Genomic DNA, 57,671 nt, shown 5'->3' on the forward strand with positions numbered 1-57,671 from the left:
GCTTGGCGACCATAGCGTTATGGACCCACCTGATCCCATGCCGAACTCAGTAGTGAAACGTAATAGCGCCGATGGTAGTGTGGGGTCTCCCCATGTGAGAGTAGGACATCGCCAGGCTTCAAATTTAAGATACTTGTTCTGAACGATAGGTATCGGATAAAACGAAAGTTTTATCTCCGTGTGGAGCGGTAGTTCAGTTGGTTAGAATACCGGCCTGTCACGCCGGGGGTCGCGGGTTCGAGTCCCGTCCGCTCCGCCACTTTATTAAAGAAACCTGAATCGAAAGATTCAGGTTTTTTTTTCGTCTGAAGATAAGTGCTATAAACATAGCTAAGAAATATATAGCGTTACTTAGAATTTTAATCTAAATAGAGTAATGAATTACTTGTTGTTCTTCTTCATTAGCATAAAGTGATGACTCGTTTAATTTAGATATAAAAAAACCGCCATGCAGGCGGTTTTTTATCGGTTATCTATTAACTTTTCATCATAAGCTGGTAGCCAACATAACAAGCAGCAATGCTGACAATAACGTTAAGTAAAATGTTTAAGCCTGCTTTGAAAAATTCACCTTGTTGCATCAAGACAACATTGTCCATTGAGAACGTGGAGAATGTTGTTAGTGCGCCTAGGAAGCCTAAACCGATAATAGGTCGCCATGGTGCAGCTTCAATCATTCCTTGATTAAGTGCTGACATCAATAGCCCCATGATCAAGGAGCCCAGCACGTTTACGGTTAAAGTACCGTATGGGAAGCCACGGCCAAATAGCATTACGCATAGCTCAGAAATGAGGTATCTTGAGCAGGCGCCGAATGCACCACCAAGCGCGATGAATCCTAGTAATAAATATTGGCTCATTGGGATCTCGTTTATATTTTTAGGTAATGATAGAAAGCGCTCATGATAATCGCTAGCGAGAAAAGTGAGAACTCTCCAAAAATGCAATCATTGATTTAAGTTAATATTAAATAGTCAGCGTAATACTTAGTTGTATAGCTATATTTATAGCATCATAATCATAAATAATGAATTTACTATGAGCCTTAGCTCAAGGAGGCTAGGTATGTCGCTTTACCAAACAGTGTTATTAGCGGTTAATCCTGAAGATAAAAATGCGCATAAATTGATGGTGAAAGCTGGCGTTATCGCTGAGCAAAATCACGCTGATTTACATGTTGCTTATGTTGAGCCAGGGATCGGAAACGTAAGTTTTATTGATGTGGAAGTTGAGCTACAAGAAGAGCATGATGCGATTGCAAAAAAACGCATGAAAGAGTTATCTGATTTAATTACAGCTTCTTCTCATAAAGTTAAAGCGATACATACTGCAGATGGCGATGTTTCAAAGCATATAGAGGCTTTAGCAAAAGAACTGAATGCTAGCCTAGTGATCACCGGTTACCATAAATCGACTTTTCACTTGTTTGGTGATTTAAGTGATTCTTTGGCTAATCACCTAGGTTGTGATGTATTAATTTCACAGTAACAACGAATAAAATATGCAATGTAATAATAAGCCGTGTTGATGCACGGCTTTTTGTTGTTTGTCACTTTTTATTATTTTTCTCAGTATAAAGGTTGTTGCACTATAACGGCTTCTTTATACTCATTGCTACTTGTCGGAGTGCCATATGGCTGAGACCGCATTGCGGGATCCGTTGAACCTGATCAGGCTAATACCTGCGAAGGGAACGAGAGAATGTCTTCTGCTACATATCTTAAGGGATCACTGTATGCATCTGCATAGCTGTACTTAGGTACACACCTCTTGTTTACGCCCATCCGCCAAGCATTTTCCCCTACATTGAAAAATCAAGGAAACTGCTATGTCGAATCGCAAGCAAGCGAGACTGGAAGCGAAACAATTTATTGAATCATTAACAGCACAACCATACCCGAACTCACAGAAAGTGTATGTTCAAGGTAGCCGTCCTGATGTGCTTGTTCCTATGCGTGAAATCACTTTAGCTGATAGCTTGGTTGGTGGCGGTAAAGATAATCCTATCTTTGAGCCTAACGAGCCTATTCGCGTTTACGACACTTCTGGTTTTTACACTGATCCTGAAAAAAACATCGATATCTATAATGGCTTGCCGTTAGTGCGTGAGCAATGGATCGCAGAGCGTGACGATACTGAATTACTAGAAGGGTTAAGCTCTGAGTATGCCAATGAACGTTTAGATGATAAGACGCTTGATGAGTTACGTTTTGCGGAACGTGCGCGTATTCGTTGTGCAAAAGCTGGGCGTTGTGTGACGCAATTACATTATGCGCGCCAAGGTATTATTACGCCTGAGATGGAATATATCGCGATCCGTGAAAATATGGGTCGTGCGAAATACCGTGATGAAGTATTAAACCAACAACATCCAGGTGTGAGCTTTGGTGCTAATTTACCAAAAGAAATTACGCCTGAGTTTGTGCGTAAAGAAGTGGCTGAAGGCCGAGCAATTATTCCTGCCAACATTAACCATCCTGAAACTGAGCCAATGATCATTGGCCGTAATTTCCTTGTTAAAGTGAATGCCAATATTGGTAACTCAGCGGTGAGTTCATCGATTGAAGAAGAAGTTGAAAAACTTGTCTGGTCGACCCGTTGGGGTGGCGATACGGTAATGGATTTATCAACTGGTCGAAATATTCACGAAACGCGTGAATGGATCATCCGTAATAGCCCTGTTCCGATTGGTACTGTACCTATGTACCAAGCACTTGAAAAAGTAAATGGTGTGGCTGAGAACCTTAACTGGGAAGTGTTCCGTGACACATTACTAGAGCAAGCTGAGCAAGGGGTGGATTACTTCACTATCCATGCTGGCGTACTGCTTCGTTATGTACCTATGACGGCGAAACGTGTAACCGGTATTGTATCGCGTGGCGGCTCTATCATGGCGAAGTGGTGTTTGGCACACCATAAAGAAAGCTTCCTCTATCAGCACTTCCGTGAGATTTGTGAGATCTGTGCGCAATACGATATTTCACTATCACTGGGCGATGGCTTGCGTCCAGGTTCTGTAGCCGATGCTAATGATGAAGCCCAGTTTAGTGAACTACGCACATTAGGTGAGTTAACTAAAATTGCATGGGAATACGATGTGCAGGTCATGATTGAAGGCCCCGGTCACGTACCCATGCACATGATTAAAGAAAACATGGAAGAGCAGCTAGAGCATTGTCATGAAGCGCCATTCTATACCTTAGGCCCACTGACGACAGACATCGCACCGGGTTATGATCATATTACATCGGGTATTGGTGCGGCGATGATTGGCTGGTATGGCTGTGCAATGCTTTGTTATGTGACACCCAAAGAACACTTAGGCTTGCCTAATAAAGACGATGTAAAAGTCGGTCTTATCACTTATAAACTCTGTGCCCATGCTGCTGATTTAGCAAAAGGCCACCCTGGTGCACAAGTGCGCGATAATGCCTTATCTAAAGCGCGTTTTGAATTCCGTTGGGAAGATCAATTTAATCTCGGTCTTGACCCTGAAACGGCGCGTGCCTATCACGATGAAACTCTCCCTCAAGAGTCAGGCAAAGTTGCCCATTTCTGTTCAATGTGTGGCCCTAAATTCTGTTCAATGAAGATATCTCAAGAAGTACGAGATTACGCTAAGGGGTTAGAAGACTCAGAAATCGCGATCAAGCTATTAGATGATCCACTTGAAGGCATGCAGCAAAAAGCACAAGAGTTTCGATCTAAAGGTAGTGAGTTATATCACTTAGCTAAAGAGGAAAGCTAATGAGCACCTTAAGCTTACCAAAGGTCTTATCGTCTCTGGTGATGCATATTGAGCCATTATTAGCCTCTGCTGCAGAGTATCAGTTAGGTGAGCAAGTCACGTTAATACCATCAAGCCAAGAGTGGATAGAGGTATCGACGCCCTCTTGCGTTAAACGAGTGGGCTTTGAACAAGCCTGCTCCACCCAGCTAATTGATTATGTATTTCAAGATCAATGGATGCCTTCAGAGGTAGATCTTTCGTTGATCAAAGCGCAAATACTGAAACGATCTAACGTTGTGGTATGTGGTTTACCAGTCAATGGTGGTTATCTTGATCTTTGGCATCATAATGGTGACGTTCGTGGTTGTTTCAGTGTTGAGCTTGGTAATGCGACTCAACAGAGAGCGATGTTATTGGTGGCACTCGCGCTTGATTACCCCTTAGAAGATGCTCTAGTTCTGGCAAGGGCGTATGCCCAGTCAATGCAGATGGGCATTTGGCCAACCGAGCGTGAGGCTTTCCCTGACATCGTTTGTGCTAATTTTTCAAAGCTGTTAGATATTGGTTGGCAAGATCAATGTCAGCCAGTTGAAGCTTTTGCAGCTGTTGATAGTGAAAAACTGAAGTTATATCCGGTGGTGGATTCCGTCCAATGGGTTAAGCAGTTACTTGAATTGGATGTGAAAACCACTCAGCTGCGGATCAAAGATCCGAATGCACAAGGTTTGAAGCAAGATGTTGCTCATGCTATTGCGTTAGGTCTGCAGGCAAATGCGCAGGTCTTTATTAATGACTATTGGCAACTGGCTATTGAGCATGGTGCTTTTGGGGTGCATTTGGGACAAGAAGATTTAGCGGTCGCTGATCTCAATGCCATTCAACAAGCGAATCTTCGCTTAGGGATCTCAACCCATGGGTATTACGAGATATTACGTGCGATGGCATTTAATCCCAGTTATATCGCCCTTGGTCATATTTACCCAACCACAACCAAGCAAATGCCGTCATTACCGCAAGGCGTTCACCGCTTAAAGCTGTATCAACAATTGATTGGCAATACGTTTCCAACAGTGGCAATTGGGGGGATTGATTTATCTCGTGTGCCCGTCGTTTGGAAAACAGGAGTAAGTAGTGTTGCGGTGGTACGCGCGATCACCCAGTCAAGTGAGCCTGCGATTGCCGTCGAACAACTCAATCAATGCTTATCTGAGCGGGAGGTGAAGGATGACAACTGACAGACTCTCTGATACTGCTTTTATTCGATATAACCGACAAATCATGCTGGAAGAGATGGGAGAGCAGGGGCAACTTGCACTTAACAATGCCAAGGTATTGATCGTCGGTGCGGGAGGTTTAGGCTCAGCTGCTGCAATGTATCTAGCGGCTGCGGGTGTTGGGTTACTGGTGATTGCTGATGATGATGAGGTTGAGAGTTCGAACTTGCAGCGTCAGGTGATTTATCGAGAAACCGATGTGTCACTCAATAAAGCGCAAGCAGCCTGTGATCAGCTTTTAGCATTGAACCCATTGGTACGAACGCGTGCAGTAAAAGCCAAGCTTGCAGGTTTTCAACTCGTAATGGAAGTACAACAGGCCGATATTGTACTTGATTGCAGTGACAACTGGGCTACCCGTTATGCGGTCAATCAAGCTTGTTATCAGCATCAAACACCACTGATTGCCGGTGCGTCGATAGGTTGGCAAGGACAGTTACTGGCGTTTGATTTCAGGCAGGCCTCACCGTGTTATCAATGTGTGTTTCCATTTAGTACTGAAGCGTCACCACAAGATAAAAATTGTCGTAGTAACGGCGTGATGGGGCCTGTTGTTGGCACTATTGGAACGTTACAAGCGCTTAATGCGATCAAAGCTATCGCAGGTGTTGGTGAAGTTGGGTTTGGTTTGCTACAGCAATTTAATGGCTTAACAGGAAAATGGCAGCAGGTATCAATCGATGCTGATTCTGGTTGCCCTGTGTGTGGTCAGCAAGATCAAAGAGAGGTTGTGTAAATGGCTACCATGATAAGTATCTGGTTGAACGATGAATCTATGTCTTGCGAGGCTGAGCAAACCGTTCATCAATTTGTTAAGCAGTTAGATTTACCCATACAAGGTACTGCGGTCGCGATAAATCAGCGCATTGTTGGAGCCAGTGAGTGGTCGACAACCGTCATTGCTGATGGCGATCAGATCGCGTTATTTCAAGCGATAGCTGGAGGTTAATATGTTGACTATTGCAGATAAAACATTCACATCGAGACTGTTTACCGGAACAGGTAAATACGCCAATCGTGATGTTATGGCAGAATCGATTTTAGCGACAGGCTCTGAGCTCGTGACTATGGCACTAAAGCGGGTCAATATCGCTGAGCGTGATGACGATATCTTAGCACCATTGATCCAAGCAGGAGTGAACTTACTGCCTAATACGTCAGGGGCGAAAAATGCCAAAGAAGCGATCTTTGCCGCGCAGTTAGCCCGAGAAGCATTGGGGACGAATTGGCTAAAATTAGAAATTCACCCTGATCCAAAATACCTGATGCCTGATCCGATTGAAACGCTAAAAGCGGCTGAGCAATTGGTAAAAGAAGGGTTTGTCGTACTGCCTTACTGTCATGCCGATCCTGTGCTTTGTAAGCGATTAGAAGATGTGGGTTGCGCTGCCGTGATGCCATTAGGTGCGCCGATTGGCTCGAATAAAGGGGTCGCTTCTCGCGATTTTCTTCGCATTATTATCGATCAGGCGCAAGTACCTGTGGTGGTGGATGCGGGCATTGGGGCACCTTCTCATGCCGCAGAAGCGATGGAAATGGGGGCTGATGCGGTATTGGTCAATACTGCCATCGCAGCGGCAAGTGATCCGATTGCAATGGGGCGTGCATTTAAATTGGCCGTGGAAAGTGGTCGTATGGCCTATGAAGCGGGTCTTGCAGGTAAGGTGAACCATGCAATTGCATCAAGTCCATTAACGGCATTTCTTAACGATTAAGGAGCCAACATGAGCTTTGTGGATGTTTGGCAACAAATGGATTGGGATGATATCCGTTTGTCGATTTATGCTAAAACGGCTACCGATGTTGAGCGTGCTTTAGGAAAATCAACGCTGGATCTAGAGGATTTCAAAGCCTTAATTTCCCCTGCGGCTGAACCTTACTTAGAGCAAATGGCACAACTCTCTGCGATGCTAACACGTCAGCGGTTTGGTCATACCATGAGTTTTTATGTGCCGTTATACCTTTCGAATCTGTGTGCCAATGCGTGTACCTATTGTGGTTTTTCGATGGAAAATCGCATTAAGCGCCGTACCTTGGGTGAACAAGAAATAGAGCGAGAGTGTGAGGCAATAAAAGCGCTAAATTTTGATAGTGTGTTACTGGTCACTGGCGAGCATCAAACTAAAGTTGGTATGAATTACTTTCGTGATGCGATCCCTCAAATCAAACAGCACTTCAGTTATTTGGCAATGGAAGTACAGCCACTAGAGCAAGATGAGTATCAAGAGCTGCGACAACTTGGTTTAGATGCGGTGATGGTGTATCAAGAAACTTATAATGCGCCAACCTATGCGAAGCATCATTTGCGAGGCAATAAAACCAATTTTGAATACCGCTTAGCGACACCAGATCGGTTAGCAAAAGCCGGAATAGACAAGATTGGGATCGGTGCTTTGATTGGTATGGAAGAATGGCGCACGGATTGTTTTTTTGTTGCCAGTCATTTGGCTTATCTTGAGCGGACGTATTGGCAAAGCCGCTATTCGATTTCATTCCCACGTTTAAGACCCTGTACTGGTGGATTAGAGCCTAAATCGGTGATGACGGATCGCCAACTGGTGCAATTGATTTGTGCTTATCGGTTGTTTAATCCTGAAGTTGAGCTGTCGTTATCGACTCGAGAATCACCGCATTTTCGCGATAACGTATTGCCTTTGGGGATCACTAGTATGTCGGCGGGCTCTAAAACCCAACCGGGCGGATACGCCGATGACTCGCCAGAGCTAGAACAGTTTGCGATCAGTGATGAACGCTCGGTCGCAGATGTCGCTACAGCGGTCAAGCAAAAGGGATTTGAAGTAGTGTGGAAAGATTGGCACCCCGCCTATTCCGGATAATAAAAAGCCAGTACGTGATGCGTACTGGCTTTTCTTTTTCTTATCTAAGAGTTAGCGGCTTAGCGGTGATGTCGCTTGCGTTAGCCACTCAAGATCACTACCTGCCAGCGATGGGCTGATCACGTTAAACACGGTTTGGTGATAGTTGTTAAGCCATGCAAGCTCTACGTCTGTTAGTAGTGCTGGCTCGATTAAACGCTTATCAATTGGCGCACGAGTTAATGACTCAAAGCCCATGACGTTCATGTCGCCTTGAGTTTCAACATCGACGACCAGTTCAAGGTTTTCGATACGAATACCAAATGCGTCTGCACGGTAATAACCCGGCTCGTTAGATAACACCATACCTGGCAGTAGTGCGGTTGAGTTAGCCACTTTAGAGATACGTTGTGGACCTTCATGAACACTTAAGAAGTGGCCCACTCCGTGACCTGTACCATGATCATAATCAAAGCCATGTGCCCATAGATGCTGACGCGCGAGTGCGTCAAGTTGTGAGCCTGTTGTACCTTTCGGGAAACGTGCCGAAGCCAATGAAATATGACCTTTTAGTACCAGTGTGAAGGCTTGTTTTACTTCATCACCTGGATTACCGATAGCGATAGTACGGGTGATATCGGTCGTACCGTCAGGGTATTGACCGCCTGAATCGACTAAGTAAACCGTATCCATTTGCAGCTTGCCTGGCTGTGGTTGATCAATGTGGTTATAGTGACACATTGCTGCATTACCCGCAGAGGCGGAAATCGTATCGAAGCTCACGTCACGACAGGTTGGATCTTGCTGACGGAATTGCCAAAGTTGATCGGAAAGCACTGCTTCATCTAATAGATTGCCACTTGCAACTTGATTATCTACCCACGCAAGAAATTTAGAAATCGCGACACCATCACGAATATGACACGCTTTCATGCCATTTATTTCAGTCGTATTTTTAGCGGCTTTTGGTAGCAGTGTTGGATTAGCTGCTTCAATAAGCAGTGCGCCAGCATCAGTCAGTTGCTGAGCTGCCCATGCATTACTGTTCGCTGAATCAAACTGTACACGTTTACTTGAAAGTGCGGCTAAACCCGCGGCGAGTTGCTCTGGCTCGCGGATATTGACGCCGTTACCTACGTGCGTTGCAAAACCTTCTGGTAGGCGGTGATGATCGATGTAGAAATCAACTGATGCATCGCTGTGGATCACAGCAGCTGACAGCAGAACGGGTAGGCAGTGAACGTCATCACCACGAACATTGAGTAGCCAAGCAATGCTATCAAGCTGACTTAAAAAGGCAGCATCAGCTTTTTGTTTTTTTAGTAGTGCGGCAATTTGTTCACGTTTTTCTTCACTTGATTGACCGACATACTCTAGACCCATTAACTCCGCATCCGACAGTTTTGGTGCTGGGCGATCAAGCCATAGTTCATCAATTGGGTTTTCGTTAACTGATACTAGCTCTAGTTCACCATCAAGGGTTGTCGTGGCATTTTTCAGCCATGCTGCACTGTGTAGGCGGTTATCAATAGCGACTTTGCTACCTGCTGCTAGATTTTCTAATACCCAGTGCACCGGTGGTTGCTCGATCAAATGACAATATTCAAACACATCACCCGGTACTTGCTTGCGCACTTGCACAACATAACGACCATCAACAAACATTGCAGCACGATCACGAGTGATCACGGCAGCACCTGCTGAGCCAGTAAATCCAGTTAGCCAATGAAGGCGCTCATTATGATCGGGAATGTACTCACCAAGATATTCATCTTCATGAGGGATCAGTAAGGCATCGAGCTGCTGTGTTTCAAGCCATTGACGGATTTGCTCAATACGTTGTGCGATAACTGTTTGCATGTCTGTTCCTTGTCAAGAAACCACCTTTAGAAGGCGGTTAGATCTAATTCACCCTGATCACTGTGGTATTAGCGATTTAGGTTTAATATTGTTACGTTAGCTTTTTTAGCGGCTCGCTTCAATTGTCTCTATGATAAATAACAGGGTATTCACCTTATGACTCTATTTATCTTAGTGATTAATACGTTGGCTGGTGGATTCCAATTTGGAAAAGCGGTATTGAAAATAAACCATTTTTATTCACTCTCATAACACCGTAGACTTGCGCGATCTTTTTCTAGGAACGCCACATGACAACCTCTACTTCTACCGATACTCGGCTTGTCGCCTTAATGGTGACCTTGGTGTTATTTAGCCCGTTGGCTATAGACATTTATCTTCCTGCATTGCCTGTTATGGCAAATGCTTTTCAAGTTGATCCTACCCGTGTTCAAGATACGGTGACATGGTTCATGTTTAGCCTTGGTCTCGGACAATTAATAGCTGGCCCATTAGCTGATCGTATTGGTCGTCGTCCGATTGCTCTTGGTGGTATTGTCATTTACGGCTTTAGTGCTGTGATGGCTTATGTTGCACATAGTTTAGATTTACTTTTGTTGGCACGCTTGCTACAAGGCTTTGGTGCTTGCGCAACCTCTGTTGCTGCTTTTGCTGCGGTTCGTGATAGTTTTGGCGCTGAAAAAAGCGGTCGTATGATCAGCTATTTAAATGGTGCGATTTGTTTTATTCCTGCGCTTGCTCCTCTTTTAGGCACTTGGCTTACTCATCATTTTGGCTGGCGTTCAAACTTTAGTTTCATGGCTGGATTTGCGTTAGTTGCAGGTCTTTTTGTGATGGTGTTATTTAAAGAAACACGCCCTGTCAGTACTAATGTGAAAGGCTCTACTATTAGTCTTAGTCGTTACTGGTCGGTATTACGCGAACCAACATTTTTATTTCACGCTACACTTTGCATGTTAGCGATGGCGGTGATTTTAGCCTATGTAACTTCAGCACCAGTGTGGTTGATGAACCACCTTGGTCAAGACATGAACCAGTTTACGATCTGGTTTGGTATTAATGCTGTGCTCAATATTACAGCCTGTATGGTTGCACCCAGGTTTATGGATCGCTTTGGTACTCGCCGAACGTTACGTACTGGTTTGATTATCTTAATGATGGCAGGTGCTCTGATGCTGCTATTAAGCCCATTACAGCAAGCATGGGCTTTTATGGTGCCAATCTTCATTTGTTCCTTTGGGTTTGCTTTTGTATTAGGCTCTGCAGCCGGAAAAGCATTAGCACCATTTGGCGATCGTGCAGGAACTGCAGCAGCATTATTGGGGCTATTCCAAATGAGTGGTGCTGGTGTCATGGTGAGCCTAACCCAACGATTAGATTTCTCATCTCCCGTGCTAATGACGTTACAAATGTGGTTACTGATCCCAGGATTATTGATTTTAGTGTCTAAAATCGGGCGTCGTTGGCACCCACAGTTAACGGTACAGAATTAATAAATATTATGAGTTTAAAGGTGAGGTGGTGACAGCCTTATCCGTACAGCCTGTCAAATCGACAGGCTTTTTTTTGGTTAAATTTAGCTATTCAACAATCGGGACTTTTTTATTTCGCCATTGTTGGATTACGAGTCCTGCAATAATTAATATTAAGCCGATCAATGTTGAGGGATGAATCGTTTCACCAATAATTGTGGCGAGCAATAATAAAGAGATAAAAGGTGAGATAAAAATCAGGTTACTGATCTTAGCGGTATTACGGGTTAACCGTAGCGCATTGAGCCATAAAACAAAGGTGATCCCCATTTCAAATAAACCAACATAAGTGACTGCTGCCCAGCCTTGCCAAGGTACACTTTGCCAACCGCCAAGATACAGACTCAAGCCGATAGAAAATGGCAGCGAGACTAAAAAGCCCAGTAATAAGCCGAGGATTGGATCGGCTTTATTTTTAGTATTTAAAATCCAATAGCCTGCCCATAACAGTGTCGAAAATAGCGCTAACGCAACGCCTAACGGACTGGTGAAATTCAAGGCTGAAATATTACCTTGAGTCGCAATTACCACCACACCGCCATATCCCAGCACGCAAGCTATCCAATCTTTACGCTGAATTTTTTGTCCTAAGAAAAGTGCAGCCATTAAAGTCAGAGTGATTGCCCAACTGTAGTTGATGGGTTGAGCCTGTGAAGCTGGTAATAATTCGTAGGCTTTAAATAACACTAAGTAATAAGCGAAAGGATTGATAAGTCCGAGTAATAAGTAGTAAAGCGGACGTTGAAGAAAAGTCGACTTAAGCTGGTGGAGTGTTTTTTTATAGCCAGCTATAACAATAAGGGCGAGAGCAGACACGCTACTAGCAATCACCATCATTTGAACGGGAGAAAAATAAGCTAAGGTAATTTTAAAAGCAGTGGCGACAGTAGACCAAAGTAACACAGCGGCAATGCCATACCCTAAAGCGAGGCGTTCGTTCATGACTATCCCTGTTAAAAAATGAAAAACGGTAACGCAGTGTAGGAGATGGTTATAAAGGTGAATAGCGAGTGATGATATAGCCTGTGATCGAGTGCAAACAAAAACGCTTATATCCATTATTTATTGTTTAAGTTGTTCTTCGTTAGCTGGACATTTATCCAGTATCCTCTTAGCCTTAAAAGCGAGAATAATTTGTCAGGAAGATAGAGAATTTACTATGGCAGAATGGTTAAGTGGTGGCGTTATTACCGCATTAGCAACATTGTTAGGTGCCACCGTTGCCAGTGTGATCACGGCATTCTGGTATAAAGGTCGATATGAACAAATGCTTCAGCTTGTCGAGCAACAAGCCGAGTCAGATGCGCGTTTAGCATTAAATCGTGAGCAGCAATTACAAAGCCAGCTAGCAGAAAGAAATCAAGAACTGGAAGAGTTAGATGATGATCGTGACAGATTAACCCATGAAATTCGTCAAATGCACGGTCGCTTAGCTGCGGCATTAGAAAAAATGCGTCACTTTGACGCGCTGCAAAATGAAAAGCAGTATTTATCTGAGCAGCTTGATAATTCTCGCTTAGCCAGCGCGGGGCTTGAAGCCGATCTGCGTGAGCAAGATGCCCGCCATTTTGAAGAACAAAAAGCGGCAGATGAAAAAATTAAGCTATTAGAAAATGCTGAAGAACGCTTGCGTATTCAATTTGAAAGTTTAGCTAATCGCTTATTTGAGCAGAAGACTCGAACGGTGGATGAACAGAATAAAATGAGTTTAGAAAACTTGTTGAGTCCACTCAAAGAGCAACTTGAAGGTTTCAAAAAGCAGGTTAATGACAATTTCACGCAAGAGTCTCGTGAGCGCCATACTTTAGTACATCAAATCAATAGCCTTAAACAGCTCAATGAGCAGATGGCGAAAGAGGCAATTAACTTAACCCAAGCCCTAAAAGGGGATAACAAAGCCCAAGGTAACTGGGGCGAAGTTGTGCTGGCGCGAGTATTGTCTGACTCAGGGTTGCGTGAAGGGCATGAATATCAAACTCAAGTCAGTTTAGAAAACGAAGACGGTAAGCGTTATCAGCCCGATGTTGTGGTGCATTTACCCCAACAAAAAGATGTGGTGGTGGATGCCAAGATGTCATTGGTGGCGTATGAGCGCTTCTTTAATGCAGACACTATCGCTGAGCGTGAACTCGCCATGAGTGAACATGTTGCCTCGATGCGCGCCCATATGCGTGGGTTAAGCCGTAAGGATTACCATCAGCTTCATGGCATCCAAAGTCTGGATTATGTCTTGATGTTTATTCCTGTTGAACCTGCGTTCCAAGCTGCGATTGAAGCCGATCCGGCATTAATCCGGGATGCGATGGATTTAAATATCATGCTGGTGAGTCCAACGACCTTGCTGGTGGCATTGCGTACTATTAATAACTTGTGGCGTAATGAGCGACAAAATCAAAATGCCAAAGAAATTGCTGATCGTGCAGGCAAGCTTTACGACAAATTACGCTTATTTGTTACGGATATGGAAGCGATGGGACAATCGTTAGAAAAAGCGAATCAAAGCTATCAAGGGGCGATGAATAAACTGGCAACAGGTCGTGGCAACGTGATCCGCCAAGCAGAAAGTTTCAAACAACTAGGGGTTGAAGTGAAACGTGATATTAGTGCTCCGCTGGTGGAAAAGTCACAATCTAACCTAACTGAATACCGAGGATTTTCTCATATTACCGTGCCATCTGAAGGGGATTTATCATAATGGTAGGTAAAGCGCTTTGAGCAAAGAGCAACCATCAAGTACACTAAGCCCAGTTGAATAAATGCATTTAATACTGATGACGCTGCGTAAGTAGATGCCAAGCGTCATCAGTATCTATAAACGGATTGAACATGACGGACACCACACAAGATACGACTCACTTTGGCTTCCGTACCGTCGCCAAAGAAGAGAAAGCAACCATGGTTGCTGAGGTTTTTCACTCGGTTGCAGCAAAGTACGACATCATGAACGATTTGATGTCGATGGGTATTCACCGCGTTTGGAAACGCTTCACGATTGACTGCAGTGGTGTACGCAAAGGTCAACGTGTACTGGATTTAGGCGGTGGTACCGGTGATTTAACGGCGAAATTTTCACGTATCGTGGGTGAAACAGGTCAGGTTATTTTGGCTGATATCAACAACTCGATGTTGAACGTTGGCCGCAGTAAACTGCGAGACAGTGGCATTGTCGGTAACGTGGGATATGTTCAAGCTAATGCTGAAGAGCTGCCGTTTCCTGACGATTACTTTGATTGCATCACCATCAGCTTTTGTTTACGTAACGTCACCGACAAAGACAAAGCGCTGCGTTCAATGTATCGCGTGTTAAAACCAGGCGGTCGTTTATTAGTATTAGAGTTCTCAAAGCCGTTACTAGAACCATTATCAAAAGTTTACGATGCGTACTCATTCCACCTATTACCAAAAATGGGTGAAATTATTGCCAATGATGCAGAAAGCTATCGTTACCTTGCTGAATCTATCCGCATGCATCCTGATCAAGAAACCTTGAAAGGGATGATGGATGAAGCTGGATTTGATCAAACCAGTTATTACAACTTAACGGGCGGTATTGTTGCCTTGCACCGTGGTTATAAGTTCTGAGGATGACTCTATGCCGTTAGATGCTTTTGTTACCGGTGCGGTTGAAACATCACTGAATCAATTACTCAAAGACGATGCTGATAGTCAGCGTCGTCTTACTCGTTTACGCGGTAAAGTCATTAGCGTTACGCTAAATGAATTTAACAAAACCTTGTACTTTGTTTTCAGTCATCAAATTGATGTGCTTGCTGGATTTGAAGGCGAGGTGGATTGCCAATTAGCTTTAAACCTTACGGTGTTACCCGAGTTACGACAACAAGCTAACTTAACGCAACTAATTAAAGCCGATAAGTTAGCACTCGATGGCGATCTACAATTGGCTCAGCATTTTTCCACTTTGCTAAGTGGTTTGAAGCCCGATGTCGAAGAAAAATTATCGCAATATACGGGTGATGTAGTTGCTCATACTTTAGTCAGTAGTGTAAAGTCGGGGAGTCGATTTATTCGCCAAGGGGTAAAGAATCGCCAACGCGATTTAGCGGAAGTGATCACTGAAGAATGGCAACTATTACCACAGCCTTTAGAAATGGTGCATTTTTACGATCAAGTGGATGACTTGAAATCGGATGTTGCGCGTTTTGAGGCCCGTTTGAACCAGTTACTTGAGCGATAAATTGGCAATGATGAGCTACTCAGAAATAAAACGGTTGTACCGTATTATTCAAGTACAACTGCGCTATGGATTGGATGACTTTATTCCGGTTGATCCACGTACCGAACTTCCTAAAAAATTACGTAAATCGCTATTTTGGATCAAAAATGAATACCCCGATGTGCCATTGGGTGAGCGTTTACGTTTAGCATTGCAAGAACTCGGTCCGGTATGGATCAAGTTTGGTCAAATGATGTCAACGCGTCGCGATCTTTTTCCGCCGCACATTGCAGATCAGCTGGCATTATTACAAGACCAAGTTGAACCTTTTGATGGCAAATTAGCTAAACGTACTATTGAGGAATCATTAGGCGGGCCGTTAGAGCAGTGGTTTGACGATTTTGATGAAGTTGCATTAGCGTCAGCATCGATTGCTCAAGTGCATACTGCAACCTTAAAAGAAAACGGCAAAGAGATTGTTTTTAAAGTTATTCGTCCTGATATTAAGCCGATTATTGAAGCTGACATTAAGCTGATGTACAGGATGGCCGAGATAGTTTCTCGTCTCCAGCCAGAAGCGCGCCGCTTACGTCCTGTTGAAGTGGTTCGCGAATACGAAAAAACCTTGCTTGATGAGCTCGATTTAATGCGCGAAGCGGCGAATAGTATTCAACTTCGTCGTAACTTTGATGGTGATGAAACCTTATATGTACCAGAAGTTTATACTGATTATAGCAGTATTAATCTTCTTGTAATGGAACGTATCTATGGTATTCAAGTTTCTAATATTGAAGGCTTGAAAGCCAATGGTACGAATTTAAAACTATTATCGGAAAATGCAGTTAATATCTTTTTTACTCAGGTATTTCGTGACAGCTTTTTCCATGCCGATATGCACCCAGGAAATATTTTTGTCTCCTATGAGCATCCGGAAAATCCGCAATGGATTGCGCTAGATTGCGGCATTGTAGGGACACTTAACCGAGAAGATAAACGATACTTAGCGGAAAACTTATTGGCTTTCTTTAATCGTGATTATCGTAAGGTTGCAGAATTACACGTTGATTCTGGCTGGGTTCCTCATGATACCAATGTGGATGAGTTTGAATTTGCTATTCGTACAGTGTGTGAACCTATTTTTGAAAAGCCACTGTGTGAAATATCATTCGGCCATGTGTTGTTAAATTTATTTAATACTGCTCGCCGTTTTAATATGGAAGTGCAACCGCAGCTGGTCTTGTTACAAAAGACCTTGTTGTATGTTGAAGGCTTAGGACGCCAGTTGTATCCACAACTTGATTTGTGGGCAACAGCCAAGCCGTTCTTGGAAAACTGGATGTCACATCAGGTAGGTCCGCAAGGCATTCTTGATGCAATAAAAAGTAAAGCACCTTTTTGGGCTGAAAAATTGCCTGAATTGCCTGAATTACTTTACGACAGTTTGCGCCAAGGCAAGGTAATGAATCAACGTATTGATAAACTCTATGATAACTTCATGGAAAATCGACGTACTCATAACCAGGCAAGGTTCTACTTTGGTATCGGTGCCACCTTTATGGTGTGTGCTGCAATACTTTTTGGTGATCAAGTAGCAACGTACCCTGCAGTTTCTGTTGGTGTAGGAACCCTATTTTGGTTGCTAGGATGGCGTACCTGCCGAAAATAATCGGTTGGGCTTTCGCCTATACTTATAGTTGCGTTAATAAACGCACTTTCGTTATTAACCACATAAAGCTGAGGTAAAACAAGCATGGGTGGTATCAGTATTTGGCAATTGTTAATCATTGCACTGATCATTGTTCTTTTGTTCGGAACAAAAAAACTTCGTACTCTAGGCGGCGACCTAGGTTCTGCAGTTAAAGGTTTCAAAAAAGCAATCAGCGATGATGAAGCAGCTGCAGCAGCACCTGCTGCGAAAAAAGAGTCAGACAACGATGCTGACTTTGAACAAAAGAAAATTGCTGACGAACAAAAGCCAGCGGATCAGACGACAACTAATCAAAAAGACAAAGAGCAGGTTTAAGACGTGTTTGATATCGGGTTCTGGGAGTTAGTACTGATCTCCGTGGTGGGATTAGTAGTACTGGGGCCAGAACGTCTACCCGTTGCGATTCGTACGGTATCGCAGTGGATAGGTGCTGCTCGTAATATGGCAAACTCGGTGAAAGATGAATTGTCTCAGGAACTGAAAATTCAGGAACTGCAAGCCAATTTAAAAAAAGCCGAACAAATGGGAATGAAGGACTTAGCGCCTGAATTGCAAGACTCTGTTGATGAGCTTAAAAAAGCGGCTTCAGATGTTCAGCGCCCCTATGCTGATAAAGACGAGCAAACCTCAGCAACGACTTCACAAAAGCAGGAATAAATTACATCACTATGTCAAAAGTCGAAGATACGCAGCCGCTATTTAGTCATTTACTTGAACTACGTACGCGACTTTTGCGTTCTATCATAAGTGTACTGGTGGTTTTTCTATGTTTAGTATGGTTTTCCAATGATATCTATGCCTTCTTAGCTGCACCATTAGTAGAGCGAATGCCTGCCGGTGCAACTATGATCGCTACAGACGTTGCTTCACCGTTCTTTACACCGATAAAACTGACCTTAGTAACCTCAGTGTTTATTGCTGTGCCAATGATTTTGTATCAAGTCTGGGGTTTTATTGCTCCAGGTTTATACAAACATGAACGCAAGCTAATTATGCCATTGTTGTTTTCCAGCTCATTGCTGTTTTACGCCGGTGTCGCATTTGCTTATTACGTTGTGTTTCCATTGGTCTTTAAGTTCTTCACCAGTGTCGCCCCTCAAGGGGTAGAGGTGGCAACAGATATTTCGAACTATCTCGATTTCGTCCTCGCGCTATTTATGGCGTTTGGCATCGCTTTTGAAATTCCTGTTGCTATTATTCTGTTGTGTTGGACTGGTGCGACTGATCCGGAATCTCTACGTAGTAAACGTCCTTATATTATCGTAGGTGCGTTTGTTGTTGGTATGCTGTTAACACCGCCTGATATTGTTTCTCAGACCTTGTTGGCTGTACCTATGTGTTTATTGTTTGAAGTTGGCTTATTCTTCTCACGTTTTTATGTGCGTGATAATGATGAGTTGGATGATAGCGAGCACGAAGAGCAGCAGTAAATAGTACTTTGTACTATGTGATGATGAAAAAAACCGACCTAATCGTCGGTTTTTTTATATCTTGAATATGGGTTTGGCACAGAATGGATCGGCTCGATATACTGAGTGACACATAGTGCTGTGTAGAGAATGGATAAACAGATGATAGATATTGGTGTTAACTTAACAAACAACCGTTTTGATAAAGATCGTGCGGACGTGATCACGCGTGCTCAAGAAGCGGGTGTGAAGCATTTAATAATTACGGGCACCAGTATTGAAGAGAGCATTGAAGCGCAACAAATGGCGCAGCAATGGCCGAACTACTGTTACTCAACCGCTGGCGTTCATCCGCATGATGCAAAATCTGTCTCCGATCTTTTGTTACCAGAAATTCGTTCACTAGCAGCAGAGCCTGAAGTAGTAGCAATTGGTGAATGTGGGCTTGACTTCAACCGCGACTTTTCTCCTCGTCCACAGCAAGAAGCAGTATTTGAAGCACAATTAGCCTTAGCGGCAGAGTTACAATTACCCGTTTTTATGCATTGCCGAGATGCGCATGAGCGTTTCATTGAAATCCTTATCCCTTGGCGAGAGAAATTACCGGCGGCAGTGCTGCATTGTTTTACTGGCTCTGAGCAAGAGCTAAAAGCATGCTTAGCGCTAGATTTACACATTGGTATTACGGGGTGGGTATGTGATGAGCGTCGTGGTCAAGAGCTACGTCAAGTCGTGCGTCATATTCCCGCCAACCGCTTAATGATTGAAACCGATTGCCCATATTTATTGCCTCGAGACTATCGTCCGAAGCCAAAATCGAGTCGCAATGAACCCAAGTTTTTGCCGCATATTGCCGCGGTGATAGCTGAGTGTCGTGGTGAAACACCTGAGCAAGTTATGATGCAGTCAGAGGCGAATAGTCTGGCTTTTTTTTCGATTTAAGCCACATTGGTCAGTCTGAGTGATATTATCTAATCCTATTTTTTAGCAAGGAGTTTGTCGTGTCAGTATCTATTCAAGGTGCGTTTCCTGGTCGTCGTATGCGTCGGATCCGTAAGCATGATTTTAGTCGTCGTCTAATGTCAGAAAATCAATTATCTGTGAATGATTTGATTTATCCGATGTTTGTTTTGATGGGTAAAAATCGTCGTGAAACGGTTGACTCAATGCCGGGTATTGAGCGCTTATCTATTGATTTGTTACTTGAAGAGGCGGCATATCTTGCGAAACTAGGTATTCCTGCGATTGCCTTATTCCCTGTTGTGTCTCAAGAGTTTAAATCAGAGTTAGCAGAAGAAGCTTATAATCCAGAAGGCTTAGTACAAACGGCGGTGCGTGCACTTAAATCGCATGTGCCTGAGCTTGGTGTTATTACCGATGTCGCATTAGATCCGTTCACCATTCATGGTCAAGACGGCATCATTGATGATGAAGGCTATGTTTTAAATGATATTACGACAGATATTTTAATCAAGCAGGCGCTATCTCATGCTGAAGCTGGTGCTGATATCGTTGCCCCGTCTGACATGATGGATGGTCGTATTGGTGTAATTCGTGAAGCATTAGAAAATGCAGGTTATATCAATACCCAAATCATGGCGTACTCTGCTAAATATGCATCGAATTACTATGGCCCATTCCGTGACGCTGTCGGTTCATCTGGCAACTTAAAAGGCGGCGATAAGAAAACTTACCAAATGGATCCTGCGAACAGTGATGAAGCTTTGCACGAAGTGGCAATGGACATCAATGAAGGCGCAGATATGGTAATGGTAAAACCGGGTATGCCATACCTTGATATAGTTCGTCGTGTGAAGAGTGAGTTGCAAGTACCAACGTATGCTTACCAAGTGTCTGGTGAGTATGCGATGCACATGGCTGCGATTCAAAATGGTTGGCTAAAAGAGCGTGAAACCATTATGGAATCACTATTGTGTTTTAAACGTGCAGGTGCTGATGGGGTATTAACTTACTTTGCGAAAACCGTCGCTGAATGGTTAGCTCAAGATGCTGCTGAGCGCGCTGAATGTTTACAGCAGAAGCCTGAGTAAACGTTATTCCTAATATAAAAAAGCGAGCATGGTGCTCGCTTTTTTAATATCAGTAAAACACCTATCAGGGTTTTACATTGCGGTTGATCGGATTTTGTAATGAGATAAGCGTTTCAGTGGATTGCACTTCATCAATGGCTTGGAGCTTATCAATCAGCACGTATTGCAGCTCTTCAATGGAATGGCACATCAATTTGACAAAAATGTTGTACGCCCCAGTGGTGTAATAAGCTTCAACCACTTCATCAAGCTCATTTAGTTTTGCTAATGCAGAATGATAATCACGGGCGGCATTCAAATTAATACCAATAAAACAGCAAACGTCATAGCCCAATAACTTAGGGTTAATGATCACTTCCGTCCCCGTTATAATTTCTGCAGCCCGCATTTTTTCTACTCGTACGTGCACGGTAGCAGGACTGACATTAAATCGCTTCGCCATTTCAGCGTAAGGAATACGAGCATCATTCATTAAGGCATTAAGGATATCGCGATCTAAGTCGTCGATACGAATGGATGGTGTCATAGGTGATCCTTTTACTATGCGAGGGATTTATTTTTATCGTTGTATCTTATACTTATCTGATGGTGTGATACCAGAGCAAAGGATGATTTGTAGTGCTATAATCCGCGCCCTATGATCGGATGTGAAATGTCACGCCCAGATGTTGTTTTTATATCGGAGATTGCTGTGCAGCTTGCCTTAGTTTGTGAAGTTCCTGAACGTCAGCCTGAATTAGATCAATTAGCCGCTCGTTGGGGCTTAAGCCATGATGAAAATAGCAGCTTTGCTTTAGTCCTTACCGCTGAGCAATTAGAGCTTCGTAAGCTTGATGAACCTAAGCTCGGTGCAGTTTCTGTCGATTTAGTTAGCGGTGCTGTCGCTCATCGCCGTAAATTTGGTGGTGGTCGAGGCCAAGCAATAGCAAAAGCAGTTGGACTCAAAGGCGGTATTAGCCCTACCGTGTTAGATGCGACAGCTGGTCTTGGTCGAGATGCTTTTGTCTTGGCAACACTCGGTTGTAAAGTTCAGTTGGTTGAGCGTCATCCTGTGGTAGCTGCATTATTAGATGATGGCTTAGCACGAGCAAAAGCCGATCCTGAAATTGGCGGTTGGGTAAGTGAGCGTATGCAATTGCTCCATGCTTCGAGTCATGATGCTTTGGTCAATTTAGCCGATGATCCTGATTTTGTCGCACCGGATGTGGTGTACCTTGATCCTATGTATCCACATAAGAAAAAGTCCGCTTTAGTTAAAAAAGAAATGCGCGTTTTTCAAACCTTAGTGGGTGCAGATTTAGATGCCGATGGTTTATTTGAGCCTGCATATGCGCTGGCAACAAAACGGGTCGTGGTTAAGCGTCCCGATTATGCTGAATTTCTTGCTCAAGCGAAGCCCTCAATGGCGATTGAAACTAAAAAGAACCGATTTGATATTTATGTAAAAGCGGCAATGAAAGCCTAAGTGGTTGTTGCAAATAAATAGTTACAAATAGGGACAATAAAATCTTATTGCTTTTCTGGAATTACGAATCATTATCGTTTAATGTTGATAAAAAGGTTCGTTGTTGGCTAGAGGAGCATTCATGGCTAAGACCTTGTGTAAATATCGCCGAGCAGAAATTGTCGATCAGTTTGCGACAATTAGTAAGATTGTCAGCGAACCAAATTTCATGTGTTCAAGTTGTACGAGAGTCGCAAGTGACAAAGAGTATTTGTGTAAGCCAAGCCGATTAACCAATGCGGTTAAGGCTGCTCCTCGTGTTGCGAAATTATCGATTCCGTCAGCCCCTCTGCCTATGATGGCAATGAAAACACCGAATGTGCATAATTTGCCAGCTCCTACAGCTGTGGGGCAAAGCCATATCGAAATGGTTGCGGTGGTCGAAGAAGAAGCGTTAGCGCCTGATAGCTTAAAGTTAAAGCAAGCTAAGAAATTGAAGAAACTAGCGAAAAAGAAAAATAAACAATTAAAGAAAGCGGCGAAAACAGTTAAGAAATTTGAAAAGCAATTGAAGAAAGCAAAACTTGCGCTTGGATTGTGATGAATACGATAAAATAAAAAAGCCTCCGAATTGGAGGCTTTTTTTGATTTCGTATTAGTCAGCGTTTTTAATTAGTACTGCGGTCATTACGCATACAATTACTGAAACTACGATACCAGAAACAATTAACCAAGGAAGCATATCCATAGCTTAGTTATCCAAATGTTAAGGAAATCGAAAGGCTATTGAATCGTGTTTATGCGATCGGAGCAATGGTTTGGATATATCTTGAGATGACTGTTTACACCTTGAAACATTTTATTGTTAAAAGTGTTATTTGTCTTTTATTTGACGAAAAAAAAGCGCCCACAGAGGGGCGCTTTTTCGGTTATTTATTTGATTAAGCTTGCTTACTTGGCTGTGCTAATTCGAGTGCTTGACGAGAGGCTGCCGCAGCACCTTGCTTGTCGTCTAACTGCTCTAGCGTTGCGACTAAGTGAGCGTAGTCTGTCATATCAGGACGAACCGCAACAGCTCTTTCAAAATGCTCTTTTGCTTCTTGCCAGTTACCTTCCGCCATTAACATTTGCCCCAATGCACTGTGCGTGACGGCATTATTGCCGTCTTGGCGCAATAGCTCTTGTAGCTTTACAATGGCAGGATGACGATCGGGTAGATTTAGCTGAGGTACAAGGCTGATCAAGCGCTCATCTTGGCTCTTTTTAAGTGCATCACGTAAAATTGGGTAAGCATCGCTATCGGCATGACGTGCCATCATTTGTTTGATGAAGCATGCCACAAGCGCTGGATTCTGCTTATCTTTACGTCCCATGTTATTCCAGTATCCCACTAAGCCATCAGTACCATTTTGCTGACCAAGGTGCTGCATTTGGCCACATTGTGCTTGCTCATCAAGGACAGCTGCTTCTTCTTGACTGATCACGCCTGCTTTCATTAGCTGTGGCAGTAAAGTTAGCAGTGATTTCCAATCTTCCAGCTTTAAGTAGCACTCTTGAAGTAGACCTAACACGATAGGATTGCGTGCATGATCTTGTTGTACTTCTTGTAATGTTGCCAGTGCTTGTTCAAATTGCTGTTGGCGGATTTGAAGCTTGGCACGGGTGAGTGCAACCGCAAGGTTTTGGCTATCAAGCTCAGCAGCTTGTTTCAAGTACTCATCACGTTGCTCGGTTTTACCTAGTCCTTGTGCGGCCTCTGCAGCCGCAAGGTAGTTAAGAAGTGGCGCATCGCTGAATTTAGCCGATTTAGTTAATAGCTTTTCAGCGGGTTTCCAATCACCTTCTGTTACTTTTAATAGGCCTTCTGACGTTTGGATACGTGCTTTGCGAACTTTACGCCCACTAAACCAACCACGGGTTGAGCTACTGATTGAAAAGACGCGTTTTAGAATAAATTCAAGTAATAAGAAAACGGCAAACAATGCAACGATTAATACTACGAGTGTTGTTAGGCTCATCTCAATGGTTTGATTTGCCGTTGAGATCAACACATAACCTTGATTACCAGCGAGCTCGGGGCCAACAATAATACCGGCGATCAGTGCCAGTACCAATAACAATAATTTAATCATTATTTGGCCTCCACTGTGGTTACCGTATTGTAAGTGACTGTCGCGTTATTCTTACCTTTAATCGATGTTTCAGCGGGTTGCGTTACTGTTGTTTCAAGTTTCGCTTGGGCTGGCTTTTTTTCTACTGCTGGCGCTTCTGTTTCCGGTGTCGGTTTTACTGCTGGTTTAGTCTGCTTTACAGGTTGTGCCTGCGCATCATCTAATGTCGCCATTTTATTACGTAGCACTTGATTGACGAGCTTAGTAATTAATGCCTGAGATTGCAGCTTCTCTGGGTAGTTCACTGTGATTTGCTGTTGGGCTAATTGATCAAGGCTCTTAATAAAGCTTTGCGTTAGCGGTGAAGACATATCGTAATATTGTTCAGCCCACTTCTTCGCGGTATCAAGAGAGATCTTATAAACATCACCTTGCTCACGGTAAACCGCATCAATTGCGACTTCTAACTTGTTTTTGATATTTTGCTGTAAGTAGAAATCTTGTTGTGGTGAAAGCAGGGGAACAACATTGCCATCACGCTTACGATAAGTAATGAAGTGTTCGCCAAAGTTTTTCAACGATGTCAGCAAATTATCTTTCCAATCATTCACCGATTGACTCACGGTTTGTGATTGGGGTTCATCTACTGCTTTTGGCAAAATAGCATTAGCTAAAGGTAAGTTATCAACACTATTTTCAAGACTTGTTAAGCGTAGCACTATGCCATCACGGTCAACGTGAGTCAGTGATTTTAATGTTGTAATGTCATTGCTCATTGCTTGGCGTAGGTTCTTCAAGCTTGGGTCATTCATTTCTGCGATACGATGATCAGCAGACTCAAGCAATAACGTTGCACTGGTGACATCATGCTCTAACCAGAGTTTACGTCCTGCCATTTTCACAAGGTAATCCGCTTCGGCTAGGAGCCAATCGTTCGGACTATTGCCTTTTAGCTCTGTGACTGTGGTCTGCAGAGCTGCAATCGATTTTTGCTGTTGGCTTAGGCTAACTTCAGCACTGCGTAATCCGCCATTAATAAGAGTAATGGTTTCTTTTTGATCGTTTTGCATCGCGGCTTTCATGCTAGCAATTTGTTGTTGTAGCGCCTCAATACGCTGTTGCTGCTGCAATCCCTGCTGATGACCGTGATAGTAAAGCCCACCACCGAGTGCGATAACTAATGCAATCGCAATCAACCCTGTTTTGCTACCTGATTTTTTTTCAGATTTCTCTGTTTTTGCTGGTGCTTTAGGTTGTTCTTTGGTTGCTTTTTTTGGCGCTTCTTTAGCCGGAGTAGGCGTTGTTGCCGTGGTTGGCTTGTCCTGCTTTGGCTGTTCTGCTGCGGTGTTGTTGTTAGATTTGTCTGTCATCCTAATTATTCCGTTTAGCTAAAGTTGCTTAGGAACGTGAAGAGTGCATGATTGGAGGCACTGCCCACGGTGGAAATATTCATAAAGCCAAGCGTTGTTGCTTGCTCGGCCACACGTTGACTTGGGACGAGAAGGTGGCAATTGAGAAACCAAGTCAAATGTTGAGTTGGGATCCTTGTTGTTAAAAATACTAGTTGTTCAGCACTGGTAATAACAAGAGTATCCAGCTGTTGATGTTGCCATTGTGCCACTAATTTCTCGCCATCGAGATCAAGCCAACATCGCTGATACGTTTCGCAATAGTTGACTACTGCATGGCGTGCCGTTAATGCTTGGTGGATCAACTCTCTGCCACCATTCCCTCGCAATATAAGGATGTTACGATCCGTAACGTGTGCGAGTTCGGGTAAGGCTAATAATCCTTCGCTATCACAGCGGTGTTCAGGAGATAATACTCGCTGTCCGCTCAATTTTGTCAATGTTGCGGCAGTTTTATGACCAACAGCTATATAATGCACGTTTTTTGGCCATGCTGCACCTTGCGATACTAAGTAATCGTGCGCAAATGTTACCGCATGATGGCTTACAGCAATAATATAATCATTGGCTTTTAATGCATTGATTTGTAGCAATAACGAAGAAAGTCCATCACCGGCTTTTAAAGTTAATAGCGGTTGGGCTATTGCGCTGATCGCCGCAGCATTGAGTTGCTCTGCCAATTGATAACAATCGGGGGCAGGGCGGGTGATCAGCACTGTCATTACGCGTTACCGTATAATCGATTTAAAATATCGCGAGCACCATCGTTAAGCAGTTGCTCTGCGAGAGTTTCTCCCAATTGCTCTGCTTGCTCGATTGGTCCACGAATTTCAGCGCGTACAATCTTACTGCCATCAGGTTCACCGACTAATGCGCGTAGCCAGATTTGGTCGCCTTCAAGCTCTGCGTAACTACCAATTGGCACCTGACAGCCGCCTTGTAGGTAGTTATTCATTGCACGCTCACACAATACGCGTGTTGTGGTGGCTTGATCACTTAAGGCAGCTAACAATTGACGAACACGTGTGTCATCGAGACGACACTCAATCCCCACTGCGCCTTGGCCAACAGCAGGTAAACTCACTTCTGGTGTAATTTCGCTGCGAATACGGTCTTCCATTTTTAGACGTTTAAGGCCAGCACAGGCAAGAATAATCGCATCGTATTGACCTTCATCCATCTTACGTAAGCGAGTATTAACATTACCACGTAGATCGTTGACGATAAGATCAGGGCGTTGGGCGCGTAATTGACACTGACGACGTAAGCTAGAAGTACCAACAATAGCACCTTGAGGTAGCTCATCAATATTGTTGTATTTATTTGAGACAAACGCATCACGAGGATCTTCACGCTCACAGATGGTTACAAGGCCTAGGCCTTCAGGAAACTCAACGGGTACATCCTTCATTGAGTGAACCGCGATATCTGCACGGCCTTCAAGCATAGCGACTTCAAGCTCTTTTACGAATAGCCCCTTACCACCCACTTTAGCCAGTGGAGTATCTAAAATGATATCGCCTTTTGTGATCATCGGAACAAGCTCGACAATAATGCCTGGATGGGCTTGTTCTAGCTCTGCTTTAACGAATTCAGCTTGCCACATAGCGAGTGGGCTTTTACGTGTAGCAATACGGATTGGTTGATTACTCATAAGTATTGGGGATCCATAATGAAGATTCTATTTTCTATTAAGCACATCGTACCATTAGCATCGTCTGGATGATAATTTGCTTAATCATTTGAGTATATGCATACGATCATGTTGCTAATAGTTTAAAAAAATGTGATATTAATCACATCGACCTTAAATGATAGAATGATGATTCGCTGGCAACTGGCGGTTATTCATCATTGTACTAATTTGAGGTAATAGTTTAAGGATGAATCACACAGAATTGTCGCATTACCTGACTTGGCATTATCTTTACCAAGGGTATTAAAAGTGTTACATTGATCACGTTTTTGCTCATATTTAACACAGCTCAAATGATCCTAAGGGTGATATTTGGGGTGCTTCAACTCTGTTAGCTCTTGGAAGAGTAATTTGCAAAATTATATTAAGACGCTGAAAGGCAGGCTAGATTCATTGACTGAGCTTCGTATTGAACGAGCACGGTTAGCGATGAATGCTCAATCAGTACAAGTATTTGACTTGTTGCCTGTCTTACTTCATTACAATCACCCTGCTTTACCGGGTTATCTTGACCAACCGGTAGCTCAAGGGATCGCGAAATTTGTTGTGACTGATGTCCAGCAACAATTCGTTGATGATTGCGCCCATTCTGCCGAACTCTCGGTCGATCCCCTATTGCTTGAGATAAATGACTGCCCAATCACTGGCTTGTATGCCATGGGAAGTACCTCATCAATGGGACAAAGCCTAACCAGTGATCTTGATATTTGGGTTTGTATCCGAACTTCATTGACACCAGCAGAACGTAGTGCACTTGACAGCAAGTGTAGCCTTGTGTCGCAGTGGGCAATGGAGCAAGGGGTTGAAGCGAATTTCTTTCTTATTGATGAGAATCGATTCCGTCATAACTTCTCTGAAGCGATGACCGGTGAAAACTGTGGTTCTAGCCAGCATTTATTATTATTAGATGAATTCTATCGCTCTGCCGTTTGTTTGGCAGGGTTGCCATTATTGTGGTTTATGGTGCCGCCAGAAATGGAAGAGTGCTATGACCAATATATGGCGTACTTAATTGATGAAGATTACATTAATCTTGATGAGTGGATTGATTTTGGTGGTCTAACGCGTATTCCTGCCGAAGAGTATTTTGGTTCAAGTTTATGGCAGTTATATAAAAGTATCGACTCACCGTATAAGTCAGTGCTCAAAGCCATTTTGCTTGAAGCTTACTCATGGGAATACCCGCATACTCAACTTTTAAGCCTTGATGGTAAGCGTCGCTTCTTTGCTGAAGACCGCAGTGAATACTGTATGGATGCGTACTATTTAATGTTGGAAAAAGTCACGCGCTATCTTGAGCGAATTGATGATCATCGTCGTCTTGATTTAGTGCGTCGTTGCTTCTATTTAAAAACCCATGAAAAGCTATCTCGTGAACCAAGTGCCGGCTCTGTGCCTTGGCGTCGTCGTGTTCTCAAGCACTTAACTGAGCAGTGGCAATGGACAGACTCGGTGATTAATGAACTTGATCATCGTCGTGATTGGAAAGTGACACAAGTTAAAGAGGCACATAACGAATTATTAGATGCGTTAATGCTAAGTTATCGTAACTTAATCCGTTTTGCGCGTCGTAATAATATTACCTCTGCGATCAGTCCTGAAGATATCAGTATTTTGGCGCGTAAGTTATATGCGGCATTTGAGGTACTTCCAGGTAAAGTCACTTTACTTAATCCACAGATCTCACCGGATTTACATGAAGAAGATATCACCTTTATTCAGGTGCCTGAGGGGCGTACGAATGCTGCTGGTTGGTATCTTTATAAACAGCCCATCGATCCCTTGTTAATTATGGGACAACCGGCTCTTGAGCATAACCGTTACTTATCTAAGTTAGTCGCTTGGAGCTATTTTAATGGTTTATTAACGGAATCAACGCACCTTCATACCGTGGTACGTGATGCAGATTTTGATTTAGATAAGCTCTATCAGTTGGTGAGTGATATTCGAAATACCTTCCCAATTCGCCGTCCGAATCCAAGTTTACAAGCGTTATCGAGCCCGTGTGAGATTCGTCAGTTAGGGTTATTCATTAATTTAGAAAATGACCCAACCAATGAGCTGAAAAACCGCTCGGTACGGTTTGATTTTAAAACTACCGATATTTTCAGTTATGGCCCAGAACAGAAATGTTTAGTTGGCAGCGTCGATCTGATTTATCGCAACTCGTGGAATGAAGTGCGCACGCTTAACTTTAGCGGCGATAATGCCATGTTAGATGCACTGAAAACCATGCTTGGGAAGATGCACCATGATGCGATCCCACCTGAAGCGGTTGATGTATTCTGTTATAGCAAGCACATGCGTGGTTTGATCCGTAATTTAGTATATCAGTTAGTGGCTGAATGTATTGAAATGCGCTTAAAACCGGTTGAAGAAGAAAAGCGTCGTCGATTTAAAGCGATCCGCATTGCAGAAGAAACCTTTGGCTTATTCTTTGAGCGTCGTGGTGTTTCTGTTCAACGGTTAGAAAACCCAGTTGATTTCTACAGTTGCATTTCATCGAATAAAGTCAGTGAAGTGCCTCATGTTGTGATGGGGAAAATGGACGAACCTCATCCTCCACAAATAGTGGATGCTTATGCGAGTGAAGGTTTGATCCAGTTCTTCTTTGAAGATTGTGAGCAGGGCTACAACATCTATATCTTAGATGAAACCAACCAGATGGAAGTGTACCGTCAATGTAGTGGTAATAAAGATGAGATGGTACATGGGGTTAATCGTTTTTACACTTCGGCGCAAGACCGTTTTAGTGCGACTAACTTCATTAACTTTAATTTACCTCAGTTCTACGATATCGTGCATTGCGACAACGGTAAATTACAAGTATTGCCATTTAAGAGTGGTCAAATGCCGCGTCCAAAGCCCGATGTCGATCCCAATTCAACTGGGATGCTTAACAGTTAATACCGTGTATTGACATGACAATAAAAAGCCTTCAGATGTGAAGGCTTTTTTTATCGGTAGTTCATGACAATAAATATCTTATTTACCATTCAACCGCTTCACCAGCATGAAGGCTGCATTCTTTTTTAAGCAGTGAAAATAGCTCTTCATCACTGCGGGTACAACGCCATTCCGTGCCATTATATTTGAAATGATAACCGCCTGATTTTGAAGCTAACCAGAGTTCATGTAATGGCTCTTGGCGGTTAATTACGATCTGGCTGCGGTTAGCAAACTCGAGTGTTAATACATTACCCGTTGTCTCTGGCTCAATGTCGGCACCGGATTCATCGATACCTTCTTCGATTTGCATTAGTGCTAAATCAGCTAATTGGTGAAATTCAGTGTCATTCATCTTATTGTGTCCTATTGCTTTTCCTGTTCTTGGTGCGATTATAGAGGGCATTGGTTTGATAATCACTGGCTTTGAATTATGCGTAAAGGTTTATTAGCAATTTTTGTGTTAGCGACCCTAACATTAGCGGGATGTGGACAGAGTGGTGCTCTCTACATGCCAAAAGATGCACCACAGCAAGAGCAAGCAAAGTAAAAAATAAATAAACACTGAGTTAAACAGTGTCGCCATTGAAAGCAGCTACTTAACAGGGAAGAAAAACATTGGATTACTTTAACTACCAGCAAAATAATCAATTATGGGCTGAAAATGTGCCATTAGCACAATTGGCTGAGCAATACGGTACACCTTTGTATGTGTATTCACGTGCAACGTTAGAGCGCCACTGGAAAGCATTTGATGAGGCGGTTGCGACGCACCCTCATTTAATTTGTTATGCCGTTAAAGCGAATTCTAACCTTGGGGTATTAAATGTTCTTGCTCGTCTTGGCTCTGGCTTTGATATTGTGTCACAAGGTGAATTAGAGCGTGTGATTGCCGCTGGTGGTGATCCGGCAAAAGTGGTGTTCTCAGGTGTCGGTAAAACGGCGGCTGAAATGCAGCGTGCACTAGAGCTTGGGATCAAATGCTTCAATGTTGAGTCTGAACCTGAATTAGAGCGTCTAAATAGCGTTGCTGAAGAGCTAGGCGTTACAGCGCCTATTTCATTGCGTATTAACCCTGATGTTGATGCGAAAACGCATCCTTACATCTCAACAGGATTACGTGATAATAAGTTCGGTATTGTGTTTGATCGCGCGGTGGAAGTGTATCGCCTAGCGCATAGCCTGCCACATTTACAGGTTGTTGGTATGGATTGTCATATCGGCTCTCAGTTAACTGATATTACTCCATTTATTGATGCTACTGATCGTTTATTGGCGTTGGTTGATGAGTTAAAAGCCGAAGGCATTCATATTCAGCACCTTGATTTAGGTGGTGGTCTAGGGGTGACTTACAATGATGAGCAACCACCACAACCTGCAGATTATGCTTCGGCATTACTCGCCCGATTAGAAAACTATCCTGATTTGGAGCTGATTTTTGAGCCAGGACGCGCCATTGCTGCGAATGCGGGTGTATTACTGACAAAAGTTGAGTTTCTAAAGCATACTGAACATAAAAACTTCGCCATTGTTGATGCGGCAATGAATGATTTAATTCGTCCGACGTTATATTCAGCGTGGCAAGATATTGTGCCGGTTAGCCCGCGTCAGGGTGAAGCGCATGTCTACGATTTAGTTGGACCTATTTGTGAAACCGGTGACTTTATCGGTAAAGATCGCAGTTTATGTTTAGCGCAAGGTGATTTATTAGCAGTTCGTTCAGCAGGCGCTTATGGCTTTGTGATGGCATCGAATTACAATACCCGTGCTCGTGCGGCTGAAATTATGGTCGACGGTGAACAGGCTCATGTTGTTCGTGAGCGTGAAACGCTAGCGCAACTGTGGCAACTAGAACAGATTATTCAGTAATCATGGCTGCGATGAAATGAAAAAAATTAAGGAACATCATGCAGATTAACTTTTCCAAAATGCATGGGTTAGGCAATGACTTTGTTGTTGTTGACTGCGTGACACAAAATGTATTTTTTTCACCTGATGCGATCCGCCGTTTGGCGGATCGACATCGTGGTATCGGCTTTGACCAACTGTTAGTGGTTGAACCGCCTTATGATCCTGAAACGGATTTTCATTACCGTATTTTTAATGCTGATGGTAGTGAAGTCGAACAATGTGGTAACGGTGCCCGTTGCTTTGCCCGTTTTGTTTCAATGAAAGGGTTAACCAATAAATACCATATTTCGGTGAGTACAAAAGCAGGGAAAATGTTGCTGAAACTTGAAAATGATAATCAGGTGACAGTGAATATGGGCGTGCCGATCTTTGAACCGAGCAAGATCCCGATGAAAGCTAAACAGGCTGAAAAAACCTATATTTTACGTGCAGGTGAGCACACGCTTTTCTGTGGCGCGGCAAGTATGGGGAATCCGCATTGTGTAACGATGGTTGATGATGTTGATACTGCCGATGTCGATACATTAGGCCCGTTATTAGAATCCCATGAACGTTTTCCTGAGCGTGTTAATGCTGGCTTTATGCAAGTGCTTGATCGCAATAACGTGCGTTTGCGCGTTTATGAGCGTGGTGCGGGTGAAACGCAAGCTTGTGGTAGCGGTGCCTGTGCGGCGGTTGCGATTGGGCGAGTGCAAGGTTTGCTGGATGAAAATGTAAAAGTTTCTCTACCTGGTGGTGATTTATATATTCGTTGGGCGGGGGAAGGTAAACCATTATTTATGACCGGCCCTGCCGCTCACGTTTTTGACGGACAATTTATTCAATGACAACACATTCTCAGCAAACTTGTTCATCAGGGGATGACTTGAATGAGGTGCTGAATGAGCAAGCAGTTGTAACTTACTTGCGCAATAATCCCACTTTTTTTTCACGTCAATCGGAGTGGTTGAGTGAGGTGCGGATCCCTCATCAAGAGCGTGGTACCGTCTCTCTGGTTGATATTCAATTAGAGCGACTACGACTACGGATCGCCGAGCTTGAGCAACAACATGCCACGTTACTCGCCAATGCAACCAAAAGTGGTGAGTTATCGGTCTTGTTCTCTAATGCTCAAGTACAATTATTACAATGCCATAATATTTATCAGGTACTGACGATTATTGATACCTTAGCGGCGCAATTGGATCTTTCTGTTTGTCTTCGCTTGTTTGATAGCGAAGATAAGTTGTTATATCTCGAACGTCGCCAATTTAACGATTTTTATCGTTCTCGTTTAATTCAAGATCGTCCGTATTTAGGCCGCTTACGTCGTCCTGAAGCTGAATTGTTATATAGCCATCCGCCGCAGTTAGGATCGTTTATTGTGTTGCCATTAGGTCGATCGGCTGCCAATGGTGTATTGAGTTTTGCGAGCGCAGATGGTGGACATTTTCAACCCGAAATGGACACCTTGTTTGTTGAGCAGTTAGCAACAACCATTAGTTACCTGATAGAGCATTGGCAATATACCCGTGAGGTTATTGACTAATATGTTGCCCCGCAGCTTGGAACAACCACTTGAACGTTTCTACGAATATTTACGTAGTGAACGTGAACTAAGCTTACATACTCAGCAAAATTATAAGCGCCAGCTAACGCGTATTGCTGAACAATTGGTCGAATTGAGCGTCGATAATTGGCAGCAAGTGGATGCCGGTTGGGTTCGTCAAATCGCCAGTAAAGGGATGCGAGATGGCTTAAAGGCGAGTAGCCTTGCGATGCGCTTATCAGCCTTGCGAAGTTTTTTTGATTTTTTAGTCCATCAAAATGTTTTAAAAGCCAACCCTGCAAAAGGCGTTGCGGCGCCACGAAAAGCACGTCCATTACCCAAGAATTTGGATGTGGATGAAATGAATCAATTGTTGGATGTTAACGATGATGATCCATTAGCAATTCGTGATCGCGCAATGATGGAATTGATGTACGGTGCAGGGTTACGTTTAGCCGAGTTGGTTGGTATTGATGTGCGTCATATCAGTTTAAGCAAAGGCGACTTACGGGTAATTGGTAAGGGCGATAAAGAAAGGGTGGTTCCTTTCTCTGGCCTTGCTCGTGAATGGGTAGCGAAATGGCTGAAGTTGCGTGATAATCTTGCTCAAGCAGAAGAGCCAGCACTGTTTGTGTCTAAATTAGGCACGCGTATTTCGACTCGAAATGTGCAGAAAAGAATGGCGGAATGGGGAAAAAAACAGGCAGTATCAAGCCACATTAACCCCCATAAACTACGTCACAGTTTTGCGACACATATGTTGGAATCGAGCGGCGATTTACGTGCAGTACAAGAGCTTTTAGGTCACGCAAATTTATCGACAACCCAAATCTATACTCATTTGGATTTTCAGCATTTAGCGAAAGTGTATGATGAAGCACATCCTCGTGCTAAGCGTAATAAATAACATTGACTGCTACGTATCAATACAGAGAAATTATGCATTTTTACCGCCAATTAACGCCAATTAGTGCCTTAACTTTTGATCTTGACGATACCTTATACGATAACCGTCCGGTGATTGTTCGTGCTGAACAAGCAATGCTTGACTGGTTAACGCAGATCTTACCGTCACGTATCATAATTGATAAAACCGTTTGGTCATCGCTTAAATCGCAATTAGCGATGCTAGATCCAATGCTCAAACATGATGTCAGTTTGTGGCGATATGAAACCATTAAAATAGGTTTAATGCAGCTAGGGTTTCGTCTATCAGAGGCAGAAATTTTAGCGCAGCAGGGATTAGATACTGTACTGGCTATTCGCAACCAAGTCGATGTTCCTGCAGAAACGCATCGAGTATTACAACAATTAAGTGACCATTTTCCGCTAGTCGGGCTAACAAATGGTAATGTTGATGCAGAAAAAATTGGCTTAGCGCCATATTTTGTCGAGGTGTTTCAAGCGGGCAAAGATGGTTTAGCAAAACCTGAGGCAGATTTATTTAACCTTGCGGTTAATACCCTAAATGTACCAGCCGCGACAATCTTACATGTTGGTGATCATCTTATTACCGATGTAAAAGGCGCGAAACAGCATGGCTTTCAAGCGTGTTGGTTTAACGATCAACAAAAATTGATTCAGCAGCAATCGCAAGCGTTGATCCTACCTGATGTAGAAATTACGCAATTGGCGCAGCTGCTTGAGATTGTCGGATTAGAGCAGTAAAAAAAGCGACCATGGGTCGCTTTTTTATTGCGTATAGCATATTAAAACACGATCGATATTTAGAAAGAATGGTGAAGGTGGCCACGATTAAATAAGTGATCAAAAGAGAGACTTCCCGCCCCCCAGATCACATTGGTGAGTAGCATCATTCCCCACAGTTGGTGATCATAAAATCCTTTTTCCCAAAGTGCGGGATAGGAAATGACTGCCATGACGTTAAATCCAAAAAGTACGAATGCCATCGGGCGAGTAAATAGCCCCAGCGTGAGAAAAATAGGGATAAAAACTTCAACCGCAGTACCAATATATGCCGCCCAGTGCCATGGTAATAAGGGCACATGATACTCGTATTCAAAAAGGTATAAGGTGCTGTCCCAGCTTGAGTATTTGATCATGCCAGATTGAAAAAATACCCATGCAACCCAGAGACGAGTAAATAGCAGCACAAGTGGGATAAAAGGGGTGGTTAGCCGTGAGAAAAAAGGGTCGATACTGCGAATAAAACTATCCATCGTTTGCCTCCACGATATCGTCGGTGAGTTGATATTCAAATAATAAAGGTAGTTGTTCAAGCATCTGTGGCGAGGCTTTTTGAAGTGATTTTTGTTGTTGGCAGTGAATGATTAACGCCTTGAGATCTGAAGAGATAACCTGCGTTAATATTTCGTTGCCACGTAATTGAATAACCACGGTTTGTGGCTGATCGATATCAAGTGCTGCCAATGGATCATCAGCGCTAGAAAACGCTGATGCGTGATGGTTGAGTCTTTCACCCTCTACAATATGCCACAAATCTCCGACACTATACTGGCTGGTCAAAACATAGGTTGCCGCAGGAATATGAAAATAGCTTTGTCCAAAGGCATCGGCATTTTCTGAATTTTGAAGGTGTTGTAATTTTTCAAATGGAAAACCGTGTTGTTGTGATGGCATGCGGCTGACAATATCTCGGTACCATTCGAGTTGAGCGAGATCCGATAAATACGGTAAGGCTTTGTTGATGGTTTCATTATTTGCAATGGTGCGATGAAACCCTTCACCGTAATGGCTCACATCGCCTTGGGTTAAGGGAGAATGCAGTATGTGTAATCGCGCCAGTTGAACAAAACAGTCATGGCCGATCATCGCTAGGACTGCGGGATACGTTGCCGAAAGAATATCGGTTAAACTCAAAATAAAATTATTTCGATAAATTTGTAGGTGTTGCTCGGCACTAAAGCTGGTGGCTTTTATCGTTGTAGATGCATGACTGTGTTTGTATTGCAGCGCATCGGAAAAGGCGCTTTGGAGCTGGTGCAGTTCATTGTTGACGGCATATTTCATGGTGATGTTCTCGTTGAAGGAACGCGTTCGCTTTAGCCGCTTCAGCAAGGAGTATCTCTAATGATGGTAACTCTGCATCCCACTCTATTAAGGTTGGAGTATGCTTACCATTTTGCTGTATCCATTGACGATAAAGTTGCCATACAGGCTCACTTACCGGCTTACTATGGGTATCAATCCATATTTCCCCTTCAGGGAATTGTTTCACCGTAAAGCCTGCAAGGTGGATCTCTTTTACCGTATCGGGATTGATGGCATCTAAATAAGTTTGGCAATCAAACTGATGGTTAAAGCTATTGACGTAAAGATTGTTTAAATCTAATAACAAGCCACATCCTGTGCGTTGTTGAACGGCAGTTAGAAACTCCCATTCCGGTATAACGGAGTGCTTAAAACTGAGATAGCTCGATGGGTTTTCAATTAATAATTGTCTGTTGAGGTAATCTTGCACTTGTTCGACATGCGTACAGAAAACATCAAGTGCTTGCTCGGTATAAGGTAGAGGCAGTAAATCGTTAAAGTATTGACCGTTAACTGAACTCCAACTGAGGTGATCTGAAACCGCAAAAGGATTAACAACGTCAATGACTTGTTTCAGTTGCTTTAAATGCTCACGGTTAATTGGATCGGCTGAGCCAAGGGATAACCCAATACCATGACAACTCATCGGGTAATGCTCGATGATGGCTAACAGTTGTTGATATTGAGGCGTATAGCGGTTGAAATAGTTTTCACTGTGAATTTCAAGCCAGCCAATATCTGGACGTTGCGCGATAATCGGTTGGTGATGAGGTGAGCGTAAACCCACCCCAACCATATCCGTTAATAATGGATAGCTCATTATGCGGACTCTGTTGAACCACCATGAAGGCGATCGCAAAGCCCTTTAGGCATCGCAATGAAGGCATCTTTTTGACCATCTTCTTTCGCTGAGCCTGCACATGATGTGGTTTTCGTTGCGCAGTCATTTTTTCCTGCTTTCGCCACCCCATAACATTTTTCTTTTGCTTCGCCAGCAACGGCAGAAGTTGAGGCTACTGTACCTGCTAATGCGATAAGACCTGTCATGGTTGATGCGAGTGCAAGCTTGTTTACGTTGTTCATGATGAAACCCTCTTGAGATATAACTTAGTTGGCTAGTTTTTATGTGGCGTTAACACGCTCTGTTTAATAGGAAAGGGGATGGCTGATATTTATTGCGAAAAAAAATGATTAAAATTAAAACAATTTTCTGCACCAAGGAAAGATGAAGATATCGAGGCAATCTTTTTTCGTGCTGTTATAATCATCACCATTGTATAAATAACCAGTAGATAGCGATGGACGTTTCACTCCTATTAGACGGGCTCAATGATAAACAAAGAGAAGCGGTGGCAGCGCCGTTGGGTAACCACCTCGTACTGGCTGGCGCCGGTAGTGGTAAGACACGAGTGCTGGTTCATCGCATTGCTTGGTTGTTATCGGTAGAGCAAGCATCACCGTATTCGATTATGTCGGTGACCTTTACCAACAAAGCGGCCGCAGAAATGCGTGGGCGTATTAATGAGTTAATGCACGGCTCAAGTGCGGGGATGTGGAATGGTACTTTCCACGGACTATGTCACCGCATGCTGCGTGCTCATTACCTTGATGCGCGTTTGCCGGAAGATTTTAATATTTTGGATTCTGATGATCAGATGCGTTTATTGCGTCGCTTGATCAAAGCGCAGAATCTAGATGAAAAGCATTGGCCTGCTCGTCAGGCTGCTTGGTATATCAATGCCAAGAAAGATGAAGGCTTACGTCCTAAACACGTTGAAACCTATAGCGATCCTGTAGAGCAAACTTGGCTACGTATTTACACCGCTTACCAAGAAGCGTGCGATCGTGCGGGTATGGTCGATTTTGCTGAACTATTGCTGCGATCTTACGAGTTATTGCGCGATAACAAGCATATCCGTGAACATTACCAAGCACGCTTTAAGCACATTCTGGTTGACGAGTTCCAAGATACCAACAGCATTCAGTTTGCGTGGTTACGCTTAATGGCGGGACCTGATTGCCATGTGATGATCGTAGGTGATGACGACCAGTCTATTTATGGTTGGCGTGGTGCAAAAATTGAAAATATTCAGCGTTTCTTAAATGAATTTAAAGATGCGTCGTCGATTTTCCTTGAACAAAACTACCGTTCGACCGGCAATATTCTAAATGCTGCCAATGAGTTGATTGCCAATAACAACGAACGTATGGGCAAGAAACTTTGGACTGACGGTGGTGAAGGTGAGCCGATTTCGCTTTATTCTGCGTTTAACGAACTCGATGAAGCGCGTTTTGCGGTGGGGAAAATCAAAGAATGGCGCGATCAAGGTGGCAGCCTCAACGAAACGGCTTTCTTGTACCGTAGTAACGCCCAATCACGGGTATTAGAAGAAGCATTAATTCAAGCTGGACTGCCGTACCGTATCTACGGTGGTATGCGATTCTTCGAACGCCAAGAGATCAAAGATGCGTTGTCTTACATGCGTTTAATCTCCAATCGTAATGATGATGCCTCGTTTGAGCGTGTGGTAAATACCCCGACGCGTGGCTTGGGCGATCGCACGTTAGAGACGATTCGTTTAGCTGCTCGCGATCGTGGTTTAACCATGTGGCAATCGAGTATTGCCTTGCTTGAAGAGCAAGTTTTAGCAGGTCGTGCGGCGAATTCATTACGTCGTTTTATCGAGCTGATTAATGCTCTTGAAGATGATACCGCCGACTTGCCAATGTATCAGCAGACCGATGAAGTCATTCGACATTCTGGTTTACGTGCAATGTACGAGCAAGAAAAAGGCGAAAAAGCTCAAGCGCGTATTGAAAACTTAGAAGAATTGGTCACAGCAACTCGCCAGTTTGAAATCCCAGAAGAAGCAGAAAGCATGACGCCACTGGCGGCCTTCTTAGCCCATGCGGCATTAGAAGCCGGTGATGGCCAGGCGGATGACTTTGAAGATGCGGTGCAGCTGATGACGATGCACAGTGCTAAAGGTCTAGAATTCCCAGTAGTATTTATGGTGGGTGTAGAAGAGGGGATGTTCCCTAGCTCACGTACCACAGAGGAAGTGGGACGTTTAGAAGAAGAGCGTCGTTTGTGTTACGTGGGGATGACCCGTGCAATGCAAAAACTGTATATCACGTATGCTGAAATGCGTCGTTTATACGGTAAAGATAACTTCCACAAACCTTCACGCTTTATCCGCGAAATTCCCGACCAGTTCGTCGAAGAAGTCCGCATGAAAGCGCAAGTGTCACGTCCGGCAAGCAGTGGTCGTTTTAGCCAAACACAGGTGAATAACAACTTTAATGAGACAGGTTTTAACCTAGGTCAGCGTGTTGAACATCCAAAATTTGGTGAAGGCACCATCATTAACTTTGAAGGCAGTGGCGCACAAAGCCGTGTGCAAGTGGCGTTTAATGGTGAAGGTATTAAGTGGTTGGTGACTCAGTACGCCAAGCTTACACCAATGTAATAGTATGCGTTTTTAATTGTTCGTAACACCAAAAAATAAAGCCCAGCAATCATCTTTTGAGTGCTGGGCTTTTTGCTTTTATCTGCGTATTAGCGCGGTTATTGACTGATCACTTTACCTTCTCGACGAGGATCGGCTGCCCCAATAAGCTGATTTGGCGCAATACTTATCGCTTGAATACCTGAATTCAGATCTTTGATTTGGATTTTATAGCCCAGCTTCTCAAGCTTTGGCGTCCACTCTGCCGCGGGCGTGTTTTTTTCAAGTTCAAAGGTACCGAAGCGATTATTCATATTCGGTAAGTTGATCGCTTGTTGTAAATCCATCCCCCAATCAATATACGCGACTAAGGTTTTTGTGAGATAACCAATGATCTGACTTCCTCCGGGTGAGCCGATGGTTAGCACTGGCTGGTTGTTTTTCATCACAATCGTGGGTGTCATTGACGAGCGAGGTCGTTTACCTGGCTCTATTCGGTTAGCAACAGGAACTCCCTCAATTTGGCTGCGGAATGAAAAGTCCGTTAATTCATTATTGAGTAAAAATCCCCTGACCATTAACCGTGAACCAAAACTGTTTTCAATCGTCGAGGTGAGTGAGACCACATTACCTTCTTTATCTACAATCGATAAATGGCTGGTGGAAGGCAGTTCGATCGCTTCATCACTGGCGCGGTTATTGGCATGATTCCAAGGTGGCATTCCCGGTTTTACTTGGGGTAATGCTTTATTTCCCTCGAGTAATTTAGCACGCTCGGCAAGGTAGTTCGGATCGAGTAAGCCACGAACAGGCATTGGCACATAATCACTGTCTGCCATATAGCGACCGCGATCAGCAAAAGCTAAACGCGAGGCATCACCAATTAACTGCCAACTTTTGACGTTATCGGCACCGAGCTTATCCAAGGGATAATGATTGAGCATGGCCAATATTTGCCCCAAGGTTAATGCGCCAGAGCTGGGTGGCCCCATTCCACAAATTTGATATTGACGGTAGGGGGCACAAATAGGCTCACGTTGTTTAACGCTGTAGCTGGCGAGATCCATCGTGTTTAATACCCCTGGATTACCTTCTGCGTTTTGGACGGTATTAACAATATCTCGTGCAATATCGCCTTGATAAAAGGCTCTTGGGCCATAATCAGCAATTTGACGTAAGGTATTTGAATAAGCGTTATTAACTAACTTACTTCCTGCTTGAAGTGGTTTGCCTTGTGAGTCAAAAAAGTAGGCCTTAGTCGTAGGGTAGCGACGAAGATTTTCTGCATCGTTCTCAACCATTGCAGCAAGCCGAGGGCTGACGATGAACCCTTCTTTGGCTAATTTGATCGCAGGAAGAAACAGCGTTTTCCACGGCAATTTTCCGTATTGCTGATGACTGCGCCATAGCAGTTTAATCGTACCCGGTGTACCGACAGATCGTCCACCGACAACGGCATCATAGAATTTTAGCGGCTGACCTTGATTGTCTTGAAACAAACGGGGAGTCACAGCAAAAGGGGCTGTTTCTCGACCATCAAATGTCGTCATTTGGTTATTGTCATTATCCCAATACACCAAAAATCCACCACCACCGATCCCTGATGATTGTGGCTCAACTAAGCCTAATATTAGTTGCGCGGTGATCATTGCATCAACAGCACTGCCACCCTGACGTAAAATATCAGCTCCTGCTTGACTGGCATAAGGATTGGCCGTGGCGATCATCCACTCTTTACCTGAAACCAACGGTTGTGATTGTTGGTTAGTACTCGGCTCAGGTTCAATGTGATCAGAGGCTTGTTGAACTTCATTGGCTAATGCTGGAAATGAAAAACAACAAACACTCAATAAAAAGGCTGTAGCTGAGGTGAACCTTGGCATCTTCAATCCTTATGAGTGGAGTAATGTCGTTAACTGAACGCTATTTTATACTTTTATTTGCTTGAGTTAGATAATAAAAATGAGAGTTCTATCATACATGTCGAATGATTATCTAAAAGCAAACAAGCTCGTCGCTAATTTTTATTATTCGATGATTGTTGATGAGATCGGATCCCATCAATACTAAATAACAACAGCGCCAACCAAATACAGCCAAAGGTAATGCCATGTTCTAATTTAAACGGCTCTTGATAAATAAAAGTCGCTAATATGAACATCAAACTAGGGCCGATATATTGTAGAAAACCTAAGGTAGACAGCTTTAATTTCGTTGCGGCACCGGTAAAACACAGTAAAGGCAAGGTAGTGACAATACCGGCAGCGACTAACAGTAAATTGAGATTGAAGGAATTATCCGTCAGGTTAGCCGTTGGGCTGCTACTGATAAAAAAGAGATAAATAGCGGCTAACGGTAACAACACAAAGGTTTCAATAAATAAGCCAGTTTGAGCATCAATATTGATTTTTTTTCGTAATAGGCCATAAAACCCAAAGCTGGTCGCAAGTGCAAAGGCAATCCAAGGTAATGACCCAAATTGAATGAGCTCGGCAATAACACCGATCGCAGCGATTAAAACTGCCGCCCACTGTAAGCGACGTAACCTCTCACCCAGTAACAACATGCCGAGTAGCACATTTAACAGTGGATTAATGTAGTAGCCTAAACTGGCATCTAAAAGATGATTGTTATTGACCGCCCAGATGAAAATAAGCCAATTACAACCGACAAGTAACGCAGATATTGTGAGTAGGAAAAGCGTTTTCGGTTGAGTGAGAACGGCTTTGACACGCACCCACTGGCGGCTGAATGCAATAATGAGTGCAAGGAAGAAGAACGACCAAATCACGCGATGACTCAGTATTTCGAGCGGAGGAACGCTGGTAATGGATTTGAAGTAGATCGGCGCTATTCCCCACATGGTATAGGCAGAAATAGCGAGAATGATCCCACGCTTAGCGAGATTGTTGTTATCTTCCATGAAACTCCAAATCTAACATTGGTTAACTTTTATTCTATAGCAGTATATAAATAAGATCGCTTGATATACCAGTATTTATTTTATTGCTGAAAAGATGATGGAAAACCAGAGCATCGAGTTTTTAATTGATAGCCAAGTTACTACCTCGCATCAAAGGGGGCTTTAGGTATAGAATGAACGCCCCGTTTAGCCAAGAGACTTATCATGTCATCCGTCTGCCATCATGGACCCAGTTCTGCATTATCAGCATCTACGAGCGAGTCTGTTTTACAGGAAATTTTCGGTTATCAGCAATTTCGTGTAGGTCAACTGGATGTGATTGATGCCGTCAATCGTGACGAAGATTGCTTGGTGATTATGCCAACGGGTGGTGGTAAGTCATTGTGTTATCAGATCCCTGCTTTATTAAAAGAAGGGATCACGCTGGTTATTTCACCGCTTATTTCATTGATGAAAGATCAGGTCGATCAGCTTAAAGCCAATGGTGTTGCTGCCGCTTATATCAATTCGACGATGGAACGTGATGAGATCCTCGCCGTGTTTGATGCGATGAAAGATGCGACTGTAAAGCTAGTCTATGTCTCGCCAGAGCGCGTATTAACGTATGATTTTATTGATCGTTTACGTGACGTACCGCTGGCGATGGTCGCGGTTGATGAAGCGCATTGTATTTCGCAATGGGGACATGATTTTAGACCAGAATATGCCGCTCTCGGACGATTGAAGCAGTCGTTTGAAAACCTACCGATAATGGCATTAACTGCCACGGCAGATGAAACAACCCGCCATGATATTGTTAGCCGCCTAGGATTGCAGAGTCCTCATGAGTATCTAGGCAGTTTTGATCGCCCGAATATTCGTTATATTTTGTGGGAAAAACATAAACCGTTAACACAAATTATTCGCTATGTTGAAGGTATGCGTGGGCAGTGCGGCATTATTTATTGCAATAGTCGTAAGAAAGTAGAACAGATCAGTGAAAAACTGCGAGATAAAGGCATACGTGCAGAGGCCTATCATGCGGGGTTAGATCATGTTGAGCGAGCCAATGTTCAAGAGGCGTTTCAACGGGATGATATTCATATCGTGGTTGCCACTGTTGCCTTTGGTATGGGGATCAATAAACCCAATGTGCGTTATGTCGTGCATTTTGATATTCCTCGTAACATTGAATCTTATTACCAAGAAACAGGTCGAGCAGGGCGTGATGGTTTACCTGCTGAAGCGGTAATGTTATACGATCCTTCAGATTTAGCATGGCTTCGCCGTTGTTTAGATGAAAAAGAAGAAGGGCAGCAAAAGGACGTCGAGCGTCATAAACTGCATGCGATGGGCGCGTTTGCTGAAGCACAAACTTGTCGTCGTCAGGTATTGTTGCATTACTTTGGTGAGCACCGTGATGAGCCATGTGGTAATTGCGATGTGTGTTTAGATCCGCCGCAGCGTTTTAATGCGGTCGAAGTGGCGCAAAAAGCCTTGTCTTGTGTCTACCGTGTTAACCAAAGTTTCGGTATTACCTATATCGTTGAAGTGCTTCGTGGGATGCAAAACCAACGAATCCGCGAGCATGGACATGATAAATTAAGTACTTATGGTATTGGGCGTGAATACAGCCATGAATATTGGGTGAGTGTATTACGCCAGTTAATTCATTTGGGGTACTTAACCCAGAATATTAGCCGTAATTCCGTACTGCAATTAACAGAAAAAGCCCGCCCACTATTACGTGCTGAGATTGGTTTAGAACTTGCAGTTCCGCGACTGGATAATATTGCCCGTAACATGAAAGTGAATAAACTCGCGAATCGCCAGTACGATAAAAAATTGTTTGCCAAGTTACGTAAATTGCGAAAAGCGATTGCTGATGAAGAAGATCTACCGCCTTATGTGGTGTTTAACGATGCCAGCTTAATGGAAATGGCAGAGCGATTACCGACGTCAAATGGCGACTTTCTTGCGGTGAACGGGGTGGGTCAGCGTAAACTAGAAAAATACGGAGAGGTTTTTTTAGGCTTGATCCGTGATCATTTATTGGCAATTGAAGAGCCGCATTAAAATATCGAATCTAGCAAGTTGAGTATAGATATAAAAAAACCGGGCTCATGGTAAGCCCGGCTAGAATGCGTTAAAGAAACAGCCTTAATAGGGTGTTTGGTCACGACAAAACAGCTTGCGTATTTTTGGTGGAATATTCATTTCACCGAGCTGCTAGGTTATGCGACGGGACTCGCGATAACGTACTCCAGCAGCAGCCCAATAAGACCACGATGATAAGTGGAATACTAGAGCAACCTTAACCTTTGTAATGCTAATTAACACTTGGTTACATCAAGGGATAACAAGGATTGAAGCCCGCTATTTAAAGCAATAAATAGGAGTCATGATGACAGCAGTAATAAGTCACGTATTCGGTATTCGTCAGTTTGAACGCGACGCACGTTTTTTATCGATTAAAAGCCCGGCATTTGATTTCGATAGTTTTGATACGATCGCAGAATCTTTCTTACTCGCCATTGATGCTAAGATGGTAGAGAAAGAAAGTAATGCAGATCTACATATTTGGTTGATTGATTTTGAAGGTTGTCGTTTGCTGTTAAAAGGTGAGCATTACAGCGGTGCGTTATGGCTTGAAGCCATGAGTGATGACGATGAAGAAACACTCACTTTTATTGCGAGCTTATTAAATTAATCTCGCTGGTAAGATCAAAAGCTAGGCAAGCAAGCTGGTTTCTGTATAATCGCCGACCTGGTCGTTGTTGGCGATAAAACGCTGGCAGCAAAGTATGTTTGGGTTCCCTCCCCCCATTGACAAAAAGGTCTCACATGACGACTGCTTTATCTCAATCTAATGCTATAGCTTCACCCTCTTTTACTCCACAACAGCAACGTAAAGCCCTAGGTTATTTAGTGCTATTTCATTTACTCGTAATTGCATCGAGTAACTATTTAGTGCAGTTACCTTTTACCGTATTTGGTTATCACACCACCTGGGGAGCGTTTACTTTTCCGTTTATCTTTTTAGCTACCGATCTTACCGTGCGTATTTTTGGGGCTGGAATGGCGCGTAAAATTATTTTCCGTGTCATGATGCCTGCACTGCTCGTATCGTATTTATTATCGGTCTTGTTCTTCCAAGGCGAATACCAAGGGCTAGGACATTTAACGGAATTTAATCTGTTTGTTGCTCGTATTGCGATTGCCAGTTTTATGGCTTACTTGTTAGGGCAAATTTTAGATGTGTCGGTATTCAACCGCCTACGCCAATTAAAACAATGGTGGATAGCCCCTACGGCCTCCACTATTTTTGGTAATGCGATTGATACCATTGCGTTCTTTGGTATAGCGTTTTACCACAGTCCCGATCCGTTTATGGCAGCAAATTGGACGGAAATTGCGTTGGTGGATTACAGCTTTAAGTTAATTATTAGTCTCGGACTATTTGTGCCTATTTATGGCGTATTACTTAATTACTTAATTGATAAGCTGACAACGTTACCACCGCAAACGTTAGTGGCGGCAAAGACTAATCAATAGTTTTGTTACTAGTGATAAGGGTTAAAGAAGAAACCGATCCTAAGATCGGTTTTTTTATACAGTGAAGACACTGGTTAAAAAATATCGTGTCAAATGACAATTATTCTCAATAAAATACTTGCATCTCAAGTGAGAATGGTTATTATTAACATGCACTCAGGCGATAGGGATGGAACATAATCATATCGTCTTGATGGCACGACATTGCTCACATTGCTTCCAGTGTACTACAGCTCCGGTTGCGTGTTATTAGTGTAGGGCTAATAACCGAACACCACTTCTGCTGAGCGACGCTACTCATCGTAGCGTCGCTTTTTCTTTTTTAAGATCTGTCTAGTCTATTCTTATCTTCCATTGATCCGTTATCGTTAAGCCGTTTATTTTTTTCTATTGCATTCACGATGGCATAGTCTTTATGTGTGATTTTACTGTGCCACGATCGAAGCGTCTTTATTGATCACTATTAAGATAAAAAAGAGATCAACTTTCTATGCTTTAGTTTTTTATCGAAGATAAATTTTCACTGATAGGTATCTCTGCCATTAAATAGTGTATAAGCGGCTAAAATTACCGCAATTTAGTTATTTTTGGTTTTGATACTAAACAAATCGTCTGATTTTTATGATGTTATTACCGAATTTGGCTTTATCACTATGAGGTTTTCCACAATTAATGATCAAATAGGGATCGAGGATCGAAATTAAGGTTCATAGTTAAGTTGTTGATTGTGTTTGTAATAGTTTCTTATTTATCAAATTACCCAAAAAACGATCAACTGGCGTAAATTAAATACTAACAAAGTTATCCACAGAAAAAGTGAGAATAGAATAAAACATTGGTTAACACTTGCGACAGGGCGTGGCATTCTATGGTTATTGCATTTTTCCTGTCGCTCAACGCCTAATATGGTCGATAATAGAGCTACTAACCTGAACGACAAACGCTTGGATATAAGAATAACCCTATGGCAACTATTCCAGAAAATCCATTGATCCTGATTGATGGATCCTCTTACCTGTATCGCGCTTACCATGCTGCACCGAATTTCACTAATTCTGACGGTGAGCCGACGGGCGCAATTTATGGTGTTGTAAACATGCTACGTAGCATGTTACGTCAATTTTCAACCGAACATATCGCAGTGATCTTTGATGCGAAAGGGAAAACCTTCCGTGATGATATGTATCCTGAATATAAAGCCAATCGTCCACCGATGCCGGACGATCTTCGCAGTCAGATCGAACCATTGCATGCGGTGATCAAAGCGATGGGGCTACCATTGATCGCGATCTCTGGGGTTGAAGCTGATGATGTGATTGGCACGTTATCCACACAAGCATCACAACAAGGTATGCCAGTACTTATCAGTACAGGTGATAAAGATATGGCGCAGCTGGTGGATCAAAATGTTACTTTGATCAATACCATGACTGATGTTGTGATGGATCCCGCCGGTGTTGTGGATAAGTTTGGGATTGGTCCTGAATTGATCATCGACTACCTTGCTCTGATGGGCGATAAAGTGGATAACATTCCAGGTGTGCCTGGGGTTGGTGAGAAAACAGCAAAAGCATTGCTTACCGGTATCGGTGGGTTAGATGCCTTATACGATAATTTAGATGATATTGCTGCTCTCGGTTTCCGTGGTTCAAAAACCATGGCGAAAAAGCTGATTGATAATAAAGAAGCGGCTTACATGTCATATAAGCTTGCCACCATCAAATTGGATGTTGAGCTAGATGTAACACCTGATGAACTGCGTAAGGGCGTACCAGATACAGATGCTCTCACCGAGCTGTTTGGTAAGTTACAGTTCCGTCGTTGGTTAACTGAAATGCTTGATGGAAGTGATGGCCGTATTGTTGCTGACGAAAAATCAGGTGATGTGCCAGCTGAAAAAAAAGTCGTTGCACCAACGATTGATCGTAGTGGGTATGAAACGGTTTTAGATAAAGAAAGTTTTGCAACATGGCTTGAACAATTAAAAGCGGCAGAGGCGTTTGCCTTTGATACCGAAACCGATGGTTTAGATTACATGACGGCGAATGTCGTCGGTGTGTCTTTTGCGATTGAAGAAGGTAAAGCGGCTTACGTCCCTGTGGCTCACGATTATCTTGATGCGCCAGCGCAGCTTGACCGTGATTGGGTACTTGAGCAGTTAAAACCGTTACTTGAAGATCCAAAACAAGCGAAAATTGGCCAAAACCTTAAGTTTGATGCCAGTATTGTTGCTCGTTATGGCATTGAAATGCAGGGTATTGTGTTCGATACCATGCTTGAATCTTATGTATTTAATAGCGTTGTTGGGCGTCATGATATGGATAGCCTTGCCCTACGTTATTTAGAGCATAAGAATATCAGCTTTGAAGAAGTTGCAGGTAAAGGTAAAAAGCAGCTAACGTTCAATCAAATCGATTTAGAGCAAGCGGGCCCTTATGCTGCTGAAGATGCTGACATTACTTTGCGTTTGCACAATACGTTGTATCCTAAAGTAGAAGCTGACGACAAACTTAAGCATGTCTTTGAAACTATCGAAATGCCATTAGTGCCAGTACTTTCACGTATGGAGCGCACGGGTGTTTATGTCGACAGTATGTTGCTTGGCGCACAATCAACAGAGATCGCTGCTCGACTTGATGAAATTGAGAAAAAAGCGTTTGAAATTGCGGAGCAAGAATTTAATTTAAGCTCGCCAAAACAGCTTCAAGCGATCCTATTTGAAAAAATGGGATTACCTGTTTTAAAGAAAACGCCATCTGGTACACCGTCAACCAATGAAGAAGTATTGCAAGAGCTGGCGCTTGATTACCCACTGCCTAAGTTACTCTTAGAATATCGTGGACTTGCAAAACTGAAATCTACTTACACCGATAAGTTGCCTAAGATGGTGAATCCTGCAACGGGTCGAGTGCATACTTCTTACCATCAGGCCGTGACTGCAACCGGACGTCTATCATCAAGCGATCCAAATTTGCAGAATATTCCAGTACGTAATGAAGAAGGTCGTCGTATTCGCCAAGCGTTTGTCGCACAAAGCGGGTATAAGATCTTAGCGGTCGATTACTCCCAAATTGAATTACGTATTATGGCGCATTTATCCGGTGATAAAGCATTATTAGATGCTTTCCGTCATGGTAAAGATATCCACGCCGCAACGGCCGCTGAAATCCTTGGCTTAGATATTGAGCAGGTAAGTAGTGAGCAACGTCGCCGTGCTAAAGCGATCAACTTCGGTTTGATCTATGGCATGAGTGCATTTGGTTTGGCGAAGCAGCTAGATATGGGACGTAATGAAGCACAAAACTACATGAATGTGTATTTTGAGCGTTATCCAGGTGTTTTAGAATACATGGAAAGCACGCGTAATGCGGCTTCAGAGCAAGGTTATGTTGAAACGCTCTTTGGTCGTCGCTTATATCTACCAGACATTAAATCACGTAATGGTTTACGTCGAAAAGCAGCGGAGCGTGCAGCAATCAATGCGCCAATGCAAGGAACCGCAGCTGATATCATCAAGTTGGCGATGATTGCGGTTGATGGTTGGGTGCAACAACAACCGGAAGGCGATGTGCGTTTATTAATGCAAGTACACGATGAATTAGTGTTTGAAGTGAAAGAATCAGCACTTGAAGCGGTAACTGCATCAGTTAAAGCATTAATGGAACAAGCAGCGACGCTGGATGTACCGCTTATCGCAGATACTGGTTACGGTGATAACTGGGATCAAGCGCACTAATTTTTATTGGTAATAATAATAAATAGTCAGCACGATGCTGGCTATTTTTTTGTTAAAAATAAGCGACAAATAAAAACCAATATGTAAAATTTACTTACAACAAAGTGAAAAAAAACTACATTTAGGGGTTCCAAAAACTGCACGTTTGATATACAGTTACAGGTGTAGGGTACAGAGGTAAGATGTTCTATCTTTCAGACCTTTTGTTTCACGTTATTGGATTTGGCTGATTCAGCCGCCCTGGTCTCACTTTGGACCGGGGCGTTTTTTATTGTGCGCTCGAAAATTTTTTCTCTCCGTTTATACCTTTCTTTGTTGTCTGTTGATTATCTCTTTCTTTCTCGTTTCTCTCTATTTAGCTAATTACTAATCAAATTATGGTCGTTCATTGGTCTATTTGATCTTTTTGGCTTATTTGTTCGCCTTTTTCTCTTAAATTTTCTTTTTAGTTGTTATTTTTTAGAGTAAATACTTTAAAAAATAAAAACAGTCGCTATACTAAAAACAGCTTCTTGTTCATATTTGCTGTCAGTGCTGATGACATTATCAGCCGTTCAACAAATCCATGAAATAACCATTCCTACACTATTGGGAGTGGTTTTTTTTTGCTCTTTTTTTGGTTAAATGTGGTTGTAATAAACTTCCAGAACTAAACATGGTTTATTAACATTTTATGTTGTTATTTTGTTAAGAAAATAATGTACTAAGTAGAGGCGGGTAAGCAATATTTATATCGGAATTCAGAGGGGAATATGGTCGAGAGTCGCAAAAAAACATGTAAGTTGAGTCATATAAAGGGAAGGGATTGCACTAAGAGTGGAAATCATTATTGTTTGTTGCACAAAACTAAAATACCTCCTGTTTCTCTCTTAATTTGCCCCACCGAGATGGTGGGGAACTTTTATAGCTCCAATCCTTAGAGCTATATAAACAACGTATTTTACTCGTTGTCTTCTTCTACTTGCTCAGGGAAAGCATCATCACCACCGGCAAGCACACGTTGGCGCTCTAGCTCTGGTGCGTACCACTCATCCAATTTACGGCGAACTTGATCGACGCCAATACCTTTTAACGAAGAGAAAGCTTCAACTTGTACGTCACCTTCTAACTCTTTAGTCATTTGGCGGATTTTTAGCACCTGTGCTTTACGAGCACCACTTTTTAGCTTGTCTGCTTTAGTTAGTAAGACCAGCACAGGTAAACGGCTTTCAAGTGCCCAATTAATCATTTGTTGGTCAAGATCTTTCATCGGATGACGGATATCCATCAATACCACAAGGCCTTGTAAGCACTCACGACGCTGAAGGTATTCTCCTAGCGACTTCTGCCATTTTAATTTCATTTCAAGAGGGACTTGTGCAAAACCATAACCCGGTAAATCGATAAGGTTACAGCCTTGAACCACTTCAAACATATTGATCAGTTGAGTACGACCAGGCGTTTTTGAAGTACGCGCTAACCCTTTTTGATCGGTTAAGCGGTTTAGCGCACTCGACTTGCCCGCGTTAGAGCGACCAGCAAATGCAATCTCAACGCCTGCATCTTGCGGCAAGTGACGAATATCTGGCGCACTTGTGATAAAACTTGTATTTCTGTAGTTGAGAGGTTGATTCACTGTTAACTCCGTCCAGTCTTCATGTAGTCGACTGATTGCTTTTATGTGAAGATGTGTAAAATATGTGAAACCGAGCTTGGTTTGTGATCGTATTGTATACTATGTAAGTGAGCATTACTTGTGGTAGTGGAAGCCCTATAATTATAAACGGAATGTCATGAAGAAATTAATATTAATATTAAGCCTTCTTGCTAGTTATTCGACCACGGCTGAAGAAGGCAACATCGAAGCAGGTAAACTGAAAGCTGTAACGTGTGCCGCCTGCCATGGTACAGATGGCAATGCAGCGTTGATGCAGCAATCCCCGAAGCTTGCTGGACAGCATCCTAAATATCTTGAAAAGCAATTAAAAGAATACAAACAGGCAATGGCTACCGGCGGAAAACAGGGACGTAATAATCCTGTTATGGGAGGAATGGCCATGGCCCTTTCTGATCAAGATATCGCAGATATCGCAGTATATTATGCTTCTCTGCCTATCTCAGATAATACTTCCCCCAAAGAATCCGTTGAAGTCGCGCAACAACTTTATCGTTTTGGCGATACTGAACGTGGTATTGCTGCCTGTATTGCGTGTCATGGTCCTCGTGGCAATGGTACGAGCTTATCTGGATTCCCTAAGATCTCTGGTCAAAATGCAGAATACGTAAAACTTCAACTGGAAGAGTTCCGTTCAGGTGTCCGTGCTAATGATATGAACGCGATGATGCGTTCGGTTGCTGCAAAATTAAGTGATGATGAAATTAATGCGTTGTCACAATATGTCGGCGGCTTGCACTAAAATCGCTTGATCCGAATTGAAAAAAAGCAGCCTAAAGGCTGCTTTTTTATTGCCTGATAGTTATCGTTTTATATCTTTTAGTGCTTCATTCAGCAAGACTATTTTTACTTCTGTCTTATTTGCTCAACAGCTTGTAAGAGATCTGCCATTTGTGAGGGTTGTTTTAGCTCGAAATTTTGCAGATAAAAATACATTATCCTTAAATAACAATGGTTTGCGTTTTTTCAGTGGTTTGTGCTTTTAAAAGTGTGATATCGGTACATTGTTTCAGTTTTTGGTTACTGTAAATTATCTCGTGTCGACAGGGAAAGCGACAAGGGATGGAAACGCTAGGATGGCATGAGCAGGAGCTCAAAGGATCACAGGACGTCTAGTTAGGATGACTAGGGTTGACGCAAGAAGCGTATTGGATTGTCAGGAAGACACTTACGGATAAGATTTTGCAACGACATGATGTCGTCGCAATAAGTGGTACGTTATGGATAACGTGCTCACAAGGATGGTGGCATTATTATCAGGATGATAGTAAGCGAAATGGAACGCCAACTCAGGACGAGTTGAATTACTATGGACAGGACACGGAAGAGTAAAACTCATCAGGATGATGACGAACAACAAGTTCGCAAGGAAAGCACTAATAACAAAGGGAACGTTGCTTAACCGGGACGTTACACGCTAGTTAGGATGACTAGACAGAATATAAGCCAGTGGCTTACATATAGAGCGATAGGTGCAAGCCTATCGCTTTTTTCTTTTCCCCTCTTTTTCTATCTGCATTATAAACAAGTTAACTTGTTGATCTTTTATCTATCATTATCGTATTTACAGATAAACTTGCACAATTTGTCGGCAAAACTACATCTTGACCGCGATTGGGTATAGAATAGCCCGCTCGATTTTACACCAGTTCCGATTTTGCTAATAATCGGCAACACCGGAGAAGTGATCATGCAGCCATGTCCACTGTGCCATAGTGAACAGCATGGAGTATTTGTTGAAGATAAAAATCGCTGCTATTTTCGTTGTCAGCAATGCGCGTTAATTTTTGCTGATCCTGAGGCTCAGTTATCGCCAGAGCAAGAAAAAGCCGTTTATGATCAACATCAAAATAATCCAGATGATATGGGTTATCGCCAATTTTTAGGTCGTTTAGCGACACCATTAGTGGAGCGTTTACCGGCTGGGCCATTAGATGGTTTAGACTTTGGCAGCGGTCCTGGTCCAACACTTTCCATTATGTTGGACGAAATGGGATATAATATGGCGATTTATGATCCATATTTTGCACCTGATCCTAGTGTATTAACGCGTCAATATGACTTTGTTACGTGTACCGAAGCCATAGAACATTTTAATCAGCCTGCGAAGGAATGGGGGCTGCTGCTGAGTATGATTAAACCTGGCGGATGGCTGGGGTTGATGACAAAGCTAGCAACCGATGCCGAAGCGTTTACACGTTGGCATTACAAGAACGATCCAACCCACGTTAGTTTCTTTAGTCGCGATACGTTCCGCTTTTTAGCGCAACGTGATGGCTTAGAAGTTGAGTTTGTTGGAAATGATGTGATTTTGCTGAGGAAAACCCAGTAATGACCCGTAAAAAAAGAGGCCGTAAGATTGGCTCTGAAGGCCCAGCGGTATACCGCGATAAAACGCCGAACCAATTAGAGATCGAATCTCGCCAGCGCCAGAAAGCGAAAAAGCGTAAAGGCTTAAAAACTGGTAGTCGCCATTCTGCCGTTGAAGAAACTAAGCAGCGTAATGCCGCGCAGAAAAAAGACCCACGTCTTGGTAGTAAAAAACCAATTCCTTTGATTGTTGAGCCGAAAAAGCCAATGACCAAACAGCAACGCCGTATGTCAGCAGAGCAAGAATTAGCAATGCTTGAAAATGATGCGCAGCTGATGGTTCTTCTTGATCGCTTAGATGCTGGTGAAAAGTTAGGTGCAGGCTTACAGAAACAAGTCGACCAAAAACTTGATCGTATTGAGCAGCTTATGAAGCAGCTTGGTTTGATGGAAGAAGATGAAGTTGAATTGTTCGAGGAAGATGAGTACCGCCCAGCGGTTAAGTCTGATGATGATTTACTCGATCAATTTGAAAAGATGGATTTAGATAAATTCGGTAAGGAGTAACCGTTGCAGGATTTGACGCTTCTGCTTGTTATTGGTGGCACAATTGTAACCGCGCTTGGTATTTATGCGGGCACGCTACTTGTTAAGCTATACCAACAAAATCAACGCCATAAAGTTTTTTTAGCCCGTGCTGAACAACAGCAAAAAGAGGCGATAGAAACGCGTAATAATACGATTTTAGAGAGCGTTTATGTGATTGCCGCAGCGACCAAGCAAGGACAATGTGATTTGTCTGAAGCGGCGATTCGTTTGTATAAGTTGATGGAAGCGCTACAGGCTGATAAGAGTGTTGATTTTGCAGCCACTTATCCAGCTATTACAGAGCTGTATGAGGTAGTAAAAGATATGCCTCGCGGTGAAGCGCGTCAACAAACAGAGAAACGTGCTCGAATGCGCTTTGATCTGGAGCGAATGAAGGCTGAAACTCGATTACAAGAAGCTATTGCGATCGAACTGGATGCCATCCTGTCTACGAAGTCTTAATGACTTGATCTGAACGATTACAGTCATCGTCTAATCTGATTAGGCGATGACTGTATTGTCTTATAAACTATAAGTGTTATTCGTCTTACTATCATTACACGTTTAACTCTTTATTCTCCCTACAATATTGGAAATATGTCATGTCAAATGAGCAGATTATTTGGGATCAGGCCCTGATTGAAAAGTATAACTACTCAGGCCCGCGTTATACCTCTTACCCAACTGCATTAGAGTTTAATGAAGCGTTCACGTCTGCTGAATTTGAGATGGCATGTAAGCAATATCCTGATCGTAAGCTATCGCTTTATATTCATATCCCATTTTGTCATAAGCTTTGTTACTACTGTGGCTGTAATAAAATCATTACCCGTCATCAGCATAAAGCGGATGACTACTTGGATAAGCTAGAACAAGAAATTAAACAACGTGCGACTTTATTGGGCAATCGCCAAGTGAGTCAATTGCACTGGGGCGGTGGTACACCGACGTTCCTTACTGCAGCGCAGATCAGTCGTTTAATGAATAGTTTGCGTGCAGCGTTTAATTTTGATGATGATGCTGAGATCAGCATAGAAGTCGATCCGCGTGAAATTGAACTCGATATTCTTGACCATTTACGTGGCGAAGGCTTTAACCGTTTAAGCATTGGGGTGCAAGATTTCAATAAAGACGTGCAAAAACTGGTTAACCGTGAGCAAGATGAAGCGTTTATCTTTGCGATGGTTGAGCGTGCACGTGAATTGGGATTCCGTTCAACGAACCTTGATTTGATTTATGGTTTACCGCTACAAAATCGTGAAATGTTTGCGAAAACATTAGAGCAAGTACTGGCGATGAATCCGGGGCGTTTATCGGTGTTTAACTACGCCCACATGCCTAAATTGTTTGCAGCACAGCGCAAGATCAGCGAAGAGCTATTACCGAGTGCCAAAGAAAAATTAGGTATTCTGCAAGATACCATTGCGACGTTGACGGGGGCAGGATACCAATTTATTGGTATGGATCACTTTGCCAAACCGGATGATGAATTAGCCATTGCCCAGCGTGAAGGGATTCTGCACCGTAATTTCCAAGGTTACACCACTCAAGGTGAGTGTGATTTATTAGGTATGGGTGTATCCGCTATTTCTATGATTGGTGATTGCTACGCACAGAACCAAAAAGAGTTAAAGCATTACTACCGCGATATTGAAGAAAAACAAAACGCACTGTGGAAAGGGGTTTCGCTAGATGCGGACGACTTACTGCGTCGTGAAGTGATCAAAGCCCTCATTTGTAATTTCCAGCTTGATAAGAAAGCGATTGAAGCGGAATTTAATATCAATTTTGATCAATATTTTGCTGAAGATTTAGAGCTTTTAAAGACCTTTATTGATGATGAGTTAGTAGCGGTGGATCAGCAACATATCTTCGTTGAGCTGAAGGGACGTTTATTGATCCGTAATATTTGTATGTGTTTCGATAAATACTTACGTGATCGCGCTCGCCAACAGCAGTTTTCACGAGTGATTTAATCTTCTTGGATTAAATAATAAGCCCCATTCGAGCAATGCTGGAATGGGGCTTTTTGTTATCTGATTTTTATCGCGTGAGTGATTAACTACGTTGTGCTGCCATCTCGCGAAGTGCTTGTTTCTCGCTTTCATTCAAGAAGGCGATCTCTAAGCCATTGCGTTGTGCTTGTTCGATTTGCGCTTGGCTTAATCCAACAGCGGGTGCTGCTACCTCATATTCGTAAGGTAATTCAATACCTTCAACGGCAGGGTCGTCAGTGTTGAGGCAGGCTAAAATGCCATGCTCGAGGAATGGCTTGATAGGGTGATCTTTGATATTGCTAATAGTACTGGTTTGAATGTTTGAGGTAATGCACGATTCAATACCAATTTTATGCTCTGCGAGATAATCCATCAGTTTTGGATTTTGAATTGCCTTTACACCGTGACCAATACGTACTGCGCCAAGCTCATTAATGGCTTGCCACATACTTTCAGAGCCGGCTGCTTCACCAGCATGAACGGTTACACGTAAGCCTGCATCACGAACTTGTTTAAAGTGTGGGTTAAATTGCGCGCCAGGCTGACCTAATTCATCACCGGCTAAATCAATAGCGACCAATTTATCTTTGTGGGCCAGTAAGCCATCAAGCTCTTGCTGACAAGCCTCAACACCAAAGGTACGACTCATTATACCGATTAAGTTCGCTTTGATACCAAAGTCACGACAACCAGCTTCTACTCCATCAATAATGGCTTCAACCACACCTGCGATCGGCAAGTTGTGCTTCATTGCCATGTAGTAAGGTGAGAAACGTAGTTCGGCATAATCAATTTGTGCATGCAAGGCATCTTCAACGTTTTCATAAGCGACACGACGACAAGCATCGAGATCGCCTAATACTGCAACC

General features: G+C 43.1%; 53 protein-coding genes, 1 tRNA gene, 1 rRNA gene and 1 riboswitch (1 of these 56 running past the window's edge). Of the genes, 38 read left to right on the forward strand and 17 right to left on the reverse strand.

Annotation, left to right across the window (positions count from 1 at the left end):
* Position 1 precedes the first annotated feature (1 nt).
* Together rrf and C9J45_RS14640 are read left to right on the forward strand one after the other, a co-directional pair.
* Positions 2 to 117, forward strand: a 5S ribosomal RNA gene (gene rrf, locus C9J45_RS14635).
* Positions 118 to 182: 65 nt separating this feature from the next.
* A tRNA-Asp gene (locus tag C9J45_RS14640) sits at positions 183 to 259 on the forward strand.
* Positions 260 to 476: 217 nt separating this feature from the next.
* On the opposite strand, the gene crcB is transcribed toward C9J45_RS14640, so the two are convergent.
* Complete coding sequence (gene crcB / locus C9J45_RS14645) at positions 477 to 860, reverse strand: fluoride efflux transporter CrcB (protein WP_005372395.1); 384 nt, start codon at positions 858 to 860, stop codon at positions 477 to 479.
* 205 nt (positions 861 to 1,065) lie between these two features.
* Between crcB and C9J45_RS14650 the strand changes: the two genes are divergently transcribed.
* From C9J45_RS14650 to thiH, 7 genes are all read left to right on the forward strand, one after another.
* Positions 1,066 to 1,488 (forward strand): universal stress protein, encoded by a 423-nt coding sequence (locus C9J45_RS14650; RefSeq protein ID WP_107207831.1) that lies wholly within the window; start codon positions 1,066 to 1,068, stop codon positions 1,486 to 1,488.
* Positions 1,489 to 1,612: 124 nt separating this feature from the next.
* A riboswitch (TPP riboswitch) is annotated at positions 1,613 to 1,710 on the forward strand.
* Between the two features lie 118 nt (positions 1,711 to 1,828).
* Positions 1,829 to 3,748, forward strand: a complete 1,920-nt coding sequence (gene thiC, locus C9J45_RS14655; protein WP_107292707.1) for a phosphomethylpyrimidine synthase ThiC — start codon at positions 1,829 to 1,831, stop codon at positions 3,746 to 3,748.
* Positions 3,748 to 4,965 (forward strand): thiamine phosphate synthase, encoded by a 1,218-nt coding sequence (gene thiE, locus C9J45_RS14660; protein ID WP_107292708.1) that lies wholly within the window; start codon positions 3,748 to 3,750, stop codon positions 4,963 to 4,965. Before thiC ends, thiE begins: the two co-directional genes overlap by 1 nt.
* Complete coding sequence (locus C9J45_RS14665; RefSeq protein ID WP_107247558.1) at positions 4,955 to 5,740, forward strand: HesA/MoeB/ThiF family protein; 786 nt, start codon at positions 4,955 to 4,957, stop codon at positions 5,738 to 5,740. The genes thiE and C9J45_RS14665 overlap by 11 nt, the downstream gene beginning before the upstream one ends.
* Entirely contained in the window at positions 5,741 to 5,953 is a 213-nt protein-coding gene (gene thiS, locus C9J45_RS14670; protein WP_107261200.1) for a sulfur carrier protein ThiS, read from the forward strand. It begins immediately after the preceding gene.
* Position 5,954: 1 nt separating this feature from the next.
* Positions 5,955 to 6,719, forward strand: a complete 765-nt coding sequence (locus tag C9J45_RS14675; RefSeq protein ID WP_107207827.1) for a thiazole synthase — start codon at positions 5,955 to 5,957, stop codon at positions 6,717 to 6,719.
* A 9-nt stretch (positions 6,720 to 6,728) separates the two neighbouring features.
* Positions 6,729 to 7,841 (forward strand): 2-iminoacetate synthase ThiH, encoded by a 1,113-nt coding sequence (gene thiH, locus C9J45_RS14680; RefSeq protein ID WP_107292709.1) that lies wholly within the window; start codon positions 6,729 to 6,731, stop codon positions 7,839 to 7,841.
* 51 nt (positions 7,842 to 7,892) lie between these two features.
* On the opposite strand, the gene C9J45_RS14685 is transcribed toward thiH, so the two are convergent.
* Positions 7,893 to 9,680, reverse strand: coding sequence for an aminopeptidase P family protein (locus C9J45_RS14685; protein ID WP_107247557.1), 1,788 nt, complete (start codon positions 9,678 to 9,680; stop codon positions 7,893 to 7,895).
* A gap of 290 nt (positions 9,681 to 9,970) precedes the next feature.
* Here C9J45_RS14685 and C9J45_RS14690 point away from each other — a divergent pair, with 290 nt between their 5' ends.
* Complete coding sequence (locus C9J45_RS14690; protein WP_107207824.1) at positions 9,971 to 11,173, forward strand: multidrug effflux MFS transporter; 1,203 nt, start codon at positions 9,971 to 9,973, stop codon at positions 11,171 to 11,173.
* Positions 11,174 to 11,260: 87 nt separating this feature from the next.
* On the opposite strand, the gene C9J45_RS14695 is transcribed toward C9J45_RS14690, so the two are convergent.
* Entirely contained in the window at positions 11,261 to 12,154 is an 894-nt protein-coding gene (locus C9J45_RS14695; protein ID WP_107207823.1) for a DMT family transporter, read from the reverse strand.
* A gap of 217 nt (positions 12,155 to 12,371) precedes the next feature.
* Between C9J45_RS14695 and rmuC the strand changes: the two genes are divergently transcribed.
* The 9 genes from rmuC (at position 12,372) to hemB (ending at position 20,554) form a co-directional block, all read left to right on the forward strand.
* Positions 12,372 to 13,907, forward strand: coding sequence for a DNA recombination protein RmuC (rmuC, locus tag C9J45_RS14700; protein WP_107292710.1), 1,536 nt, complete (start codon positions 12,372 to 12,374; stop codon positions 13,905 to 13,907).
* A gap of 131 nt (positions 13,908 to 14,038) precedes the next feature.
* Positions 14,039 to 14,794 carry a bifunctional demethylmenaquinone methyltransferase/2-methoxy-6-polyprenyl-1,4-benzoquinol methylase UbiE gene (gene ubiE / locus C9J45_RS14705; protein WP_107207821.1) on the forward strand — a complete coding sequence of 252 codons (756 nt, stop codon included), beginning with the start codon at positions 14,039 to 14,041 and terminating at the stop codon, positions 14,792 to 14,794.
* Between the two features lie 10 nt (positions 14,795 to 14,804).
* Positions 14,805 to 15,407: an SCP2 domain-containing protein gene (locus C9J45_RS14710; RefSeq protein WP_107207820.1), complete on the forward strand. Its 603-nt coding sequence runs from the start codon at positions 14,805 to 14,807 to the stop codon at positions 15,405 to 15,407.
* A gap of 7 nt (positions 15,408 to 15,414) precedes the next feature.
* Entirely contained in the window at positions 15,415 to 17,052 is a 1,638-nt protein-coding gene (gene ubiB, locus C9J45_RS14715; RefSeq protein ID WP_199187122.1) for a ubiquinone biosynthesis regulatory protein kinase UbiB, read from the forward strand.
* Positions 17,053 to 17,136: 84 nt separating this feature from the next.
* Positions 17,137 to 17,409, forward strand: coding sequence for a Sec-independent protein translocase subunit TatA (gene tatA, locus C9J45_RS14720; protein WP_045084591.1), 273 nt, complete (start codon positions 17,137 to 17,139; stop codon positions 17,407 to 17,409).
* 3 nt (positions 17,410 to 17,412) lie between these two features.
* Positions 17,413 to 17,751 (forward strand): Sec-independent protein translocase protein TatB, encoded by a 339-nt coding sequence (tatB, locus tag C9J45_RS14725; RefSeq protein WP_107207819.1) that lies wholly within the window; start codon positions 17,413 to 17,415, stop codon positions 17,749 to 17,751.
* A gap of 11 nt (positions 17,752 to 17,762) precedes the next feature.
* Complete coding sequence (gene tatC, locus C9J45_RS14730) at positions 17,763 to 18,524, forward strand: Sec-independent protein translocase subunit TatC (protein ID WP_105061471.1); 762 nt, start codon at positions 17,763 to 17,765, stop codon at positions 18,522 to 18,524.
* 141 nt (positions 18,525 to 18,665) lie between these two features.
* Positions 18,666 to 19,445, forward strand: a complete 780-nt coding sequence (gene tatD, locus C9J45_RS14735) for a 3'-5' ssDNA/RNA exonuclease TatD (RefSeq protein WP_199187120.1) — start codon at positions 18,666 to 18,668, stop codon at positions 19,443 to 19,445.
* Between the two features lie 59 nt (positions 19,446 to 19,504).
* On the forward strand, positions 19,505 to 20,554 hold the full coding sequence (hemB, locus tag C9J45_RS14740; RefSeq protein WP_107261190.1) for a porphobilinogen synthase: 1,050 nt from the start codon (positions 19,505 to 19,507) through the stop codon (positions 20,552 to 20,554).
* A gap of 64 nt (positions 20,555 to 20,618) precedes the next feature.
* Here the strand turns inward: hemB and asnC are convergent, their stop codons facing one another.
* Positions 20,619 to 21,080, reverse strand: coding sequence for a transcriptional regulator AsnC (gene asnC, locus C9J45_RS14745; RefSeq protein ID WP_005372443.1), 462 nt, complete (start codon positions 21,078 to 21,080; stop codon positions 20,619 to 20,621).
* A gap of 165 nt (positions 21,081 to 21,245) precedes the next feature.
* On the opposite strand from asnC, the gene C9J45_RS14750 reads away from it, so the two are divergent.
* Positions 21,246 to 22,019 carry a class I SAM-dependent methyltransferase gene (locus C9J45_RS14750; RefSeq protein ID WP_045084598.1) on the forward strand — a complete coding sequence of 258 codons (774 nt, stop codon included), beginning with the start codon at positions 21,246 to 21,248 and terminating at the stop codon, positions 22,017 to 22,019.
* 121 nt (positions 22,020 to 22,140) lie between these two features.
* Complete coding sequence (locus tag C9J45_RS14755) at positions 22,141 to 22,599, forward strand: hypothetical protein (RefSeq protein WP_107207816.1); 459 nt, start codon at positions 22,141 to 22,143, stop codon at positions 22,597 to 22,599.
* Between the two features lie 340 nt (positions 22,600 to 22,939).
* Here the strand turns inward: C9J45_RS14755 and C9J45_RS14760 are convergent, their stop codons facing one another.
* The 4 genes from C9J45_RS14760 to hemC are packed head-to-tail and all read right to left on the reverse strand — an operon-like array spanning position 22,940 to position 27,172.
* Entirely contained in the window at positions 22,940 to 24,130 is a 1,191-nt protein-coding gene (locus C9J45_RS14760; protein WP_107247552.1) for a heme biosynthesis protein HemY, read from the reverse strand.
* A complete protein-coding gene (gene hemX, locus C9J45_RS14765) occupies positions 24,130 to 25,479 on the reverse strand; it encodes a uroporphyrinogen-III C-methyltransferase (RefSeq protein WP_107261188.1) in 1,350 nt (449 codons plus the stop codon). Before hemX ends, C9J45_RS14760 begins: the two co-directional genes overlap by 1 nt.
* Before the next feature lie 14 nt (positions 25,480 to 25,493).
* Positions 25,494 to 26,240, reverse strand: a complete 747-nt coding sequence (locus C9J45_RS14770; RefSeq protein ID WP_107207813.1) for a uroporphyrinogen-III synthase — start codon at positions 26,238 to 26,240, stop codon at positions 25,494 to 25,496.
* Positions 26,240 to 27,172, reverse strand: coding sequence for a hydroxymethylbilane synthase (gene hemC / locus C9J45_RS14775; protein ID WP_107207812.1), 933 nt, complete (start codon positions 27,170 to 27,172; stop codon positions 26,240 to 26,242). The genes C9J45_RS14770 and hemC overlap by 1 nt, the downstream gene beginning before the upstream one ends.
* Positions 27,173 to 27,565: 393 nt before the next feature.
* Here hemC and C9J45_RS14780 point away from each other — a divergent pair, with 393 nt between their 5' ends.
* Positions 27,566 to 30,121: a class I adenylate cyclase gene (locus C9J45_RS14780; protein WP_107207811.1), complete on the forward strand. Its 2,556-nt coding sequence runs from the start codon at positions 27,566 to 27,568 to the stop codon at positions 30,119 to 30,121.
* Between the two features lie 82 nt (positions 30,122 to 30,203).
* Here C9J45_RS14780 and cyaY read toward each other — a convergent pair whose 3' ends face one another.
* Positions 30,204 to 30,515, reverse strand: coding sequence for an iron donor protein CyaY (gene cyaY, locus C9J45_RS14785; RefSeq protein ID WP_005372465.1), 312 nt, complete (start codon positions 30,513 to 30,515; stop codon positions 30,204 to 30,206).
* Positions 30,516 to 30,593: 78 nt separating this feature from the next.
* Here cyaY and C9J45_RS14790 point away from each other — a divergent pair, with 78 nt between their 5' ends.
* From C9J45_RS14790 to yigB, 6 genes are all read left to right on the forward strand, one after another.
* Positions 30,594 to 30,710, forward strand: a complete 117-nt coding sequence (locus C9J45_RS14790; protein WP_107207810.1) for a lipoprotein — start codon at positions 30,594 to 30,596, stop codon at positions 30,708 to 30,710.
* Positions 30,711 to 30,778: 68 nt separating this feature from the next.
* On the forward strand, positions 30,779 to 32,029 hold the full coding sequence (gene lysA, locus C9J45_RS14795) for a diaminopimelate decarboxylase (protein ID WP_107207809.1): 1,251 nt from the start codon (positions 30,779 to 30,781) through the stop codon (positions 32,027 to 32,029).
* Between the two features lie 38 nt (positions 32,030 to 32,067).
* The gene (dapF, locus tag C9J45_RS14800; protein WP_107207808.1) at positions 32,068 to 32,898 is read left to right on the forward strand and encodes a diaminopimelate epimerase; all 831 of its coding nucleotides are present in this window, start codon (positions 32,068 to 32,070) and stop codon (positions 32,896 to 32,898) included.
* Positions 32,895 to 33,599 (forward strand): DUF484 family protein, encoded by a 705-nt coding sequence (locus C9J45_RS14805; protein ID WP_107247549.1) that lies wholly within the window; start codon positions 32,895 to 32,897, stop codon positions 33,597 to 33,599. The genes dapF and C9J45_RS14805 overlap by 4 nt, the downstream gene beginning before the upstream one ends.
* A gap of 1 nt (position 33,600) precedes the next feature.
* A complete protein-coding gene (gene xerC, locus C9J45_RS14810; RefSeq protein WP_107292711.1) occupies positions 33,601 to 34,506 on the forward strand; it encodes a tyrosine recombinase XerC in 906 nt (301 codons plus the stop codon).
* Positions 34,507 to 34,538: 32 nt separating this feature from the next.
* Positions 34,539 to 35,267 carry a 5-amino-6-(5-phospho-D-ribitylamino)uracil phosphatase YigB gene (gene yigB / locus C9J45_RS14815; protein ID WP_107292712.1) on the forward strand — a complete coding sequence of 243 codons (729 nt, stop codon included), beginning with the start codon at positions 34,539 to 34,541 and terminating at the stop codon, positions 35,265 to 35,267.
* Positions 35,268 to 35,326: 59 nt separating this feature from the next.
* Here the strand turns inward: yigB and C9J45_RS14820 are convergent, their stop codons facing one another.
* From C9J45_RS14820 to C9J45_RS14835, 4 genes are read right to left on the reverse strand one after another with little or no spacing between them, the layout of a single operon-like run.
* Positions 35,327 to 35,779, reverse strand: coding sequence for a DoxX family protein (locus C9J45_RS14820; protein ID WP_107287859.1), 453 nt, complete (start codon positions 35,777 to 35,779; stop codon positions 35,327 to 35,329).
* On the reverse strand, positions 35,772 to 36,590 hold the full coding sequence (locus C9J45_RS14825) for a DNA-binding domain-containing protein (protein WP_107292713.1): 819 nt from the start codon (positions 36,588 to 36,590) through the stop codon (positions 35,772 to 35,774). The genes C9J45_RS14820 and C9J45_RS14825 overlap by 8 nt, the downstream gene beginning before the upstream one ends.
* Positions 36,568 to 37,431 carry a DUF692 domain-containing protein gene (locus C9J45_RS14830; RefSeq protein ID WP_107292714.1) on the reverse strand — a complete coding sequence of 288 codons (864 nt, stop codon included), beginning with the start codon at positions 37,429 to 37,431 and terminating at the stop codon, positions 36,568 to 36,570. The genes C9J45_RS14825 and C9J45_RS14830 overlap by 23 nt, the downstream gene beginning before the upstream one ends.
* Positions 37,431 to 37,694, reverse strand: coding sequence for a DUF2282 domain-containing protein (locus tag C9J45_RS14835; protein WP_107292715.1), 264 nt, complete (start codon positions 37,692 to 37,694; stop codon positions 37,431 to 37,433). The genes C9J45_RS14830 and C9J45_RS14835 overlap by 1 nt, the downstream gene beginning before the upstream one ends.
* A 215-nt stretch (positions 37,695 to 37,909) precedes the next feature.
* Between C9J45_RS14835 and uvrD the strand changes: the two genes are divergently transcribed.
* A complete protein-coding gene (gene uvrD / locus C9J45_RS14840) occupies positions 37,910 to 40,081 on the forward strand; it encodes a DNA helicase II (protein WP_107207801.1) in 2,172 nt (723 codons plus the stop codon).
* Between the two features lie 98 nt (positions 40,082 to 40,179).
* Here the strand turns inward: uvrD and ggt are convergent, their stop codons facing one another.
* A complete protein-coding gene (ggt, locus tag C9J45_RS14845; protein WP_107292716.1) occupies positions 40,180 to 41,943 on the reverse strand; it encodes a gamma-glutamyltransferase in 1,764 nt (587 codons plus the stop codon).
* A 134-nt stretch (positions 41,944 to 42,077) separates the two neighbouring features.
* Positions 42,078 to 42,983, reverse strand: coding sequence for an EamA family transporter RarD (gene rarD / locus C9J45_RS14850; protein WP_107291118.1), 906 nt, complete (start codon positions 42,981 to 42,983; stop codon positions 42,078 to 42,080).
* A 204-nt stretch (positions 42,984 to 43,187) separates the two neighbouring features.
* Here rarD and recQ point away from each other — a divergent pair, with 204 nt between their 5' ends.
* From recQ to polA, 4 genes are all read left to right on the forward strand, one after another.
* Positions 43,188 to 45,038 carry an ATP-dependent DNA helicase RecQ gene (gene recQ / locus C9J45_RS14855; protein ID WP_107207798.1) on the forward strand — a complete coding sequence of 617 codons (1,851 nt, stop codon included), beginning with the start codon at positions 43,188 to 43,190 and terminating at the stop codon, positions 45,036 to 45,038.
* A 328-nt stretch (positions 45,039 to 45,366) separates the two neighbouring features.
* Entirely contained in the window at positions 45,367 to 45,672 is a 306-nt protein-coding gene (locus tag C9J45_RS14860; protein ID WP_107247542.1) for a DUF3630 family protein, read from the forward strand.
* Between the two features lie 134 nt (positions 45,673 to 45,806).
* Positions 45,807 to 46,517 (forward strand): 7-cyano-7-deazaguanine/7-aminomethyl-7-deazaguanine transporter, encoded by a 711-nt coding sequence (locus tag C9J45_RS14865; RefSeq protein ID WP_107207796.1) that lies wholly within the window; start codon positions 45,807 to 45,809, stop codon positions 46,515 to 46,517.
* Positions 46,518 to 47,481: 964 nt separating this feature from the next.
* Positions 47,482 to 50,253 carry a DNA polymerase I gene (gene polA, locus C9J45_RS14870; RefSeq protein ID WP_107261172.1) on the forward strand — a complete coding sequence of 924 codons (2,772 nt, stop codon included), beginning with the start codon at positions 47,482 to 47,484 and terminating at the stop codon, positions 50,251 to 50,253.
* 940 nt (positions 50,254 to 51,193) lie between these two features.
* Here polA and yihA read toward each other — a convergent pair.
* Positions 51,194 to 51,868: a ribosome biogenesis GTP-binding protein YihA/YsxC gene (gene yihA / locus C9J45_RS14875; RefSeq protein WP_105061451.1), complete on the reverse strand. Its 675-nt coding sequence runs from the start codon at positions 51,866 to 51,868 to the stop codon at positions 51,194 to 51,196.
* A gap of 157 nt (positions 51,869 to 52,025) precedes the next feature.
* Between yihA and C9J45_RS14880 the strand changes: the two genes are divergently transcribed.
* From C9J45_RS14880 to hemN, 5 genes are all read left to right on the forward strand, one after another.
* Entirely contained in the window at positions 52,026 to 52,649 is a 624-nt protein-coding gene (locus C9J45_RS14880) for a cytochrome c (RefSeq protein ID WP_107207794.1), read from the forward strand.
* A 948-nt stretch (positions 52,650 to 53,597) separates the two neighbouring features.
* Positions 53,598 to 54,239 carry a class I SAM-dependent methyltransferase gene (locus C9J45_RS14890; RefSeq protein WP_107207792.1) on the forward strand — a complete coding sequence of 214 codons (642 nt, stop codon included), beginning with the start codon at positions 53,598 to 53,600 and terminating at the stop codon, positions 54,237 to 54,239.
* Positions 54,239 to 54,784 carry a Der GTPase-activating protein YihI gene (yihI, locus tag C9J45_RS14895; RefSeq protein ID WP_045084567.1) on the forward strand — a complete coding sequence of 182 codons (546 nt, stop codon included), beginning with the start codon at positions 54,239 to 54,241 and terminating at the stop codon, positions 54,782 to 54,784. Before C9J45_RS14890 ends, yihI begins: the two co-directional genes overlap by 1 nt.
* A 3-nt stretch (positions 54,785 to 54,787) precedes the next feature.
* The gene (locus tag C9J45_RS14900; protein ID WP_107207791.1) at positions 54,788 to 55,267 is read left to right on the forward strand and encodes a DUF2489 domain-containing protein; all 480 of its coding nucleotides are present in this window, start codon (positions 54,788 to 54,790) and stop codon (positions 55,265 to 55,267) included.
* Positions 55,268 to 55,407: 140 nt separating this feature from the next.
* Positions 55,408 to 56,781: an oxygen-independent coproporphyrinogen III oxidase gene (gene hemN, locus C9J45_RS14905; RefSeq protein ID WP_107261167.1), complete on the forward strand. Its 1,374-nt coding sequence runs from the start codon at positions 55,408 to 55,410 to the stop codon at positions 56,779 to 56,781.
* A gap of 82 nt (positions 56,782 to 56,863) precedes the next feature.
* Here hemN and add read toward each other — a convergent pair whose 3' ends face one another.
* On the reverse strand, positions 56,864 to 57,671 hold the 3' portion of the coding sequence (add, locus tag C9J45_RS14910; RefSeq protein ID WP_107292717.1) for an adenosine deaminase. Its footprint extends 197 nt past the window's final position; 808 of the gene's 1,005 nt are visible here — the last part of the coding sequence; the start codon falls outside the window, past its right edge; the stop codon is at positions 56,864 to 56,866.

Source organism: Photobacterium sp. GB-1 (genome assembly GCF_003026165.1).
GTDB lineage: Bacteria > Pseudomonadota > Gammaproteobacteria > Enterobacterales > Vibrionaceae > Photobacterium.

Bases quoted from the DNA above. Each gene is read 5' to 3' on its own strand.
- crcB (WP_005372395.1), bottom strand. From the start codon at position 860: ATGAGCCAATATTTATTACTAGGATTCATCGCGCTTGGTGGTGCATTC.
- C9J45_RS14650 (WP_107207831.1), top strand. From the start codon at position 1,066: ATGTCGCTTTACCAAACAGTGTTATTAGCGGTTAATCCTGAAGATAAA.
- thiC (WP_107292707.1), top strand. From the start codon at position 1,829: ATGTCGAATCGCAAGCAAGCGAGACTGGAAGCGAAACAATTTATTGAA.
- thiE (WP_107292708.1), top strand. From the start codon at position 3,748: ATGAGCACCTTAAGCTTACCAAAGGTCTTATCGTCTCTGGTGATGCAT.
- C9J45_RS14665 (WP_107247558.1), top strand. From the start codon at position 4,955: ATGACAACTGACAGACTCTCTGATACTGCTTTTATTCGATATAACCGA.
- thiS (WP_107261200.1), top strand. From the start codon at position 5,741: ATGGCTACCATGATAAGTATCTGGTTGAACGATGAATCTATGTCTTGC.
- C9J45_RS14675 (WP_107207827.1), top strand. From the start codon at position 5,955: ATGTTGACTATTGCAGATAAAACATTCACATCGAGACTGTTTACCGGA.
- thiH (WP_107292709.1), top strand. From the start codon at position 6,729: ATGAGCTTTGTGGATGTTTGGCAACAAATGGATTGGGATGATATCCGT.
- C9J45_RS14685 (WP_107247557.1), bottom strand. From the start codon at position 9,680: ATGCAAACAGTTATCGCACAACGTATTGAGCAAATCCGTCAATGGCTT.
- C9J45_RS14690 (WP_107207824.1), top strand. From the start codon at position 9,971: ATGACAACCTCTACTTCTACCGATACTCGGCTTGTCGCCTTAATGGTG.
- C9J45_RS14695 (WP_107207823.1), bottom strand. From the start codon at position 12,154: ATGAACGAACGCCTCGCTTTAGGGTATGGCATTGCCGCTGTGTTACTT.
- rmuC (WP_107292710.1), top strand. From the start codon at position 12,372: ATGGCAGAATGGTTAAGTGGTGGCGTTATTACCGCATTAGCAACATTG.
- ubiE (WP_107207821.1), top strand. From the start codon at position 14,039: ATGACGGACACCACACAAGATACGACTCACTTTGGCTTCCGTACCGTC.
- C9J45_RS14710 (WP_107207820.1), top strand. From the start codon at position 14,805: ATGCCGTTAGATGCTTTTGTTACCGGTGCGGTTGAAACATCACTGAAT.
- ubiB (WP_199187122.1), top strand. From the start codon at position 15,415: ATGATGAGCTACTCAGAAATAAAACGGTTGTACCGTATTATTCAAGTA.
- tatA (WP_045084591.1), top strand. From the start codon at position 17,137: ATGGGTGGTATCAGTATTTGGCAATTGTTAATCATTGCACTGATCATT.
- tatC (WP_105061471.1), top strand. From the start codon at position 17,763: ATGTCAAAAGTCGAAGATACGCAGCCGCTATTTAGTCATTTACTTGAA.
- tatD (WP_199187120.1), top strand. From the start codon at position 18,666: ATGATAGATATTGGTGTTAACTTAACAAACAACCGTTTTGATAAAGAT.
- asnC (WP_005372443.1), bottom strand. From the start codon at position 21,080: ATGACACCATCCATTCGTATCGACGACTTAGATCGCGATATCCTTAAT.
- C9J45_RS14755 (WP_107207816.1), top strand. From the start codon at position 22,141: ATGGCTAAGACCTTGTGTAAATATCGCCGAGCAGAAATTGTCGATCAG.
- C9J45_RS14760 (WP_107247552.1), bottom strand. From the start codon at position 24,130: ATGATTAAATTATTGTTATTGGTACTGGCACTGATCGCCGGTATTATT.
- hemX (WP_107261188.1), bottom strand. From the start codon at position 25,479: ATGACAGACAAATCTAACAACAACACCGCAGCAGAACAGCCAAAGCAG.
- C9J45_RS14770 (WP_107207813.1), bottom strand. From the start codon at position 26,240: ATGACAGTGCTGATCACCCGCCCTGCCCCCGATTGTTATCAATTGGCA.
- hemC (WP_107207812.1), bottom strand. From the start codon at position 27,172: ATGAGTAATCAACCAATCCGTATTGCTACACGTAAAAGCCCACTCGCT.
- cyaY (WP_005372465.1), bottom strand. From the start codon at position 30,515: ATGAATGACACTGAATTTCACCAATTAGCTGATTTAGCACTAATGCAA.
- C9J45_RS14790 (WP_107207810.1), top strand. From the start codon at position 30,594: ATGCGTAAAGGTTTATTAGCAATTTTTGTGTTAGCGACCCTAACATTA.
- dapF (WP_107207808.1), top strand. From the start codon at position 32,068: ATGCAGATTAACTTTTCCAAAATGCATGGGTTAGGCAATGACTTTGTT.
- C9J45_RS14805 (WP_107247549.1), top strand. From the start codon at position 32,895: ATGACAACACATTCTCAGCAAACTTGTTCATCAGGGGATGACTTGAAT.
- xerC (WP_107292711.1), top strand. From the start codon at position 33,601: ATGTTGCCCCGCAGCTTGGAACAACCACTTGAACGTTTCTACGAATAT.
- yigB (WP_107292712.1), top strand. From the start codon at position 34,539: ATGCATTTTTACCGCCAATTAACGCCAATTAGTGCCTTAACTTTTGAT.
- C9J45_RS14820 (WP_107287859.1), bottom strand. From the start codon at position 35,779: ATGGATAGTTTTATTCGCAGTATCGACCCTTTTTTCTCACGGCTAACC.
- C9J45_RS14825 (WP_107292713.1), bottom strand. From the start codon at position 36,590: ATGAAATATGCCGTCAACAATGAACTGCACCAGCTCCAAAGCGCCTTT.
- C9J45_RS14830 (WP_107292714.1), bottom strand. From the start codon at position 37,431: ATGAGCTATCCATTATTAACGGATATGGTTGGGGTGGGTTTACGCTCA.
- C9J45_RS14835 (WP_107292715.1), bottom strand. From the start codon at position 37,694: ATGAACAACGTAAACAAGCTTGCACTCGCATCAACCATGACAGGTCTT.
- uvrD (WP_107207801.1), top strand. From the start codon at position 37,910: ATGGACGTTTCACTCCTATTAGACGGGCTCAATGATAAACAAAGAGAA.
- ggt (WP_107292716.1), bottom strand. From the start codon at position 41,943: ATGCCAAGGTTCACCTCAGCTACAGCCTTTTTATTGAGTGTTTGTTGT.
- rarD (WP_107291118.1), bottom strand. From the start codon at position 42,983: ATGGAAGATAACAACAATCTCGCTAAGCGTGGGATCATTCTCGCTATT.
- recQ (WP_107207798.1), top strand. From the start codon at position 43,188: ATGTCATCCGTCTGCCATCATGGACCCAGTTCTGCATTATCAGCATCT.
- C9J45_RS14860 (WP_107247542.1), top strand. From the start codon at position 45,367: ATGACAGCAGTAATAAGTCACGTATTCGGTATTCGTCAGTTTGAACGC.
- C9J45_RS14865 (WP_107207796.1), top strand. From the start codon at position 45,807: ATGACGACTGCTTTATCTCAATCTAATGCTATAGCTTCACCCTCTTTT.
- polA (WP_107261172.1), top strand. From the start codon at position 47,482: ATGGCAACTATTCCAGAAAATCCATTGATCCTGATTGATGGATCCTCT.
- C9J45_RS14880 (WP_107207794.1), top strand. From the start codon at position 52,026: ATGAAGAAATTAATATTAATATTAAGCCTTCTTGCTAGTTATTCGACC.
- C9J45_RS14890 (WP_107207792.1), top strand. From the start codon at position 53,598: ATGCAGCCATGTCCACTGTGCCATAGTGAACAGCATGGAGTATTTGTT.
- yihI (WP_045084567.1), top strand. From the start codon at position 54,239: ATGACCCGTAAAAAAAGAGGCCGTAAGATTGGCTCTGAAGGCCCAGCG.
- hemN (WP_107261167.1), top strand. From the start codon at position 55,408: ATGTCAAATGAGCAGATTATTTGGGATCAGGCCCTGATTGAAAAGTAT.